This window comes from Soehngenia longivitae (genome assembly GCF_004684055.1).
Classification (GTDB): domain Bacteria; phylum Bacillota; class Clostridia; order Tissierellales; family Tissierellaceae; genus Soehngenia; species Soehngenia longivitae.
Genome location: NZ_SRIB01000005.1, coordinates 1 through 57671, shown reverse-complemented (window position 1 = coordinate 57671; position 57671 = coordinate 1). Strand labels below are relative to the sequence as shown.

The window sequence follows — 57671 nt, the reverse complement described above, 5'->3', positions numbered from 1 at the left end:
AGGTATCCCTCGTGAAAAAATTTCCTATATCCCAAATGGGATAGATTTAGATAAATGGCAATCTCCATCACAAGAAGATGTCAGAAAAAAATACAATATAGATAAAGATACTATTGTCATAACTTCTATAGCAAGATTCCGATGGGAAAAAGGGCATAAATTCTTCATTGATTCGATAAAAAAATATTTTGAATTAATTGAAAGCGAAAAAATCAATAAAAAAGTTGTTTTCTTATTAGTAGGTGATGGGGCTTTACTTGAATCAATTACAGAATATGCTGCTGAGCTCAAAATAAAAGAACATTTAATTTTTACGGGATTTAAAGATAATGTAAGGGATTATTTAAAAGCTTCTGATTGCTTTATTTGTCATTCACAATATGAAGCATTCGGAATATCTATCTTAGAAGCAATGGCATGCAAGTTAGCTGTTATTTCTACAGACAGTGGAGGAACTAGGGAAATAATTGATGACAACTTAAATAATGGCATTTTAGTCACATATGGTGATACTCAAAAATTAGCCGAAGAAATGCTTAGATTGACGATTGATGATGAATTAAGAAATTCACTTGGGCAAAATGGCTATAAATCTATTGCGAATAAATATGACCTAAAGAATTTAGCCGAAGAAACTCTAAAAATTTATCTAAAATAGGAGGACGTCACATGAATAAAAATGATAAAAAATCTCACAGAAAGTTTAATATCATCGATGCTGTGATCGGTATAATTATAGTTTTAGCTTTTGTTTTTGCTTTAAATAGGCTTGGAATAATAGGAGTCAAAAATATAGTTGAAAACGAGCAAAGTAAAATTGAAATCATTTTTTTCCAAGAGGAGGTAAATGATTTCACTGCAGAAAATGTAAAAATAGGCGATCCTGCAAGTGAACCTTTGCTAAATGCAAGCTTTGGAACTGTTGCAGATAAGAGTGTAGGCCCTTCCATTTCTTATGGTAAAGATAAATATGGAAACCAGACCACATCAACAAAAGAGGGGTATTCATCTATATATATTACATTAACAGCAAATGGAAAAGTAGGAGACAATGGAATCACAATTGATGGAAGTACTTACTATATCGGCCAAGTTATTAATTTAAGAGTTGGAAGTTCAATTTTCTATGGCAGAATAGATGCCGCAAATCAGCTTTAGGAGGTTAATTATGAGAAAACATAAATTTACTTGGATAGATTTATTGATAATCATTGTAGTAATAGTTGCAGCTTTTAGCATAAAATCAAAATTTGACAAAGCAAATGTTGTAACCAATCAAGTTCAAGAAAAAGACATTGAATTATCTTTTTACATTGAAGCAGTGCCAGAGACAGTATTAAATGGCATACATATAGATAGTCCTGTTAGAGAATCTGTTCAAGGTTCTTCTTTTGGCAAAGTAACTAAGATAGAAAAAGGTCCTAGCGTTATATTTGCTAGTGATGATTCTGGTAATGTTGTCGCATCAGAAAAGGAAGGATATATATCTTTGAAATTGACTATGAAGGCAACTGGCGATCTAAATCCAAATGGAATATCTCTTGATAAATCGGTCTACTACGTAGGGCAAACAGTTACATTATACGCTGGTAATTCTATACTAAAAGACGGCCGAATCTCTGATGTGAATGTATTAAATGAATAGCAAAAGGAGTTCTATATGAAACGTACTTTTAAAAATCAATTACAAAATAGCAGATTTATTAATTTCTTAACAACTGACACCTCAAAAAACAAAAATTGGAACGATAGCATTTCACTGAATATATTAATTTACATTGTGAGTTTGCCATCCATCATTATAAATTTAATGTATTCTAAATTTCACAATTTATTTGATAGTAGCTATTTCATTAAATTTTTTAAATTTATTGGATCAAATTTGCACTATTGCATTGGATTGTCAATCATTTTTATTTCTATAATTCCAGACCATATCTGGAGCAATTTATACGGTGTAGTATTAATTATGTTAATAACTATCTTGTACTATCTAAACAAAGGATTATCTGAAAATCCGAAGTTAGAATTAAAGAAATTAGATTACTCACTAGTTATTTTTTTCGCAACACTTTTTATAGCGGGATTAACTTCAGTTTTCTTAAGAGAAAGCTTAAATCAGCTCATTTTTTATATTGCCACTTTTGTATTTATAACTATCATAATATTGGAAGTTGATTCAGAAAAGAAATTATATGATCTAATTAAGTTTATAGTGCTTAGTGCTGTGCTAACTTCAATTTATGGTCTGTATCAATGGCAAATCGTGGGAATAGCAGTCAATCCTTCATTGACAGACTTAACTATTAATCAAAATTTAGGTGCAAGAGTTTTTTCAAGCTTTGGAAACCCAAACGTTTATGGTGAATTTTTAGTTTTATCAATTCCATTTTTCTTTCCTCTAATCTTTAAGGCTAATAATATGATGCAGAAAGTAATATTAACTATATCATCTTTGCCAGTTTTATTGATGCTATTTAAAACCGGGTCAAGATCAGCATGGGTTGCCTTTGCAGTTTGCATTTTCATATTTGTTTTTTTATGGAATAAAAAATACATACCCGTTTTGATTATACTTGGATTACTTGCAATACCATTTCTTCCAAGTTCGATTTACAACAGGTTGATGACAATATTTAATCCTAATGATACATCTTTAAAATATAGGCAAATGATAATGGGTCCTGCATTAGTAATGCTACGAGATTACTGGATCACAGGGGTAGGTTTAGGAAGTAAGACAGTTGCATTGATATACCAAAGATATAAGAGTTTCGGATTAACAACAGTAGCACATACTCACAATTTATTTATTCAGCTATGGCTTGAAGCAGGGATTTTGTCAATACTATCTTTCATCATGTTCATGTTTAGACTTGCAAAGAATAGCTACGTTAAAGTAAGTAAATTCAGCAATTCAAAACAATCATTAATTATTTCGGCAGCTTTAGCCAGCACACTTGGAATATTAGTTATGGGCTTAGCAGATTATGTGTGGTTTTACAATCGGATATTTTTAATGTTTTGGATAAATATAAGCATTGTGTTATCTGCATTAAACTTAAAGCAAGGGTAATTACCCTTGCTTTTTTACTAGCTTATTTTACTAGTTCTCTTTGTATAATATTTAATCCAATTGATAATTTATCAATATTAAATTTATATAATGTTCTTTCAATACTCGCAATTGAAGATATTAAATCATGTTTATCAATATTTCCCATATGGCCAATTCTAAACATTTTCCCTTTAAATGTCCCTAACCCTGCTGCCACTTGCACACCTTCAGTAGCTAAACTAGTTCTAAATAGCTCATCTTCAACTCCTTCAGGATACAGTACGTTTGACAAGGTATTCGCTCTATATCCTTCTTCAGCAAGTATTCTAAAACCTAATTCTTCAAGAGCTTTTTGATAAGCTCTTGCAAATAATTCATGTCGTTTAAATCTATTTTCGATACCTTCTTCATTTATAAGTCTTATAGACTCTTTTAATGCCCAAATCAAGTTCACGCTCGGTGTTGCGAAATATTTACTTGGTTCATGCATGATAGGTAACCAATTGTTGAAATCTACGAAGTATTCACCTATGGTACCAATGCTTTCCCTCGCTCTTAAAGCCTTCTCATTTGCCCACAATATCAGCAACCCTGGAGCCACTCCAAATGCTTTTTGAGAAGCAGTAAATAGTATGTGTATATTCATATCATCCATGTACTCTTCTTCACCAGCAGTTGCACAAACCCCATCTACTATATAGATAATCTCTGGGAATTCTTTCAACATGTCACCTATACTCTTGATATCAGCTTTTACCCCAGTAGAAGTATCCACATGGGTTACTGTAATCGCTCTATAAGGCTTTTTCTTTAGAGTCTCCCTAATTAAATCTATGGGTACAGTTTTACCCCATTCTGAACTCAATACATCTACATTTATCCCTTTGTTTTTTGCAATATCAACAAATCTGTCCCCGAAATAACCATGAGATATAATCAATAAATTGTCGCCTTTCCTTAACACATTCGCTAGAGACATTTCCATTGCTAATGTTCCACTGCCAGAAATCACGAAAATCTCACCGTCTGACTTTACAATTTTCTTAAGTTCTTTTAAGCAATAATTAAAATCGTTTACAAAATTTGCATCTGAAAATGCAACAGTTTCTCTGCCCATTTGATCCTGAATACTTCTTGATACTGGTGTTGGTCCAGGAATCATAAGTAACTTCTTTGTTTCCATTTAATCATCTCCATGTTTTTAATATTTATATATAAATATTGTATCATAGGAGAAATTATTTAAACCTATAATTTTCTAAATAATTCATTAATTCATCGATTGAATTTAAAACAATCATGCCCTTTAAAATTAGTTCATCTATTACTTTTGTAGCTATACCATTTGTATAATCAATATTTTTATCATCATCTTCTTTTACATAAATAACTTTTTTGCCTTCATTTATTGCTGTGAGTGCCATCTCTAAGTTTAATAGATTCCCATGTCCAATTGGAACTTGTGCTATGACAACTATGTCTTTAGTTCTCATTAAATTCAGATTTTCTTTACTTGTCTCATCTTTGATTGCTGAAAATGGTTTTTCTTCAATCATATCGATTTTTAGACTCTTAGCTAATTGCCAATCGCTGTCCCCAACATTTAAAACACCAACGCTTAAGTCAATTCCTTCTTTTAAAAGCCTTGAGATAATCACTTGCCCGCTTCCTCCACCTGCTATCAAATGAATGCTGGGAAATGAAGTGTTTTTTTCTCTTTTTTTCAGTTCAATGGGCGTTACAAATAAGGAGTTTGTAAATTTATTTAACTCCACTATAGCCCTTGTATTGTATGCATTTTCTATATTGGAGGCTGTTAAAACTTCATCTACATTCCCTGATTTCAATATCTGACCGTCTTTTAACAATACTAACTTGTCAGAATATCTACTAGCTAAATTCAAATCATGTAATACAGATATTATTGTTAAGTTTTGTTTTTTGTTTAATTCTTTTAATAATTCCAATACTTCAATCTGATGATTTATATCTAGATGAGAAGTTGGCTCATCTAATAATATTATCTTTGGATCTTGAGCTAATGCTTTAGCTATCAAAGCTCTTTGCCTTTCTCCACCTGATATTTGTGTTATGAGCCTATCTTTTATCTCTAAAGTATTTGTCAATGCCATAGCTCTATAAGATATATCATAATCATACTTTCCATCATTTTGAAATCGCTTTTGAAAAGGATATCTTCCCATGAATACAAGTTCTTCAATACTAAATTCAAAATCTAAATAAGTATCTTGTGGAACAAAAGAAACAATCCTAGCTAATTCTTTTCTAGTATAATCTCTAATATTTTTCCCATATATAGAAATGTTCCCATCATAGTTTTCATAAATATTGTTTATTACCTTTAATAATGTTGACTTTCCAGCCCCATTTGGCCCAATAATACTAAGAAATTGCCCTTCTTCAATGGTTAGATTTATATCTTTTAATACTTTTTGTTTTCCATATCCAAACTCTACTTTGTTCAAATTAATAATATTCATATGAATTTCCTCACATCATTTTCTTTTTACTTCTCAATAGGTAAATAAAAAATGGTCCTCCAAACATCGCAGTAATTATGCCAACAGGTATCTCTACTGGAGAAATCAATGTTCTTGAAATAGTATCTGTAACTATCATAAATATCGCTCCCACCATCGCAGAAGAAGGAATCAAAATCCTATGATCAGGTCCAAATATTATTCTGGTTATATGTGGAATGATAAGTCCCACAAATCCAATTATACCGCTTACAGAGACAACTAATGAAGTAAGTAAAGTCCCAAGGACTAAAATTATTTGCTTAGTTCTCTCTACATTTACCCCCATACTTTTTGCAGTTTCATCACCTGTAAGTAATATATTAAGCTCTTTTGAATAATAGATTAGTACAACTATAGTCAACAATATTGGTATAGATAAGGTTTTTACTGGATTCCAACCCTTTCCTGATAAACTGCCCATAGTCCAATATATTATTCTAGACATATCATTAGAATTAAAAACCATCAAAAAAGACATTATTGCAGTAAAAAACTGCCCTACTGCAACTCCAGCAAGAAGTAGAGTGTTTGTAGATAATTTATTGTTTATTTTCCCTATATTGTAAACTATAAATACAGCTACTATCGCTCCAATAAATGCCGCAAGAGTAATGCTTGAAAATCCGTATTTAACATATTCGAATTTGCTAATTATGGCAATAGTAGCTCCTAATGCAGCCCCAGATGAGACCCCTAATATATAGGGGTCTGCCATTGGGTTTTTTAGTAGCCCTTGAAAAGACACTCCAGCAACTGATAGGCTAGCTCCAACCATCATTCCCAAAATTACTCTTGGTAATCTCACATTCCAGATTATTGCAAATTGAGCATCTGTAATATTTTCTACATTTATATATTTATTTATTATGGGCATCTTTGAGAGAATAACTCTATATACATCTAGTACTTTTATATTTGCGCTGCCTATCGCAGATGCCATAGCTACAATTATAATGAGTAACATTAATAAGCTAATTAAAACTCTGAATTTTGATTCTTTATGGTAGAGTTTCATTTTACCACAACTCTAATCTATTTCTGGATGAATTGCTTTAGCTATTTCTTCTAAGCCTTGAATAATCCTTGGTCCAGCTCTTGAGACTATATCAGCATCTAAGAAATATACCTGTGAATTCTTTATCGCATCAATATTCTCAAATCCAGGTCTTTCTTTTAGTGTTTCCAATGTAGTAGTTGAATCGTCTGGAATAAGATAAACTTCTGGATTTTTTTCAATCAATTTTTCTACATCATATTGTGGATAAGGGCTATCAGCATCTTTTGCAATATTCTCCCCACCAGCTAGATTAATAAGTTCATCTATGAAAGACCCTGGTCCTGCTGTCATCAGTGGATCATTGTATACTTCATAGAAAACTCTCTTTGTTTCCAAATCTTTAACTTTTGATATGATCTCATCTCTTTCGGATTTCATATCTTCTACTACCTCTTTTGCTTTATCACTGTTTCCTGTAAGTACTCCGATTTTTTCTATTGTATCCATTACATCATCAATAGTTTCTGGCAAAAAACTAGCTACAACTATTCCCGCCTCTTCAAACCTTTTATTGTCTTCTTCACTACCTTGTCCATAATTTATTACTAAATCAGGCTCAAGAGCTATTATCATTTCTAGATTCCACCCATCAAAGCCACCTACTTTTTCTATCTCTTTAACTTCTTCAGGATAATCATCTGCTGTAGTTACACCAACAACTTTTTCCCCAGCCCCTATTGCAAATAGTATTTCAGTTTGGCTAGGTGCCAAAGAAACTATTTTCTCAGCTGGTTTTTCAAGTGTGATGACTTTTCCAAAATCATCAGTAATTTCTATGGTCTCTGCAACTTGTTGAGGATTGTCTTCAGCAGGGCTTGTAGAGCTGCTACAACCTGATATACTCCCTAAAATTATCAACAGTGCTAATAACAAATACAAACTTCTCTTTTTCATTCTTTTACCCTCCTTGATCTAATTAATGAACATAAAAAAGCTTACCATGGAGGTAAGCACAAAAAAACTTATACACATCCCTCCCTCCGAGGCTAATAAATTTAGGCAGATATCCTGACTTATGCTTCATTCTACTCTCAACGCCTTCCCAGTTTCCCAGTGGCATAATGTTGATTTCGTCAGCATTCACAGTAGCGGGGGCTGTAATGGATTTACACCATTTTCCCTTTTAAATCTAAAAGATACCTAAATTTTATTAAATTGTCATATATATGATAACAAATTAATTGATTTTTATCAATCCTATTCAATACTTAAAATTGTGTCAATTAATTGTTGGAAAACAATTAAAAATAAAAATTCTAAGCATATATTTTAAGCCATCTTCCTTCTATCCTATATATAAGGAAATTTACTCTCAATTTTTTTGTCCAACAATTATTTTACACCAAGAACACTTATTATTTTAATCAGTGATTTCTACTTCTTGTGGATCTTCTTTTTCAGGCCCTACTTCGTAGATATAATCTTTTTCTTTATAGTAATCTGATGATATTTTTGTCTTTTCAATTACTTTTCCATTAACAATCTTATATTTATAAGTCGCAACTTTATAGCCATTTCTTCCCTCTTGTAGTAAGTTTCTTGTCCCTGGTTCAAGATTATCATTTAGTTTTTCTACAGTCTTATATGGTATAGTCTCAATTAATTCTGTGCCTATTTTTATCTCGTAATTTCTATTTGCAGCATCACCATAAATATAGAAATGAACTGTTTTATCTATTATCTTTGTATCAATGTAAATAGGAAAATCGAAATTGTTTTTAAATACTAAATCATAGTAAATTCCAGCAACTGCTGCATCAGTTCCTTTTGGAACGTAAGCAGGTGGAATTGAATGAGGATGGCGCTCCAAAATCTCTAAATCCGCCAGTAAAAGTGTGTTATATAAAGTCGTAGATGTTTGACAGACTCCTCCTCCTATACCAGGCGTCAGCTCCCCATTTACTATTACCGGTGCATCCTCATACCCATTTTTTGAGCTCCTTGGCCCTGTTGTTTCATTATATGAAACTACTTCTCCAGGCAAAACAATTTTCCCTTTAAAAGAATTTGCCGACAATACTATATTATTTATCCTTCCACTTGCACTAGATTTAAAACTAGTTGAGAAATGAGCAAGTAGCCCATTAACCTTATTATATAGTTTTTTAGTAATTTCTGGCTCTAATTTCTCATAAGGTACATATATGTCATCTAATTGACCAATATTTGACTCTATCATTGATTTTAATTTAACTTTATTCACTTCATATCCAATTACTTCATCAGTTATATGAAAATTTTCTCCGTCAAATTTAAGAGATGCATTTTTTGGTTCTTCATACAACATTTTACTTATCTCATCAATATGTTTATCAATGAGATTTGGATCATAATAGTACATTAATTCAATATTTACTGGATTTTTCTTTAGATTATTAATGAATTTTAGTCTATCAATAAAACTACCTTCTCTGCCGACATTGTGAGCCTCATCAACTGCCTTTTCATAGTTATAATCATATCCTAAATCTTTTAATGGCAATATATATTCAAATTCATTATTTCTTTCTGATAATATTGTCATTTTTTGCGATTCAATTTCTTTTTGCTTTTTCCCCTCTAATAGTTTAACTGCTTCCTCTTTGCTATAATCCGATAGCTCAATACCATCTACATGTACACCTTCATAAAAATATCCACTATTTAGCTTATTATCAATATAAAAATAAAAAATTAGTGCAATTAATATTATACTCAAAGTAAATGTCAAAGCTAATTTCATGCTTCTTTTCATAAATTCTTCCCCTTTTATTTTCTCAAATTCAATACATTATTTTTGTAATATAAACATTTACTATTTATAGAGCATTCATAGCATGAAGGATTTCTAGCCTTGCAAATATTTCTTCCGTGAAATATGAGAAGGTGATGAGCTTTACTCCATCTTTCTTTTGGAATTATCCCCATAAGATCTTTCTCTGTGCCTTCTACAGTTGAACTATTAGCTAGCCCAATTCTATTTGATACTCTAAAAACATGTGTATCGACAGCGATTGCTGGAATATCAAAAGCATTACTCAACACTACATTTGCTGTTTTTCTTCCAACCCCAGGTAATTTAATTAATTCATCAAAACTATCTGGCACTTTCCCATCGTAGTTCTCCTCTAGCATGATACATGCATTTATAATATTCTTAGATTTATTATTTGCTAATCCACAACTTTTTATTTTCTCCGCTAATTTTTCTTCTCCTAGATTCACATAGTCTCTGGGGGTTTTTAATTCTTTAAATAACACATCTGTGGTTTTATTCACTCTTACATCTGTGCACTGCGCAGAGAGTATTGTCGCTATTAAAAGCTCAAATTCATTGCTAAAATTCAATTGAGCTTTCGCATTTGGATATGTTTTTTCTAATATAGTAAGCACTTCTAGTGCATCTTTTTTTGATAATTTTTTGTTCATTTAAATTTAATACTCCTATTAATAATAATTTATAACGCTATTAATTATTTCTATCCTATCATCTAACTCCAAAAAATCAATACATTCTTGAATTATTTTATTAACATTAGTCATGCCATTAGACACAGTGCAAAAGGCTATAGATGATTTGTTCCATATATCGTTATCTCCAACTTCCGATATAGAAATATTATATCTGCGTTTCATTTTTTCTATTATACTTTTTATTACCATTCTCTTGTCCTTCAATGAATATGACTCATATATATATAATTCAATTTCACAACAACCTACGATCATAATATCACCTTTATTAAAAATTAAGGGAAGATTAATCTCCCCTTAATTACCTTATATAAGCCCCATCTCTCTACCAACTTTATTAAATACCTCAACAGCAATATCCAGTTGTTCTTTGGAATGAGCTGCTGTAACCATACATCTAACTCTGCCTGTATTCTTAGGAACAGTTGGAAATACAATTCCTGATACGAATACACCATTTTCAAGTAGTTTTCTGGAAAATTCCATTGTCTTTCCCTCTTCTCCAATTATAACAGGTGTAATTGGAGTTTGGCTGTTTCCTATATCAAATCCTGATTGGCTCATCTTTTCCTTGAAATACTTTGCATTATCCCAGAGTTTATCTGTATATTCAGTTGATTCCATCAACATTTTTATAGCTTCAATTGATGCCCCGACTGCTGCTGGAGGCAATGAGGTTGAGAAAAGTGCAGGTCTAGCTCTATGGCTTAACCATTCATACATAGTTTGGGAACCTGCTACGTACCCACCAACAGAACCAATTGCTTTTGATAATGTTCCAATAGAAAAATCCACTCTGTTGTGAAGTTTAAAATGATCTACAGTTCCCCTTCCACTTTCACCTAATACACCTGACCCATGCGCATCATCTACATATGTCATTGCATCATACTTTTCAGCTAATTCAACTATTTCAGGCAGTTTAGCAATGTCCCCATCCATGCTAAATACTCCATCGGTTATGACAAGTATATTTTTGTATTTTTTTCTACTCTCTTTTAATACTTTTTCTAAGCTATCCATGTCAGAATGTTTATATATCGCTCTATCAGCTTTAGATAGCCTAGAACCATCTATTATTGAAGCGTGATTCAACTCATCTGAAATAATTATATCTCCTTCTTCAGTGATTGCCTGTATTGTTCCTGCGTTGCAATTAAAACCAGATTGATAGACAAATACAGCCTCTTCCCTTTTGAATTCTGAAAGTATTTTTTCTAAATCCTCATGAATCTTCATATTTCCAATTATCGTTCTTACAGCGCCTGATCCCGCACCGTATTCTTCAACAGCTTTTATCGCTGCTTTTCTAAGCCTTTCATGGTTCGCAAACCCAAGATAGTTGTTAGAGGATAAGTTAATAACTCTTTTCCCATTCAAAATAACTTCAGGGCCTGTAGGAGAATCTAAAACGGGTAATTTTCTATAGACTCCTTGATCTTTTAATTCCTGAATCTTCTCTTTTAAAAAGTTCAACTCATGTACATTCGACACTTATATCCCTCCAAATTTTAAATTTACAATAGAATTATATCATATTACTAATCTATTTAGATGAAAATTTTGTTATATATCTAGCAATATATGGCTTTAAAAGTTCCGACTTGTTCTCCATTAGATATTCAACTATTTCATCATCTATATATCCGATATTTTCTAGCGCAATGATTGCATTTCTTACTAATACATTTTTGCCTCTCCAACTTCCCGCCATATCACCATATTTATTTTTGAACTCTTCGTTGCTCATAATTAAGATCTCTTTAATATATACTACTCCATTTGTTTTATATGGTTTGAATTCATCGAAAGTGGATTCTTTTATATTTTTATTTTTAGGGCATACCATCTGACATATGTCACATCCATAGATATTTATACCCATTTTTTTACTTTCCTCTTCGTCTAAGTACTTTTTCGTTTGAGTAAGATATGAAATACATTTTTTTGGATTCAGTTTATATGGTTCTTCAATAGCTTTTCCTGGACAGCTTCTCATACAAATATCACATTCTCCACATTGTGATTCTATTGGAGAATTGTATTTGTCTAAATACAGATCTGTAAGTATATATCCTATAAAAATAAATGAACCGTAAGTCTGGTTAATTATGCTCGTATTTTTTCCGTAATAGCCTATACCGGCTTTATAAGCAATTTCTCTATCTACTAATGGTGAAGTATCCGTTATTATCGAGTAATCAAATTTTTCATATTGTGATAATTCATCCACTAACTTTTGCAAATATTTTTTAATCACTAGATGATAATCCATCCCCCAAGATGATCTAGATAGCTTACCAAAGAGTCTATCCTTACTGTCATTTCCATTAAAATTTGCATAGAAGTAAGGAAAACCAACTACAATTATGCTATTTGCTTCCCCCATGATTTTCTTTGGATCTATTCTCTTTTGTAAATCACTAGCCTCAAATTCTGTGTTGAGTTTCTTATCAACTCTATCCTTAAGCTTATTTTTAATCCTGTTTAAAGGGGTTATATCTGTAAATCCTATTAAATCTAGGCCTAATTCTAATGCTAAATTTTTTATTAATTCAACTTTCATTCTATCACCTACTATTAATTGTTACACTTAAATCATGCTATCAGATTCAAATTAAATATGTTATAATATCAGTGGAAAAGGGGTAGATTTAATGATTATTAACTTAAATAAAAAATCCTTTAAGAAATTTGACTTCGTGTTGTTAGTTACAACTATTCTATTGTCTATCTATGGAATAGTTATGATATATTCAGCTACTTTAAGCTTAAATAGCACTAGATATGTTGAAACTCAAGCCATATCAACAATTATTGGATTGATAGCAATATTAGTCCTTATATTCTTTGACTACCAGATTTTAGAAAAACTATACATCCCAATTTATATTTTGTCAATTGGTTTATTAGTTGCTGTTTTACTTGTAGGAGTAGGAGATGAACAATGGGGTTCAAGATCTTGGCTTTACATAGGATCATTTGGATTTCAACCTGCCGAATTTGCTAAGTTAGGGATCATTATCTCATTAGCAAAAATAATTGATAAAAATAAAGAAAATATAAATTCTCCAAAGGTTTTAGCAAAAGTCTTAATTTTTGCATTTGTACCAGTTGCTCTTATTTTAAGGCAGCCTGATTTAGGTACAGCTATAGTATTTGTTTTTTTTACTGCTGTAATGTTATTTGTGGCTGGTCTAAGGATAAAGTACTACTTAGTAGCATTAGGTGCTGGAATACTAAGTTTACCGATTGTCTGGCTACAAATGGATAACTATCAAAAAGAGAGAATTCTAAACTTTATAAACCCTGAAAGAGATGCTTCCAACACTGGCTACCAAGCATTGCAAAGTAAAATTGCTATAGGTAGCGGAAAGATATTTGGCAGAGGACTGTTTAATGGTACACAGACTCAATTAAACTATCTTCCAGAAAAACAAACTGATTTTATCTTTGCTGTGCTTGTAGAAGAGCTTGGTTTTATTGGAGGAGCAATATTATTGCTACTTTACTTCATAATGTTAATGAGAATGATAAAAATCGCTAAAAATACAACAGATACTTTTGCTTCATTGGTAATTACAGGAATAGCATCTCTGATGTTCTTTCACATTTTCCAAAATGTAGGAATGACAATTGGGCTTATGCCTATTACAGGAATTCCCCTACCATTTATGAGTTATGGTGGTACTTTTCAATTGATAAATTTAGTCTGTGTAGGAATAGTACTCAGCATCGGATTACACAAAGAGGGTTTGAATTTTTAAAAGGGTTGAAAAAATCAACCCTTTTATAATAATGTAACTTGGTTTTTATTTATGATAGCATCTTCTTCTTTTTTTTCTTTTAAGTAGCAGCTTCTACAAAGTGGCTCATATTCTCTCGATGCTCCTATGACTACTCTTTCTTTATCTTTGGTCTTTCTGTGACTAATCCAAGCATCGCTACCACACTTTACACACACAGCATGATGTTTTGTCAGATAATCTGCAATTGGCATCAATTCTTTTACGATTTCAAATGGTTTGCCTTCAAAGTCTACATCAAGTCCAGCTACAATTACCGTTATATCCCTTGATAAAAATTCAGTAATAGTATCTATGATATCTTTTATTTCCCCCTCTAAAAATTGAATCTCATCTATAGCTATTACTTCCGGATTACTATTCTCGCAATATATTTTTATATTCTCTATATTTTCAACTAAAATAGCTTCAATGCTCATCTCATCATGTGAAATTATATCAGAACTCTTAAATCTCGTATCTACTGTTGGTTTAAAAGCAACTGTTTTATATCCAGCAATATTAAACCTTTTGACATCTTTTTCCAATGACGAAGTTTTCCCTGAAAACATAGAGCCTGTATGAATAATTAACTTTCCTTTATATTGATGCAATGCTATTACCTCCACACTAAATTATTCTGTAGTTATTTTTTAACTCCAATATCTTTACCATCTATTTCAACTGAATTTATACCCTCTATCATACTTAGCATTTGTATAAATTCAAAGTCATTTGACCCAACAGGTCTTTTTATAGAAAAATTCATTTCTATAATGCTATCTCCCGATTCTAATTTCTTAATTTCGCTAATTTCTATATTTTTAATTGTGATATTGTTTTTACCTAATACAGTCCCTATTTCTCCAATTAAGCCATTTCTTTCTCTGCTTATTATAGTGAGTTGACTATAAGCATCAGACAATATTGTTTTTTCTAATTTTCCTAAATAAATTAAAGATAACAAAGCGATTATACTTGTCACGATCGCCGCAAAGTAAAACCCCTGACCTATTGCTAATCCAATACCTGCACACACCCATAAACTAGCAGCGGTCGTTAGCCCCTTAATTGTATTTCCATTTCTTAAAATTGTACCTGCACCTAGAAACCCAATTCCGCTTACAACTTGTGCAGCAATTCTTGTTGAATCAGCTCCATCAGTTGCACCATTGATTGATACTAACATCATTAATGTTGAACCAACGCTTACTAATATATGTGTTCTAAACCCAGCAGGTCTATTGCTAGCTTCCCTTTCCATTCCTATAAGGCCTCCAACTATAGCTGCCAAAATAAGTCTAACAAATATATCGCTATTTCTTATCATCCTTTTGCTCCTCCTCATTATTGAATAGGGCTATATTTATGCTATAATTATAATCGAGGTGTATAAAATGAACAAATTATTCTCATGCCAAGGTTGTAAAAACAATTGCACTATCGAAATTACAAAAGACGATGAACACATCAAATACAATGGTTATAAGTGTTCTAAAGGCCTTTCCTATGCAAAATTAAATTCTGCAGAAGAATCCAAAATAGTGACTGCAAGAGCAATCCTTACTAATGGGAAAATGTCAAAAATCCCTGTTAGGACAACACGTGCAATACCTTCTTATCTTATAGCAGATGTAATTAAGCTGATAGAAAATACTAAAGTTGAAGCCCCAGTAGAAAAAGGAACTATCGTAATCAAAAATGTTTTAAATACTGGTGCTGATGTTATTGCTCAACGAAGAGTAGTGTGATATATGTCTTTTCTAAATTCCAAAGTTATCATTATATATAGAATTATACCCTTTAAAACACTTGACATACTTATTGCCCACCAAACACCTTCAACTCCTAACGCTGTACTCGATAAAATAATTGCTGCTGGTACTCTTAAAATATTTAATGTTGTCCCGACAATTGTTGGAGGTAAAGTTCTCCCTAATCCATTGAAGGATCCAGCAGTTCCTATTTCAAGACTCATAAATGCTTGAGATAGACCTAATATTCTTAAATAAGAGCCACCAGCTTTTATTGCCAATGCGTCCTCAGGTGTAAATATGCTAAAAATAGATTCAGGAATCAATATAAATAGTAAAGAAACTGCTAACCCAAATCCTGTTAGAACTCGAATACCTTTATGATATCCTTCTTTCACTCTATGATACTTCTTTGCTCCGTAATTTTGCCCAACAAATGCCGACAAGGCCGCAGAAAATCCGTCAGAAGTAGTCCATGAAAGAGATTCTATTTGTGATCCAACTGTCATCACTGCAATTGGTAAAGCCCCAAATTTTGCAATTATTCTAGTTATTATCATACTTACAAAAGCATGCACTGTATTTTGAGTTGCAGGTGGTAGTCCGAGTTTTATTATATTTATAGATTTAGTAAGATCGATCTTTTTTAATATTTTTACATGTGAGTAAATAAGATCATTCCTCTTTCCAGCAACTACAAAGCCTATTGTGACAATAAATTGAGATAATATTGTAGCCACTGCAGCTCCTTGTATCCCCATTTTCGGGAAGGGCCCTATTCCAAAAATGAGCATTGGATCAATTATTATGTTAAATAAAAGCCCAACTGCATTAGTTCTAAACGGAGTTACGCTATTTCCAGAACTATTAAGTGAAACTGAAAATATTGGGTTCAATAAATGAAAAATAATACCCATTCCTATTATTCTTAAATAAGATTCACTCATATGTATTACATCTAACTCTTTTAAATTAAAAAATGAAATAAGTTCTTTATTAAATATTGTTAAAATGGTAGCGTAAATAGCTGCTATAATAATGCCAGTTTGAAAGCCAGTGTTTATGTATTCCTTCGCTTTATTTGTATCGCCTTTCCCTATATTTTGAGCTACATTTACTCCTAACCCAACTTGTGTGATTAGAACTAGCGAGTTTGCAAGCCACAAGAAAAAACCTGCTGTGCCTGCTGCTGCTACTGCCTTAGTGCTAAGCCTACCTAACCACATGACATCTGTAAGATTATATGCCATCTGTATAAATGAAGTTCCCATTATTGGAATTGCTAACTTTGTAAGGGTTTTAATAATATTTCCTTCAGTTAATTTAATATCTTTTGCCATTCTTCCCTCCACAACGGTAAAATGAAATTTTAAGCTCCTGCCTATTTTGATATTTGCTGGAGCTTAAAATCTATAAATCTTGATTGGTTAAAATCATTGGCCCATCTTTCATGATTGCGATAGTATGTTCATATTGAGCTGACAATTTGCCATCTAATGTTCTTGCTGTCCATTCATTGTCATCTATTTTTATTGAATACACACCTTCATTGACCATAGGCTCAATAGTTATTACCATTCCTTCAGTTAATCTAATCCCTCTGTTTGGCTTTCCATAATGAGGCACTTGTGGGTCTTCATGCATTTGTTTACCTATACCATGACCTACAAAATCTCTTACAACAGAGTATCCATTTGATTCAACAAAAGTTTGAATTGCATATCCAATATCTCCTAATCTATTTCCAACAACAGCTTGTTCTATTCCTATATACAGCGCTTCTTTCGTGACATCTAAAAGATTTTTGGCTTTTTCTGATACTTGCCCCACAGCATAAGACCATGCTGAATCAGCTAGGTAGCCATCATATTTTACAACCATATCTATTGTAACTATGTCTCCTTCTTTTAATGGTTCTTTTCTTGGAAATCCATGACATATCTCATCATTGACAGATGCACATATTGAATAAGGGAAACCCCTATATCCCTTTTGCTCAGGAAATGCACCAATGCTGATCAAATATTCTTCTACAAAACGATCCAATTCTAAGGTAGAAACTCCTGGTTTTATCATCGTAGATAATTTTCTATGAACATCTGCTAAAATTTCACCCGCTTTTTTCATTTTCATAATTTCTTCTTGTGTCTTAATTGTTATCATTTTACTATCCTTTCTTCACATCGCTTATTTCATTTATAAATTTCTTATAAAGATCCGTCTTTCTCATTAATTCAAAATCGTTATCGGCGATTATCCAATAATATAAGCCTTTGTCTATCTCTGTTGCTATATATAAGTCGCTTATCGCTTTCTCATAATTTTTTAAGATTGCATAACAGCATGCTCTATTATAATATAGATCTGAGGCATTTGAATTGAAAATAATTCCTTCAGAAAGTACTGAAATAGCGTCTTCATATTTTTTTGCTTCAATATAAATCTCCGATAAATTTAAATATATCTTATCGTAATTTGGATTTAATTCTTTTGCAATATTATAATGTTTGACTGCAAAATCAGTTTTTTTAATTTCCTTATACACAACCGCTATGTTAAAATGTGATAAATAATATTCGGAAGAAGCTTCTAAACTTTTTTTAAGGTAATATAGACTTTTATCATAATCTTTTCGTCCCTCGTATATAGAGCCAATATTGTTTAAAACATATATATTATCTTCTTCTAATTCTAAAATTTTAAAATATTCACTTAGTGCTAACTCCTCATCTCCTAGTAAATCAGATAATCTAGCATGATTATATAGAACATCTACATCGTCACCATTATATAAAAGTATTTTTTTATAATTGTCTAATGCTTTTTTATAATCACCTATTTCCTCATATAAAATACCTAAATACTTAAGAGCATCAGTATAATTGGGATTAATACCTATAGCTTTTTCCAAAGCTAATATTGATTCTGATATTAATCCCATCTCATTTTTTACAACTCCAATATTAAAATATGCCATGGCTTTATCATTATCATCTGAAATAAATTCTATTGCTTTATTATAGAAAAAAACCGCCTTTTCTTTATCTCCATCTAGATATGACCTTTCTGCTAATAAAAAATAATTTTTTGCTTTAACTTCCATTTTCCATTCCTTTTATAAATTACAAATTTTTCTAAATTTTATATTTCCCAACAATAATATATTTTACATTCTTATGTTCAATTTGCTCTAAAACAAGCTCCCACTGGCTGTTCATCCCTTGAATTTTTGCTAATTCTTCGAAATAGTACATTATAATACCAGCATCTATATAACTAATATTCCCATCATCGATCAATAGTAGCTCAATATAGCCATCATGCAATATAAATCTCCATGGTTGTTTGTTTAATGTAGATGGTGCAAATCTAACGTAGAAAAACAAATCCCCTAATCCGCGATTCTCTAGCTCATCGATGTTGACATTTTTTTCGAAGTTGTCTATATAGACCATTTCTTCTACTCCGATTCTTTCACTAAAATGCTCTTCGGCAAAAGGACTCTTAGGTTTTGGGTACCCTATTGCTAATAAATAATTTAACCTTTCTGAGCCTTCCCCAAAAACTTTCTTCTTTAATTCAGAATTGACATTGCTTAAACTTATCCAGCAAGTTCCAATTCCTAAATTGTTTAACTCTGTAATGAGTTTTTCCATGAAATAACCACTATATATCATAGATACTGGCTTGATCGGTTCGTTCTCTAATGCAACATAATGAGGGCTTTCAATCATAACCCCTGAATATCCTGCAATTCCTTTAAGATTTTGAAAGATGTTTTCCCCATTTTCATATAATTTCATTTTAATTAAATATTGCTGAGCTTCAAAATTTATTTCCGAAATAATTTCATCAACTTTTTTGTAATCATTCTCCGCTAGTTGTTTATTCTTAAATTCTCTTGTTGATTTACGAGTCTTTAAAAAATTCATCATGTTCATAATAATCCCCCTCAATTTTATAATTCTATCATTGTAAATATATTATGTAATAATTGCACTGGCCATTGAAAATAATAGTGCACAATAAAAGCGCTAACCACTCCTAACATAGCTCCAGCCAACACATCTGATGGAAAATGAACCCCTAGGTAGATTCTACTTATTCCAATTAAAAAAGCAAACAGTATTGCAAAAGTCAATAATTGTGGATAATTAATTGAAATGATTGTAGCCATGCAAAAGCTAGCAGTAGTGTGCCCTGACGGAAAAGAATAATCTTTCATATCGATTCCAAAAGTATTTATATCATCTAATACTTTATATGGCCGTTGTCTGCCAAGTGTTCTTTTAAAAATTTGCACAAAAAATTGGCTAAACACAATTGCTACTAAAAGTTCAAAGCCAAAGAATCTAATTTCTTCATCTCCGAACAATATCAATGTAATAGATATAATTGTACTAGATATAGCTCCTCCGATATTTGTGCTATAAAACATGATCTTATCAAAATAGCTGTTTTTGATTCTTTTATTGAATATATTGATAAAATAGTCGTCAAACTTAAAAAGAAATTTTTTCATCATCCACCTCTTGACTTACTATTATTATAGTATATTATTACAAATGAATAAAGAGTATAATTAAAAACAGAGATATAATATTGTTTTTTAGGAGGATAAAATGCAATTAAGTGAAGAACAAAAGTATGCAGTCGCTCATTTATATGGTCCTGCTTTAGTATTAGCCGTACCAGGTTCAGGGAAAACAACAGTTTTAATTCATAGAATATATAATCTAATCAACTCAAAAAAAATTAATCCAAATAAAATACTTTCTATTACATTCAGCAAAGCTTCAGCTTTAGATATGAAGAGAAGATATCAAACTTTTTTCCATGAAAACTCAACAATTCCACCATTTATGACTATTCATGCTTTCTGTTATGAAATTATTCGTGCCCATGCAAAAAAGGAAAGTCGAAGATATTCTTTAATAGAAGATGAATCCGCAAATGTAAATAAATATGCACTTATATCAAGTATTTATAAGAGTATCAACAATAATATTATAACAGAAGAAAAATTGGAAAATTTTTTTTCATATGTAGGATACATCAAAAATATGTGTATAACGCCTGAAGAATTTACTAAGCACAAAAAAATAGATATAGAAAATTTCATTGAGATATTTTATATGTATGAAAAGTACAAAAATGAAAATAATTACATAGATTTTGATGATATGTTGTCGAAAACTTATGAAATTTTAACCACCAACAATAAAATATTGGATTATTACAGGCAAAAGTATGATTTTATACAGCTTGATGAAGGGCAAGATACATCAATTATTCAGTTGAAAATCATAAACCTGATTTCTAGTCCTTCTAACAATATTTTTATTGTAGCTGATGATGATCAATCAATATATGGATTTCGAGGCGCATATCCAAAGCAACTATTAGAATTTAACAAGATATATCCAAATGGTAGTATTTATTATTTGAAAGAAAATTATCGTTCATCAAAAAATATAGTAGATGCAAGTTATTCGTTCATTTCAAAAAATGTGAATAGATATGATAAAGACATTTTTACAAACAATCCGTATAAATCTCCTGTAAAAATATTAAAATTTAAATCTATTTTAGATCAATATGGGTTTATTATTGAAGATATAAATAAAAATTTAGATAAATCAATAGCAATACTTTACAGAAATAATTTGTCTTCCATAGGGTTAATTCATTTTTTAAACAAGAAAAATTATAAATTTTACATGCGAGATTTTAAATTAAAGTTTTTTAATCACTGGTTGTTAAGAGATATATTCTTTTTTATAGAATTTGCACATAACCCAAAAGATATTCATACGTACTCAAAGATATATTATAAAAAAAAGGGTTATATTTCTAAAAAAATGGTTTCTTGGGCATATACAAATACTAAAAATGGAAATGTGTTCTCAAATTTATTATCTTACCCTGGTCTAAGTGAGTTTTATAAAACCAGAATAAGAGAATTAGAACTTGATTTTAAAAAATTATGTAATCTACCAATAAAAGATGCTATTGATTATATAGTTTTTGATCTAAATTATAATGATTACATAAAAGAAAACTGTAATAGGCTAGGATATACATATGAGACAATAATGCAAATGGTTTTCTACTTAAAGTTAATAGCAGAAAATGCAAATACAATTGACGAATTCCGTTTCAAATTGGCAGGTTTAGAAAATGTTATAAAACAATCATCTCAAGAGAAAGCTAGTCTAACACTTTCTACAATTCATGGAGCAAAGGGCTTAGAATTTGATAAAGTAATAATTATTGACTTAATCAATGGTCAATTTCCTAGTTCTTCTAGCATAGATTTAAGAAACGAAGGAAGCTCCTTAGAATTTGAAGAAGAACGAAGATTATTCTATGTAGGTATGACCAGAGCAAAAGAAGAACTTGTACTTACATGTTATAACGTGTTAGATTCAACAATTGTTAAACAATCAGAGTTTATAGATGAATTGTATAGAATGAAAGATTTTAAATGATTTCAACATCGGATGTCAATTTGTATATGACATTCTTTCTTTCAACTATTATTTGAATTTTCTCAGATAAAGACTCATCATCTTTAATCATATTCAAAAGTTCTAGATTTGGATTTATAGTTATAGGATTTCCTACTAGTTTTAGCATAGAATAGTCTCCAGATGTATCGCCATAAGCAAAGCTCTCAGGTAGATTTACGTCATATTTCCCGATTATTTCACTGAGGGCTTTTTCTTTACTTTCAGAATCCCACATCTTGATCAGTTCACCTGTAAAACAATTGTTTTCATCAACCAAATACACAGATCCCCTATACTCAGTAGCTCCATATTTATTTGCCATCTCCGATACTAAAAAATCTGGACTACCCGAAATAAAAAATATATAATGACCCTTTTCTTTGTGCCATTCAATTTGCCTTCTTGAATATTTATACACCATATCCCAGTTTAACTCTATTACATGCTTTGCGATAAGCTCAATATAATCTTTTTTTATGCCTTTTAATTCTTGTACGTATACTTCCGCAAGTATCTCAAGATATTCCTCGAAATCCCCATATCTCTTTTCCCAATCTAGGTATGCCTTTTCAATCTTAGCATACCAAATTTCTGGGCTCACTATTTCAAAAGCAATTAATTTTCGAAAATGCTCTATCATTAAAGACTTTCTAAATATTGTTCCATCAATATCAAAAAATGCTGCAATATGACTCATTACAATCACTCCTTTAAATCCATGAGTTAATTCATAATCTAGGCTTTGTGATATTATATTTCTTATATTAATCATTGTCAAATTAAATATCGGCACAAAGTGCCGATATTTATAATCTTAATACGAAAAATATGATTAAGCCTAATACTATGAAAATGGGTGAGAAAACAAGAATTGCAGATATTATAATAGCCAAGATATCCTTTTTTTCTAATTCGAGATCCTCTTTTTCTTCTGCATTATCATCTTTATTGTTTTTCTCATTTAACCATTTAAAGGCACGATCAATTTTACTCTGAAAAAACAATTAAATCACATCATTTCTTAATTATTCTGATTCAACTTATGATGACAAGCAACAAAATGTCCTGGTCTCGCTTCTTCGAACTGAGGTTGAACTTGTGAACAAATTTCAGTTGCATACTTACATCTTGTATGGAATTTACATCCAGTAGGAGGCTTTATTGGGCTAGGTATATCTCCTTCTAGCACTTCTATTTTAGTGCCTTCAGCGTCAGTAGTTGGTATTGCCGATAACAGTGCTTCAGTATAAGGATGCATCATGTTTTCAAATATTTCTTCAGTATCAGCTAATTCAACAATATTTCCTAGATACATTACTCCAACTCTATCACTGATATATCTTATTACACTCAAATCATGACTGATAAACAAATATGTTAAGTTTTCTTGTTCTTTTAAATCTATCAATAGATTGATGATTTGAGATTGTATAGACACATCTAGTGCAGATACAGCTTCATCACATACTATAAACTTAGGGCTCAATGCAACTGATCTAGCAATCCCAATTCTTTGTCTTTGTCCACCAGAGAATTGATGAGGATATCTATGGACAAAATAAGGAGCTAGCCCACATTTTTCCATAGTGGATAAAATGTATTCTTGTGTTTGCTCACTATTTTTAGGAAACATATTGTGCGCAAATAAACCCTCTGATATAATCTGCCCTACTGTTAATCTAGGATTTAGAGAAGAATAAGGATCTTGGAATATGAGTTGCAAATCTTTTCTGAGCTTTCTCATCTCTTCTTCATCTAATTTTGCTAAATTTATCCCATCGTCTCTTTTGCTTTCATATTTTTCAAAGTCAGGATGATCTTTATACTTAGTTTTAAGATTGATAATCTCTGTTTCGTAATCAGCAATAATCTTATCTTTATTTTCCAGTTCTTTTCTTAATTTATCAATATTTTCATTATCGCTATCAGTTGACTTCCCTTTTGCTTTTTTCTCCTCAACTTTGATCATCAATTCCCTTATTTTGTCTCTTATCTCTTTAGCTTGTATTTTTACTTCATATTGGCTTGTTAGCACTTTTGAAATCTCTGAAAAATCATCTGCAACTAAAAAGCCTCCTATGAGTTCAACAATATCTAGATATTTATTTCTCGCTTTTTTCTCAATTTCACGATATTTTTCTAATGCTTTGTATTTTTCACTTTCATCAGCTAATTTTTCATAATTTTCTCTGTCTTCATTCTCCTTACGCCTTAGCTGATGAAGTTCTTTTACTTCTCTGTCTAAATTCTTATATGTTTCCAGAACATATTTAGGAGCTATATCTTCAATACTTCTTCCATAATATAATGTTCTTCCATCTGTTTGATCATATAATTGGAGTAAAGTTCTTCCTAGTGTTGACTTACCACATCCGCTCTCGCCAACTAGTCCAAAAGTCTCTCCTTCATAGATATCCAATGTTATATCCTCATTGGCTCTAACAAACAAATGCTCAGGACTAAAGAAAGTTCCTTTTTTAACAGGAAAATACTGTTTTAAATTTTCCACTCTTATTAATACTTTTTTACCATCTTTTATTTTAGGCATTCGCTCTCACCCCTTTCTGTGGATAAAAGCATCTAATTTGATGATCACTTTCTACTGTGTGTAGTTCAGGTTCTTCATTCTTGCACTTGTCAGTAGCATATTTACATCTTGGAGCGAACTTACATCCAACTGGCAAATCCAATGGATGAGGCACTGAACCAGGTATTGCTTCTAGTCGTTTCCCTTTTTCGGTATCTAACCTCGGAATAGAATACATTAACCCTTCAGTATAAGGATGCATGTATTTACTAATATCTGCAAAAATTGTTTTCCTTGGTGCTTTCTCAACTACTTGCCCGCAATACATTACAGCAACATCATCTGCCATTTGATTTATTACTCCTAAGTCGTGAGTAATAAATAAAATCGATGTACCTATTTGGGCTTTAAGGTCATTCATTAGTTTCAATATCTGTGCTTGAATTGTAACATCAAGAGCTGTAGTAGGTTCGTCTGCTATCAACAGTTTAGGCATACATGCCAAAGCCATCGCTATCATAACTCTCTGCCTCATACCTCCTGATAGTTGATGTGGATATTGTTTTGCAACTGACTCAGGATTAGGTATCTTAACAAGAGAAAGCATATTTACTACTTCCTTATTAGCTTGTTTTTTATTCATCTTCTGATGTATTATAAAAGGCTCTGCTACTTGCCTTTCTATAGTAAAGACTGGATTTAAAGAGGTCATTGGTTCTTGAAAAATAACAGAAATATCATTCCCTCTTATATGAGTCATTTCTCTAATAGGTACATCTGCTAAATTTTTACCATCAAATATAATTTTTCCACTTTCTATATAACCATTACCATCCAATAACTTGATAATGCTCATTGCAGATACACTTTTCCCACTTCCAGATTCGCCAACAAGCCCTAAAGTTCTTCCTTGATCTATTGAATAAGTTACACCATTTACTGCTTTTACTATGCCTCTTTTTGTTTTAAAAAATGTGTGAAGATCTCTAATTTCTAATAGTGCCATCTATTCTTCCCCCTAACGTTCTTGAGATTTAGGGTCAATCGCATCTCTTAATCCATCACCAATTAAGTTAATGCAAATAACGCATACACCTAAAATAATGGAAGCAAATACCCATCTCCACCAGTAATTTTGAATAACTATACTATTGTTAGCACCATATAGCATATTTCCCCATGTTGGCTGAGGAGCTTGTACCCCAAATCCAAGGTAGGATAAAGTAGCTTCTGTAAGCATACTAGTTGCAAAATCTAAAGTTGCAGAAACAATTATTACAGAAACAACATTTGGTAATATATGTTTAAAAATGATACTCACTTGCTTTATACCAACTGATTTAGCAGCAGTAACATATTCTTGTTCTCTAATCGATAGTATTTGAGCTCTAACAAGTCTTTGTAATCCTGGCCATGATAAAAGTCCTAAGATTACCATGATCAAAAATACTCTTTGATTTGGAGGTATTTTATTGCCAATCAGTGAAGACAATATCATCGCAAATGGTAAGAAAGGTAATGAAGAAACCATTTCTGAAATTCTTTGCAGTACCATATCTACTTTTCCTCCGACAAATCCAGAAACGCTTCCTACAACAATACCGATTATGGTTGATATGACAACAGCAACCGCTCCAATAAAGACTGACATCCTCCCACCGTTTATTAACCTAGAAAAAATATCTCTCCCAAGCTCATCAGTGCCTAAAAGATATCCCTTTAATCCCCAAGTATGAAGATTGTTATTTTCATCAATTGCGTAGTTTTGATAAGAGTCAGTAAAATAGCTTACAACCTTTGCATCTTTTAGCTCTGGTGGAACTTCTGTTTGTTTATAATTATTAGCTCCCCAAGAAACAATTCTTCCACTTTCAGTCAGTGCTGTATAGTGGTATCTTCCCCCTTGAATAGAAATAATTTTTTCGTCTAATTCTGGAGGATTCCCTTCTCCATTAGTTGAAATGTTCCCCCATACAAAAACTTTTCCATTTTCATTGACAGCAGCTACAGTGCTTGCAGTTGTCCCTATATCTACTATTTTCCCCATATTTTCAGGAAATCTAGTATATGCATTTTGTTGATTGCCTAGATATACTACTTCTCCTGATTTAGTTAATCCAATAACTCCATCAGACGTAGTAGCAACTTTATCAATTTGCCCTTGATATGGATTCTTCTCGTTATAATCATTGTTCATTGAATTTCCAAAATAATACACATATCCATCTTCAGTGACTACTACAGAAGATTGATAACCTGCTTCAATTTGTTTTATATTAGTGAGGTTCTCAACTTCATAAGTAGGGGTAGATTGCCTTTGCCTATTATTGCCTGAAAAGAATAATTTGCCATCTTCATTTAAAAAGATAATATGATCAAACCCGGCAGAAACTTGAACTATTTTCCCCATATCTTCCGGTATATTTGCAACATCTAAAGCTGATGATATTTTCGTTTTTCCCCATATATATACATCTCCATTGTTTGAAATGCCAACAGAAAAAGTTGGTCCAATAGAGATTTGCTTTATATTTCCCTGAAGTTCTTCAGGTACATCCATCATATCTAGCCCAGGTGCTACGTTTATTTGAGAAACTTCAGAAAAAGATGTAGTAATTGGAAATATAAATGGTCCGATTAAGACAATTAAAAGTATAATAGAAAACCCTATTAAGCCCGTCATAGCTACTTTATTATCTTTAAAATTCGATATTATAGTTCTGAAAGGGCTTTGGACTAGTTCTTCTTCATATATTGACATGTCACTTTTCCCGCCAAATAATCGCTTAAGGAGGGAAGGCTTTTTTTTCTTTTGATTTGTATCTTTTGACATAGTTCTCCTCCTTATTTATTTACTCTAACTCTCGGATCGACTACACCATAGCTTAAATCAGATAGTAAGTTCCCAAGTAGAGCAAGAATTATATAAAATAATTGGATTGCCATTGCTACATTATAATCTTGATTAGTCAAAGCTGATATATAAAAGTCTCCCATACCTTTTAGGTTAAACATCCTTTCAATTACGAGTGAGCCAGCAAATACACTCATAAGCCAACTTATAATCAAGGTTATGACAGGAAGTAATGCATTTCTCCAAGCATGGGAAAATATAACCACTCTTTCTTTTAAACCTTTAGCTCTTGCAGTCCTTATGTAGTCCATACTTAGTGCGTCTATCATTGCTGCTCTTACATATCTTGTTAATCCTCCTAATGATCCGACTGTCAGTACTCCTAATGGAAGTGCTAAATGATACATAGTGTCTTTAAACTCTTCCCATGCAGTACCTGAGAAGTTTGGAGTATTAAGTCCACTAACTGGGAACCATCCCAATCTTACTGCAAAAAGATATATAAATAATAGTGCAATTATAAAAACAGGAATGCTATATCCAACAATCGTCAATACTTGCACTGATTTGTCAAATATTGAATTTTTCTTAACAGCCGTAAATATACCAAGTGGTATAGTTATAGCTAAAGTAATGATTATTGAAAATATATTAATAAAAACCGTAATTTTCATCGGACTAACTATTACTTCTCTAACAGGTGCTTTGTATATGGATGACATACCAAAATCCCCTTGAAGAACTCCACTCATCCACTTTGCATATCTAATAGGCATAGGATCGTCAAGCCCTAACCTTTCTCTTGCTAATTGATATCTGTATTGATACTCTTCTGCAGTTAGTTTGTTTCTTAGAGGTTCTAATTCAGCTCTCGCTGGATCTCCTGGAATCAAATTGTACAAAAAGAAGAGTGCAATAGACATGATAAAAAATACTAATATCATATACATGATTCGCTTTCCTACGTACTTTATCATTTTTCCCCCGCCTTAAATATAATTTTATCAAATCGTAGTATCATAGAATTTATAGGTTTACATTGGTAAAATATTCTTTTAGATTAAGAAATAGGGGTAACCCCCTATTTCTTAATAAATATTAAATTTTTAATTATATTATTCAGCTACATAAGAGTATAGTATTGCTTTAGAAATTTCGACTAATGAATTTATGTTGTAATCCTTTAATTTTTCATTGTAGAAATCATGGTAAATATTTGAATACAATGGAACATCTGGCAACAAATAATTCCATCTTTCTGCAAATGCTACAAACTTTTGTTTAAATGTTTCTCTGTCTTCAGGATCAACTTTTACCATTTCTTTAGACAATCTATCTAGCTCTTCATCTAAAATAAAGTTTGTATTGTAGCCTTGCTCAAACATTACTGGATCAGTTGTGTATGTTGTTGATTGATCATATACAGGAGTGTAATTAGTTGCTAAGTTAAACATATGATATGTTGGCACTCCGTATTTTGCACCTTGAGTTGGATCCCTGTATAGATAATTCAACAATTCAGTAAATGTCATTACAGTTTGATTTATTTGAATACCAGCAGCTGCTAAATCTGGATTTTCTTGCAATTTAACTACTAGCAAATCAGAAACTGCATTTTGTTCACTTGATGCCCATTCAATGATTAATGGCATTAAAGTACCATCATCCATTTTCTTATATCTAATTCCTGATTCATATGGATTCCCATTTGCATCAAGATTGAATCCAGCTTGGTCTAACAATTCTTTTGCTGATTCAAGGCTGTATGGATATTGATTTAATTTTTGATTTAATTCTGCTTTAGTCTCTTGATAGAACCACATTGATTCACCATAAGGGCCATTTACTACAGAACCAAATCCACCAGTAAATGCCTTAGCAAAGTCGTTTCTATCAATTAAGTGAGCTATAGCTTGTCTAACTTCAACAAATTGTGTTGGCCCATGATCGCATTGGAATTGAATTTTACCATAACCTGAACGTGGATAATCAGTATATGCAAATCCACCTTGTTCAACTAAATCAAGCCCTGCATTTATTTCATCGCCACTAGCCATACCTGATAGTAAATCTACAGAGCCTGTAGCTAATTCATCAAGTGCTGTCTCTTGGTTTACCTTTTTGTAGATCACAGTTTGAATTAATGGCTTTTGACCAGTATAATCGCCAGGGAAGTTTGGATTTACTTCCAAAACTGCTGTCTTAGCAGCTTCATCATAGCTCTTTAATACATATGGTCCAGTTGAAGGTCTAGGTACTTCTCTTCTTGCTAAATTGAGTCTTTCTTCAAAGTTTTCTTTTGTAAAGTTTTCTGAGAGATATGCACCATTGCCATCATCTTTTACTTCAACAGTTTCATCTGTCCAGAATGAAAGTTTAGTTGGTATGACTTTTGCTAAGTAAAGTTCAAAGAAATATGGCACGTTTTCAGCAGCTATAGTAACGGCAAATGTCTTATCATCAATTAGGTTAACCCCTGGGAACTCTTTTGTTGCTCCAGTCGAATATTCTTTCCATCCCTTTAAGTAATAACCATAGTCATTATTTGCTCCCATCTCACCTATTACTGAAGATGACCATAAAAGCACACTTGCTACATAGTCTTTTGCAGTAATTGGCGTACCATCATCATATAATAGACCATCTTTGATAGTCCATGTATAAGTCTTTGATCCATCGTCATTTACAGTGGTTTCATATTTTTCTACTACTGTATCATTGACCAAATATTCGCCTTCAAATGTCATATCTACTGTTGATAAAGCTGTTATGAAATTGTAAACATCATAATCTGCTGCATTATTTTGCCAATATGGAACCCAGTCCCCTGACAATTCAGTTGTGTTGCCAATTGTTAAACTACCAGTAGGGCTAGTTGGTTTTTCGCTAGTTGGTTCTTCTGTTGTCGGTTCTTCCGGAGTTGTCGGTTCTTCATTTGTTGTACAACCAGCTAGCATTGTTAGCACCATGGTAAATACCAAAATCAACACTATACCTTTTCTTTTCATGTAATATCCCCCTTTATTTTATTTAATCACCTGCAATACCTATTTTGGGACTCGAAAGAATATTCTGACCAATTTAGGTGTTAATCAGATTATATATTAAACTTTATAGAATTTCAATAAGTTTTTAATATATATAATAATTTGAATATTATCTATAATTTATTATACTTTAAAGCTTGTTATTGCTAAAGTTTTGTTTTAGGATAAAACAATGCTAACGTTCCAGGACCAGAATGCGCACCAATAGTTGCTCCTATCATGTTTATGATAAAGTTTTTAGCATTATATCTTTTTTCGATCAATTCCTTTAATTTAAGAGCACCCTCTAGATCATCCCCATGAGTTATGCAAATAGTCGCATTTGTAAAATCTTTATCTATGCTTCTTTCTTCCATCAACTCTACCATTCTCGTAAATACTTTGTTTTTCCCCCTGACTTTTTCTAATGGAATTAATTTACCGTCTTTTACTTCAAGTATAGGTTTTATATTTAACATCCCTCCTAATACAGCAGAAGTTCTAGAAACTCTACCACCTCTGTATAAATACTCTATGTCATCAACAGTAAAGATGTGATCAATAGATTCTTTTGCCAAATTGACCCTATCTAGTATTTCATCAACTTCTTTCCCTGCTCTTGCAAACTTTGCTGCTTCTAAAACAATAAGTCCAAATCCACCTGATGCTGCGTAAGTGTCTATCACTTCTATTTTTGCCTCAGGATATTTTGTTAAAACATTGTCCTTCGCTATTACGCTTGATTGATAGGTTGCAGATAGTTCAGATGAAAAACCAACATATACTACAGGTATGCCTTGTTTTGCGTATTGCTCAAACTTTTCTTCAAATGCAATTGGCGTAACTTGAGAAGTTTTAAAAACTTCCTTATTTCTCATCCCATCAAAAATAACTTTAGGTGATATGTCTACTCTGTCTTTGTACTCCTTATCATCTTTTATTATAGTCATTGGCAATACGTCTATATCATACTCTTTAATTATTTCTTCTGGTAAATCGCTTGCTGAATCTGTTAATATCTTTACTTTCATAATAACTCCTCCATTTTCTTTATACTTTCTTATATAATATAAAAAAAGATATACTTATACAATAGATTGATATAAAATAAATGTGAGGAGGGATGAAATTGCAAAATTTAACAGAACGCTTTTTAAACTATGTAAAAATTGAAACAACATCAGATGAAAATTCTCCAACTTGTCCTAGTACAAAAACTCAACTAGAGTTTGCCAAAAAAATTGCTGATGAATTAAAAGAAATAGGACTAGCTGAAGTGGAAGTGGATGAAAACGGCTATGTAATGGCCACATGTCCTGCAAATACTAAAAAGGATTTACCTGTAATAGGTTTTATTGCTCATATGGATACTAGCCCAGACATGTCAGGAAAAAATGTAAATCCAAAGATCATAAAAAACTATGATGGAAAGGATATTGTCCTAAATGAAGAAACAGGTATAGTTTTGTCTCCTTTAGATTTTCCTGAGCTACTAGAAAATATAGGATTAGATTTGATAACTACAGATGGAACAACTCTTCTTGGTGCAGATGACAAAGCGGGAATAGCTGAAATAATTACTGCTATGGAATATTTACTCTCTCATCCTGAGATTATACATGGAAAAATAAGAATCGCTTTTACCCCAGATGAAGAAATAGGAAGAGGAGCAGATTTATTTGATGTGAAGAAATTTGGTGCTTCCTTTGCATACACCCTTGATGGTGGACCTATTGGAGAATTAGAATATGAAAACTTCAATGCAGCCAGTGCAAAAATAACGATACAAGGAAGAAATGTCCATCCCGGTAGTGCAAAAAATAAAATGGTTAATTCAGCGTTAATAGCCATGGAATTAAATTCTATGCTCCCTGTAAATGGAAGGCCTGAATACACTGAAAAATACGAAGGATTCTATCATTTGACAAATATTAATGGCACAGTAGAAAACACTACCATCTCTTATATTATAAGGGATCATTCAAGAGAATTATTTGAAAATAAAAAGAGATTATTGCAAGAAACCGTTGATTTTTTAAATAAGAAATATGGTGATATAATCACTTTAGAATTAAAAGATTCATATTATAACATGAAAGAAATGATTGAACCTAAAATGTTCATCATCGACCTTGCAAAAGAAGCTATGGAAAACATTGGAATAACCCCAAAAATTCAGCCTATTAGAGGTGGCACCGATGGAGCTAGACTATCATTCATGGGATTACCTTGCCCTAATATATTTACAGGTGGGTTCAATTTCCATGGTAAATATGAGTATATACCAATTCAAAGCATGGAAAAAGCTGTTGAAACTATACTAGAAATAATTAGACTATCAACTGAAAAATTTTAATAAATATTATAAAGCTCAGCAATTGCTGAGCTTTATAATATTGATGAAAGTAGTCTTGAGAAAGATTCTTTTATTTTTATTATATTCGATCTTTTGTTGTATTCTTCCAATGTTATCTCTTTACAATTTTTAAAGTCATCTATAAATCTTTTTGTTAATTTTTCATTTATGTCTTTACTGTAAATAAATGCATTTATCTCAAAATTCAACTTAAAGCTTCTTATATCTAAGTTAGCTGTTCCCACAGAAGAAACAAAATCATCCATTATCAGTACTTTTGAATGTAAAAAGCCCTTTTGATAAGTGTAAAACTTAACCCCAGCTTCCAAGAGTTCTCCCATATAACTAGTACCTGCCCAATATACAAAAGGATGATCTGGCTTATTGGGTACCATTACTCTAACATCTACTCCTGAAAGGCTTGCAATTTTTAAGGCTTCAAATATACTATCGTCCGGTATAAAATAAGGCGATTCAATATATAATTTATGTTTTGCATTAGATATCATTTTGAAATATCCATCTTTTATACCCGGCCATTTAGAATCTGGACCACTGCTAACAATTTGAATGCCTGTTTTAGAACTATTAGGATTGTCTATATATGTCTGACACCCTTTAAGTTCATTTTTAGTGGCAAATCTCCAATCAACAAAGAATTGCCATAAAATAAAACTTATTGCTTCTCCCTTTAACTTAATATGAGTATCTCTCCAATTACCAAATTTTTTAGATAGCCCTAAATACTCATCTCCAACATTAAACCCTCCTAGAAAAGCTTCTTTTCCGTCTATTATACATATCTTTCTATGATTTCTATAATTTACTCTAGTGTTTACAAAAGGAATAATTGATGGGAAGAAAAAAGCTACTTCTCCACCTGCTTGTTTTAATGGCTCTAAAGATTTCTTTGATAGTTTTCTTCCACCCATACCATCAACTAACAGCTTAACTTCAATGCCTTCGTTTGCTTTTTTAGTTAAGATATCTAGAAATTCACTTCCAATATGATCGCTTTTAAATATATAATACTCAATATAAATGTAGTTTTTAGCTTTATTTATGCTTTCAAAGAGTTCTTTAAATTTATCATGTCCATCAAAAATTAATTCCACATCATTTTGATAAGTGAATATCGATTTATCACCTTTTAAATGCAAGTTAATAATGTCTTCATATGTGAAGTATTCAGAATTTTCTTCTCTAAATTCTTTAGAGTTAAATAATTCTTCTTGCTCCTTAACCATTTCTTCGAAGCAATCATCTTCGTCTGCTTTAATTTTAAATATTTTTTTCTTTGATAAGTCTTGGCCAACAATTAAATAAAAGAGGAAACCAACAACAGGGAAAAAGAACAACACCATCAGCCATAACCACGTAGATGTAGGATTCTTTCTTTCAAAGATAACCAATACCACTGCGAGTATCAAATTAATCCAAAACAGATTAGAAAATATTAAAAAATAAGCTGATGCGAAATCGTTCATAAATGCACCTCAAATATTAATTACTTTTTAGATTTGTATCTTAAATTTGAATCAAGAATTCTCTTTCTAATTCTAAAATTCTTAGGTGTTACTTCAATTAATTCATCGTTATCAATAAACTCTAAAGCTTCCTCTAATGATAAAAATTTAGCAGGTGACAATCTAAGTGCTTCATCAGAGCCTGCAGCTCTTATATTTGATTGTTGTTTTTTTCTTGTAACATTTACTTCTATGTCTAGGCCTTTAGGGTTTGATCCTACTACCATTCCTTCATAAACTTCTGTTCCAGGTGTTATGAAAAGAGTCCCTCGATCTTGAGCCTGATATAATCCATAAGCAGTAGCTTCTCCGGTCTCAAATGCTATCAGTGATCCAAGCTTTCGTTTTGGAATATCTCCTTTGTAAGGTTCATACCCTTCAAATATTGAATTCAAAATGCCATTTCCCTTTGTATCACTTAAAAATTCTTGTCTATATCCAATTAGTCCCCTTGCAGGAATTAAAAATTCTAACCTTGAATACCCAGATGAATTATCTGATATGCTAACTAATTCTCCTTTTCGTTGCCCTAGTTTCTCAATTACGATGCCTATAAAATCAACACTTACATCTATTATTACCCTTTCGATAGGCTCATGTTTTTTCCCATTTACCATTCTATATAAGACTTCGGGTTTAGAAACCTGAAACTCATAGCCCTCTCGTCTCATATTTTCAATTAATACCGAAAGATGTAGCTCCCCTCTGCCGGATACTTTAAAAGCATCAGTGCTATCAGTTTCCTCTACTCTTAAACTAACATCAGTTTGTAACTCTTTAAATAATCTATTCCTGAGTTGCCTAGAAGTCACAAATTCCCCTTCTCTTCCCGCAAATGGGCTATCATTGACACTAAAAGTCATAGAAAGAGTGGGTTCTGAAATTTTAACAAAAGGTAAAGCTTCTATTTCTTCAGCGTCACATATCGTATCTCCTACTTCAATACCTGAAGGTCCTGTTATAGCAACGATACTTCCAAATTTTGCACTTTCAACCTCAACTTTGTTTAAGCCTTGAAATTCATAAAGTTTTGAAATCCTTGCTTTCTCCTTTTTCTCAGGATGTGCATAATTAACTACAAAAATTTCCTGATTTATTCTCAACTCTCCTCTTTCTATTTTACCAATTCCTATTCTCCCTTGGTAGTCATTATAATCAATGGTTGATATTAAAACTTGTCCTTTACCATTCTCATCTCCTTCAGGAGCTGGAATAAAGTTTAAAATGGTTTCAAATAAATCTTTCATATCTTCTTTAGGATTTTTCACATCTAAAGTAGCAGTACCTTGTTTAGCAGAAATAAATACGAATGGAACTTCCAATTGCTTATCGTCTGCACCTAATTCTATAAATAAATCTAATATTTCATCAATAACTTCATCAGGTCTTGCATCTAATCTATCTATTTTATTGATAGCCACGATTACTGGTAATTTTAATTCCAATGCTTTCTTTAGTACGAACTTTGTCTGAGGCATAGGACCTTCAAATGCGTCAACCAATAGTACTACTCCGTTTACCATTTTAAGAACCCTCTCTACCTCTCCACCGAAATCAGCGTGGCCAGGAGTATCCACAATATTTATTTTTGTACCATTATAATTAACAGCAGTATTTTTTGATAAAATGGTAATTCCTCTTTCTTTCTCGATGTCGTTTGAGTCCATAACTCTTTCTTCTACTACTTGATTTAGTCTAAATACTCCAGATTGTCTCAATAAACTATCTACTAATGTAGTCTTTCCATGATCAACATGGGCAATTATTGCAATATTTCTAATGTCTTCTCTTTTCATATGTTACATTTCCTTCCTAAAAGTTCTTATAAAATTATTTATTCCTAACCTTAATAGTTTACCATAAATACATAATAATTTAAACCAAAATTTAATAATTCCATATAACCCGCTAAATGCAAGTTAAAAAGAAACAAAAAAAAATTAATTTAAATAAATCGAAAAAAATTCTAAAACTTACATAAAAGGTTTCATGGAGAATATAGAAAAGATAAAAAAATAAGTATAAACTAAAAAAGCTGATATTATTATAACAATATCAGCAAAGCTTCTTAATTGATATAGCACGATTATTTTCAACTATAAACTCATCTGATAGACCTTTCACAAGCACTAATCCTCTGCCCCATGACTTAAAATCAAATGGATTATATTCTTCAAAATCATATGAAATGCCTTTGCCTTCGTCTTCAACTTCTATCGTTAATTTATTATCGTATAAGGTAATGGTAAGATTTACAGATTTGTCTTTCATGCACTCATTTCCATGCAATGCACCATTAACAATCAATTCATTTAAAATAACCTTGATATCAAATAATACTTCTTTGTTTGATATCACACAGTTTAAAGTCTTAATAGTCCTATCTATAAAAGATCTTATATATTCTAAATCACTACAAACTGCGCTTTTATAAATATAGTTCATCTTCACCACTTCCATTCTTGTATTCATATGTATTTTACCCATATTTGTCGTATATAATCTCTATATATTGAAATTGTAATATTATTTTTATTTAAGCTATGATATAATACAACTAAATAATAAATTTATTATGAAAGGAGAATTTATATGGAAAGATGGGTTTGTGGTCCTTGTGGTTATGTTTATGATCCTGCTGAAGGAGATCCAGATGGAGGAATTGCTCCTGGTGTAGCTTTTGAAGATCTTCCTGATGATTGGGTTTGCCCTGTTTGTGGCGCTACAAAGGATATGTTTGAAAAAGAATAATTAAGAAAGACCAGTACTAGATACTGGTCTTTTGTTTGTTATACCAACCCATCTATTACTTCCCAAAGCTTATCAATATTTATTTTGTCACTAGAAGATATAGGTATCAGCAAAGTCTCATCTTTTAGATTCATCTTATTTCTTATTATCTTTAAATTGCTTTGCCATTTTCCCTTAGATATTTTATCTGCTTTTGTAGCAACCACTATGCTAGTATAATCATAAGCTTTTAAAAACTCATACATAATTAAGTCCTTCTCAGTCGGCTCATGTCTAATGTCCACTATCATTATAATAGCTCTTAGATTTGGTCTTTTAAAAAGGTACTCATTAACAATGTCTGCCCATTTATTTCTTTCTGAAAATGAAACTCCAGCATACCCATATCCAGGCAGGTCAACAAATCGAATCATATCATTTACTAAATAAAAATTAATAGTTCTAGTTTTCCCTGGTTTGCTGCTAGTTCTTGCTAAATTTTTCCTGTTTAATAAAGCATTTATAAGTGAAGATTTGCCTACATTTGACCTGCCAACAAATGCAATCTCTGGCAATCCATTCTCAGGATAATGTTCTCTATCTACAGCTATTCTTTCAAGCTCTGATTTAGTTACTTTCATCTTTACCACCATCTGCAATGAGCAATGCCCTCTCTAAAACATCATCTAATTTTTTGACGAATACAAATTCTATGCTTTTCTTAACTCTATCAGGTATCTCATTTAAATCTATTTTGTTATCTTCTGGCAATATAATCATTTTTATCCCCATTCTATGAGCTGCAAGAACTTTCTCTTTAATTCCACCAACCGGAAGTACTATACCTCTTAAAGTAATTTCCCCAGTCATAGCGACATCTTTCTTTACTTTTACATTTTTAAGTGCTGATATTACAGCCGTTGCCATCGTAACCCCAGCTGACGGACCATCTTTTGGTATTGCTCCTTCTGGTACATGAATGTGTATATCGTAGTCTTTATAAAAGTAAGGATCAATTCCAAACTTTTCGGCATTTGCTCTAATATAGCTTATACCAGCCATTGCAGATTCTTTCATTACATCTCCAAGTTGACCTGTTAGCTGAATACTGCCTTTTCCTTTCATAACGATGGCCTCAACACTTAATGTATCGCCACCAACCTCTGTCCATGCTAAACCATTAACCACCCCAACTAAGTCTTCATCTTTTACAGTGTCAAATCTAAATCTAGGAGGTCCCAAATATTTGTCAAGATTATTTGCATTAATTGATACTTTTTTAGTCTTTATTTCAACAATTTTTTTTGCTGCTTTTCTACATAAATTAGCAATATTTCTTTCGAGATTTCTAACACCGGCCTCTCGCGTATAATTGCTAATTACAATTCTTAAAGCTTGATCTGAAATTGAAAGATTTTCTAGCGAAAGTCCATGGTCTTTTAGTTGTTTCGGTATCAAATGTCTACGAGCTATTTCATATTTTTCTTCTTCTGTATAACCACTAATTCTAATTACTTCCATTCTGTCCAACAATGCTTGCGGAATTGTAGCAGTAGTATTTGCTGTAGTTATAAACATTACTTTTGACAAATCAAATGCAACTTCTAGATAATGATCGGTAAAAGTTGAATTCTGCTCTGGGTCCAACACTTCCAACAATGCACTCGCTGGATCTCCCCTGAAATCATTAGCTAGTTTATCTACTTCATCTAATAAAAATACTGGATTTTTAGTACCTGATTTTTTTATTGATGATATTATCCTGCCAGGCATACTTCCCACATATGTTCTTCTATGTCCTCTAATTTCTGCCTCATCGCGAACTCCTCCTAAGGACATCCTCACAAAATTTCTATTTAATGCTTTTGCAATTGATTTTGCTATAGATGTTTTCCCAACTCCAGGAGGTCCAACTAAACAGAGAATCGGTCCTTTTAATGTTCCTGTCAATTTTTTAACAGCAATAAATTCAAGTATCCTTTCTTTTACATCATCTAGGCCATAATGATCTTCATCTAATATATTTCTTGCCTTTTTTATATCTATTTTTTCTTTTGTTTCTTTAGCCCAAGGTAGGTCAATAAGCCAATCTATATAAGTTCTGATAACCCCTACTTCCGCAGAATAACTTGGCATCTTAGATAGTCTTTCTACTTCTTTAAGAGCTTTCTCTTCTGCCTCTTTACTCATCTTAGCTTTTCTTATTTTTTCTTTATACTCTTCAATTTCAGATGAATAATCTTCTTCTTCCCCTAGCTCTTTTTGTATCGCTTTCAATTGCTCTCTTAGATAATACTCTTTTTGAACTTTACTTATTTGTTTCCTAACTCTTTGATTTATCTTATCTTCAATTCTTAACAACTCTATTTCTGCTTGCAATATCTTGTGTAAAATTTCTAATCTCTCAGATATATCAAAAGTTTCTAATATCGATTGGTCATCTTCTTGCTTTAAGAAAATGTAGCTTGCTATTACATCTGCAAATCTCCCAGGATCCTCAATATCTTCGACAGTAGTCAGCAACTCTTGAGAAATTTTAGGATTTAATGCTAAATAATCCTCTAAATCATTCATTATTAATCTCATCGCAGCTTCTATTTCAGGAGTTTGTTCTACTTTATCTGGGTTGTAGATATATTCATCAAGTATGACTTCAAAAAATGGTTCAGTTTTTACACATTCTTTTATTTTACATCTATTTAAACCCTCTACTAAAACTCTAATGCTTCCTCCTGGAAGTTTTAACATCTGCTTTACATTGGCCACAGTGCCAACATCATAAAAATCATCCTCTGTTGGATCATCGATTTTTGGGTCTCTTTGAGTTGAAAGTACGATCATTGAATCTGTCATCATCGCATGTTCAAGAGCTTGTATGGATTTTTCTCTGCCCACATCAAAATGTATTACCATATAAGGAAATATTGAAACTCCTCTTAAGGGTATTAAGGGAAGTGTTTTTTCTACTATCGTATATATTTTATCCAAGTTGTTCACCTCTTTTTAGCAAAATAAAAGCCCACATTAGTGAGCCTTTATGATGCAGATTCTTTGTTGCTCTTCTTATTGATTTTGGTCTTTTTCTCTGAGAAAACTAATGTAGGTCCTTGATCATTTTCAATAGTTTCTTTTGTAATAACACACTTAACTATGTCTTCTCTATCAGGTATTTCATACATTATATCTATCATTTTTTCTTCAATGATACTTCTTAAACCTCTAGCGCCTGTTTTTCTCTCAATAGCTTTCTTTGCAATTGTTCTTAATGCCTGATCTTCAAATTCTAGTTCAACTCCATCAATGCTGAAAAGCTCTTTATATTGTTTCACAATAGCGTTTTTAGGTTCAGTTAAAATTCTAACTAAAGCTTCTTCATCCAATTCTTCCAGAGTAACTGTCACAGGTAATCTCCCAACAAACTCAGGAATAAGGCCATATTTCATCAAATCTTCTGGTTGAATTTTGTTCAATAGTTTTGCTATATTTTGTTCTTTTGTATTTATCTCTGCACCAAATCCAAGAGATTTTTTACCTACTCTCGATTGAATGATCTTCTCTAACCCATCAAATGCTCCACCGACAATAAACAATATATTTGATGTGTCAACTTGAATGAATTCCTGATGTGGATGTTTTCTTCCACCTTGAGGAGGTACATTTGCAACTGTTCCTTCTAATATTTTCAATAGAGCTTGTTGCACACCCTCTCCACTTACATCTCTTGTTATTGATGGGTTCTCTGATTTTCTTGAAATTTTGTCAATTTCATCAATATAAATAATTCCTTTCTCTGCTCTTTCGATGTCATAATCAGCTGCCTGAATGAGTTTAAGGATTATGTTCTCTACATCTTCCCCAACATAACCAGCCTCTGTTAATGCTGTAGCATCAGCTATGGCAAAAGGAACATTTAATATCTTTGCCAACGTTTGAGCCAATAATGTCTTGCCAGAACCAGTTGGTCCTATCATCAAAATATTGCTTTTTTGAATTTCTATATCATCTTTTTTACTTGTTTTTTTGTTTATTCTCTTATAATGATTATACACAGCAACTGAAAGAGCTTTTTTTGCTCTATCCTGCTGAATCACATATTCATCTAAACTTGCTTTTATGCTAGAAGGTTTTGGTAGATCCTCGAAATCGTAGTCGTATTCATAATCTATGAATTCTTCTTCGATAATATCTTGACATAATTCAACGCACTCGTTACATATATAAACATTTGGGCCAGCTATAAGTCTCTTGACTTCATTTTGAGATTTCCCACAAAATGAACATCTAAGTTGCTTATCATCAATTTTAGCCATCCAATCACCTCTAATTTCTTTTCTCCATCACTGAATCTATAATCCCGTATTTTACAGCCTCATAGGCACTCATATAATAATCTCTATCAGTGTCTTTTGCTATTCTCTCTAAAGGTTGTCCTGTCCTTTCAGACAATATACGGTTAATTCTTTCCCTTATCTCTATTATCTTCTCAGCTTGAATTCTAATGTCTTCAGCTTGACCTTGAGCACCTCCAAGTGGCTGATGTATCATGATATCAGCATTTGGTAATGCAAATCTCTTTCCCTTTTGTCCTGCTGCTAAAAGAAAAGCTCCCATGCTTGCAGCTCTACCTACACAAATAGTAGCAACATCAGGCTTTATATATTGCATAGTATCGTAAATTGCAAAGCCTGCACTTACAGAACCCCCTGGGCTATTTATATAAAGTTGAATATCTTTTTCTGGGTCTTCAGCTTCTAAAAATAACATTTGGGCAACTACTAGTTCTGCTACTTGATCATTTATTTCACTGCCAAGCATGATGATTCTATCTTTTAAAAGTCTTGAATAAATATCATAAGACCTTTCTCCTCTATTTGTTTGTTCAACAACAATTGGCACTAATGCCATATTTACCCCTCCATTTGTACAAATTTTACTCTTTGTTTAAGCAAATCTAAAACCTTGTCATTTATAATACCCTCTTTTAAGAAATTTAAATCTCCCTTTTTCATGTCCTCGATGAATTTCTCTTTATTATCCGGATCATAAAACTCAGCTATTTTTTCTAATTCTTTTTGTATGTCTTCGTCTGTTGCCTCAATTTTTTCATTTTTTGCAACAGCTTCTAAAACTAATTGTGCTTCTACTTTCTTCTTTGCCACTTCTCTAAAGCTTTCTCTCATCTGTTCAATGTTCATATTAGTTAACTCGAGATATTTTTCAAGGCTAAATCCTTGCATTTTCATTCTATAATCAAAATTGTCTAGTTCTGAATCTATTTGTGACTCGATCATAGCTTCTGGAATCTCAAATTCCGATATTTCTACTAATTTCTCCACAATTTTATTCTCTAAATCAATGTTTTCTTGCTCTTTTAAAGATTTCTCCAATTCTTCTTTAATACTTTGTTTGTATTCTTCTAATGTTTCAAATTCGCTTACATCCATAGCAAACTCGTCATCTAATTCTGGTAGTTCTTTATATTTAACTTCTTTTATGTTTACTTTAAAAGTGGCATCTTTTCCTTTTAAAGATTCCTCAAAATAATCTTCTGGGAACTTTACATTGATTTCAACTTCTTCTCCCTTTTTCTTTCCAATTAATCCTTCTTCAAAACCAGGAATAAATTGTCCAGAGCCAATTTCCAAAGTTTGATCTTTTGCACTTCCACCTTCAAATGGTTCTCCATCAATATATCCCTCATAATCAATAGTTAATATATCCTTATCAACAATTTCTCTTTCACCTGCATCAATAATTCTTGCATTCATGTCTCTTACTCTTTCAAGTTCTGCATTTATCATTTCATCAGTTACAGAGTAATCAGTTTTTTCTATTTCTAAATTACTGTAATCTCCTAGTTTTACTTCAGGTTTAACTTCTACGCTAAATTTAGCAACAATAGGTTTGTCTTTGTCTATGTCTTCGATATCTACATCAGGCCTATTAACTGGTTCCAATTTAAATTCATCTATAGCATATGAGTATGCTTCTGGTAATAAATCATTGATTGCATCTTCATAGAAAATTTCTTTCCCATAATTTAATTCTATCAATTGTCTTGGTGCTTTTCCCTTTCTAAATCCAGGTATATTAAATCTTGATCTATTAGCTATATAAGCCTTTTGTACTGATTCTTCAAACTCCTCTGGTGTGAATTGAGCGTCAAAGTAAACTGTGTTATTTTCTCTTTTTACATAATCAACTTTCATTAATGAACCTCCTATGATAATTTTTCGCTTTTCTTCCATCAAATTATTATATCATAACTGACAAAATTTTAATATAAATAAACAGTATATAAAAAAACCAATGGCTGATACCACTGGTTGATTCTGGTGCGGGAAAGAGGACTCGAACCCCCACGTCAATGACACTAGATCCTAAGTCTAGCGCGTCTGCCAATTCCGCCATTCCCGCAAAATGCTTAAAATTTGCTTGCCTTTATAATTATAGCATTTAATGCTATTTTGTCAACATATCAAAAATTAGTTTTTTATGCATCTTCAGTTAAAGTTTTTAAAAGAAAGGAACCTCTGATTTTTTCGTTTTCACAAATAACAATACATCAGAGACCTTCCTTTTCATCTTTTTATCTCAAATGTATAGCTCGTTTAATATCAAAATATGTGTCATTGTTTTCTAAAAACTTATTATCACACCACCATCATTTACATATGATGTTGACAATCCATTAGTTTCAACAATTATTATATCTTTGAATCTAAGTTTCTCTATTTTTGCTTTCAATCCTAAAGCTTTTTCAATTGCATTTGCATGTGAAATAACAGCTATTCTCTCTGAAAAATTTACATTTGTACTTTCTATTATCTCAGCAAGTCTATTAAATACTTTGCTTGATCCTCTCACTTTCTCTGCTAACTCTATTTCTCCTAATTCATTGCTTTTCATTATTAACTTTACATTTAAGATATTAGCAATTAAACCATTGATTTTAGAAATCCTACCATTTTTAATTAAATTTCCCAAATCTTCAGAAATAAAATATGTCTTCATATCGGAGATGTATTGTTCTACATTATTTACTATTTCATTATTCGAAATTCCTTTTTTTATTTCCTCAATTAACTTTAAAAATATCAACACTTCACCTGTACTAGCAGATTTAGAGTTAAAAATATGAATGAACTTATTTTTTTGCTCCAATGCAATATTTTTTGCCGTAACTGCTGAATTGTATGCTCCTGATAATTCTTTTGAAATTGTAATGGCAAAAGATGTAGTACTCTTCATAAATGATTCTAAAAACTCTCCTGGTGAAGGACAAGATGTTCTTATTGGATTTGGACTATCATGCATAAATTTTATCAATTTGTCCCTATCGAGATTTTTATCGTCTACAAATTCAGTCCCATCAACATAAATTTTAAATGGAACTAAATCTATTGATAACGTGTCATTTATTTTGTCTTCAATTTCTTTAATATTTATTGAATCCATTATTTCCTTATTAACATCGCAACTAGAGTCCGCTACAATAATCATATTCATTCCCCTATTCTATAATAATATTTTTTCTATCAAAAATGCCAAGTTTTCTGCTTCTTTTTTTATCCAATCGTAATCCTTCCCTTCTATCATAACCCTTACTAGTGGTTCTGTCCCTGATGGTCTTATCAACACTCTTCCTGACCCACTAAATTTTTTCTCCAATTCTTTAATTGCATTCTCTATTTCTGGAAAGTTTAAAAACTTATTTTTATTCTCCGGTTTAACTCTAGCATTTATTAGCACTTGTGGAAAGTTCTCCACTAAGTCATTTAGAGACGAAGCTTTTTCATTCTCATTTATCATTATTTTTAGCAATTGCAATCCTGTCGCTAAACCATCTCCAGTAGTATTTAAATCCATGAAAATAATATGGCCTGACTGTTCTCCTCCAAGTACAAAATTTCTTTTTTTCATCTCTTCAATTATATATCTATCCCCAACAGGAGTTCTCATTAAATTAATCCCATTTTGAGATAAGAATACTTCTAACCCCATATTGCTCATTACAGTGGCAACTATTGTATTATCATTTAAGTGATTTTGCTTTTTTAAAAATCTGCCACAAATCGCAAGCAAATGATCTCCATCGATAATTCTACCTTTTTCATCTATTGCAATAATCCTATCTCCATCTCCATCAAATGAAATTCCTAAATCTGCATTTGTATCTAAAACTAGTTGCTGAGCGAGATGAGGATTTGTAGAACCACAATTATCATTTATATTTGTTCCATCAGGTTGAGTGTTTATTGCAATCACATCACCATTTAGTTCTCTAATTATCTCAGGCCCTATCTTGTACAAAGCTCCATTTCCACAGTCCATAGCGATTTTATAGCCCTTGAGGTCAATTCCAATCTTTTCTTTTAAATACTCTTTATAATGCATCGGAGCATCTTTTTCATAATATATCCTTCCAATGCTGTTTTTAATAGGTCTCAGCTCAATAGATTTATTATTTAATAAAATATCTTCTATCTCATCTTCAATTTCATCAGGCAGTTTATAGCCATCTGCACTAAAAAATTTTATCCCGTTATATTCATAAGGATTGTGTGAAGCTGAAATTACAACACCTGCTAAAGCCTTATATTTACGTGTTAAATAGGCTACTGCTGGTGTTGGTATAATGCCAACTTGTATAACATCGAGTCCTATTGAACATAAGCCTGCACTAATTGCAGCTTCAAGCATGTCGGATGATGCTCTTGTATCTTTACCCACAATTACTGTCCCTCTGTTTCCATGAGTTAAAACAAATCCTCCAGCTCTTCCAATCTCGTATGCAAGTTCAGGTGTAAGTTCTTTATTAGCTACACCCCTGACTCCATCAGTACCAAATAATTTCCCCATATTAGCCTCCTTCATTTAAATCAATTTTTTAAATACTTTCTCTTTACTATCTCTAATAAATCAGACTTATTATTTTTCTTAGGATTTTCAATCACTACTTCGAGTAAATAATCTAAAATTTCACCTAGTAATGGACCTTCTTCTATGCCTAAAGCTTTTAAATCATCTCCATTGACATTTAAATGATTTCTTAAATATGGTTCTTCTACGATTTCTCTTAAAATTCTTCTCTTCTCCTCAAAATAACTCAAGTCTTTATCTCCTTTTTTGCTGAGTTTATCAGCAATTTGAAGATCAATTAAATTGTTTAAATTATCGTAACCTATTCTTTGTAATTGCCTTTTTACATATTTCTTATTTAAATCTTTAGAATAATTCATATGCTCATTTATCAATACTAAAGAATTCTTAATTAACTCATTTGAAAAATGTAACCTGGTTAAAACCTCTTTTGTGATCTCAACACTAGTTTTTTCATGTCCATAAAAATGCCCTATTCCATTTTCATCCAACTTAAAAGTATATGGTTTCCCTATATCATGAAACAATGCAGCAACTCTAACTTCTAATACTTTAGGTGCATTATCCAAAACCTCTAAGGTATGCTCAAAAACAGTTAAATCATGATGTGGATTCCTCTGGTCAAATCCTATTGCTGGGATCATTTCAGGCAAAATAACCTGCAATATCCCTAGATCCTTCATAAGTCTGATACCATAGGAAGGTTTATCAGATAAAAGTATTTTTATAAATTCATCTCTTATTCTTTCTTTGCTAATATCCTTTAATTTGCTAGAAAATTTAGCACACGCATTGGCTGTTTGGACATCTATTGTAAACCCAAGTTGTGTGGCAAATCTAACAACTCTAAGTATCCTTAAATAATCCTCTTTTAACCTCTCGTTCGGATCTCCAACACATCTTATCGTTCTCAATTTCAAATCATTAATTCCCCCGAAAGGATCTATAAAACCAACTTTAGGATTATATGCAATTGCATTTACAGTAAAATCTCTTCTTTTGAGATCTTCTGTTAAGTTTGATATATATTTTACATCCATAGGCTTCCTACCTTTGATGTATTTATCTTCTATTCTAAATGTAGTAACTTCAACTTGACCTTCTTTCATAACAACCGTTATAGTCCCAAACTTTTTCCCTATGTCGACAATTTTAAAGTCTCTAAAAATTGTTTCTAACTCCTTGGGTGTCGCGTTTGTAGCTACATCATAATCATACGGTTTCTTACCAATTATATTATCCCTCACACAACCACCAACTAGATATGCTTCATATCCATTTGATTCTAATATATATATAATTTTATTCACGTATTCAGGAATATAAATATTCATTTTCTCCTCCATTAATTTAAGTATAGCATAAAATCAATATAAAAAAACAAAAAACCTTATCTGTTGTGATAAGGCTTAAATGGTGCACCCTGAGGGACTCGAACCCCCGACCAACTGGTTCGAAGCCAGCGACTCTATCCAACTGAGCTAAGGGTGCATATAAATTCTACTTATTTAATTATATCACAAAAAAAACAACAATAAGTAAAAATTTAAAAACCAGAGAAATTATTCTCTGGTTGATCTGGTGCGGGAAAGAGGACTTGAACCCCCACGTCAATGACACTAGATCCTAAGTCTAGCGCGTCTGCCAATTCCGCCATTCCCGCAAGTGGTGACCCATCAGGGGCTCGAACCCTGGACACCCTGATTAAGAGTCAGGTGCTCTACCAACTGAGCTAATGAGTCATATAATGGTGATCCATCCGCGACTCGAACGCGGGACACCCTGATTAAAAGTCAGGTGCTCTGCCGACTGAGCTAATGGATCAACTATGGGGTGGGTAATGGGATTCGAACCCATGACCTCCAGAGCCACAATCTGGCGCCCTAACCAACTAGGCCATACCCACCATGCATTTGGTGGAGCGGGTGAAGGGAATCGAACCCTCGCAGCTGGCTTGGGAAGCCAGTGCTCTACCACTGAGCTACACCCGCAAAAAAATAATCAGTGATATATTTAAAATTGATATCCAAAATAAATGATATCTAATTTGTGCTGACTTAAATAAGTATAACAATTCGACTAATGCTTGTCAATACAAATACAAAATAAAATTTAGCTGATTTTGAAAAAATATATTACTCGCCTTAAAGCATTATATTTTTAAAATATCTATCATACAGTTCTATTTGAATACCATTTATTAAATTCTTTATCCATAGCTATTTCCCAGATATAAAATGAAGCAATTGTAGAATATGGGCTAAACATATCTTTATATTTCCCGATTGCAATTCTATCATTTATATGTTCACCATACATCATAGACAGCCCTTTTTTAATTCCAAAATCATCAACGGATAAGATATCCTTTCTTTCAAGCGAAAAGATTAATGTCATTTGAGCAGTCCATTTACCAACTCCAGGAAACTTTATCAAAGCATCAATTACTTCATCATCGCTTAGATTTTTCAATGCATCAAAGTCGTATCCATAAATGTATTTTTGACCTATAATTGTCTTTATATATTCTGCTTTTCTTTTACTTATTCCACATTTTCTATAATCAATTTCATCAATTGTTAATAATCTCTTTTTATCAAAATCTTTTGTCAGGTCTATAAACTTGTTCAAAATAGTTTCATAGGCTTTGGAAGATATTTGCTGACTTAATATGTTTTTAATCAAAGCTTTAAAGATGTCTTTTTCTACTTCTCTATATATGTGTCCATATTGAGTAATGGCCATCGCCATATTATTATCTTTCTTAGTCAAATAATCTTTTTCTAAGTTCCCATATTCAAAATACATTGTTAATTAATACTCCTTATATTTATTTGTTTCTACAGGCAAACCTTTCTTTAGAAGTCGCTTTTCCACATTATCTTTGACAATTGAATAAATAAATACAAAAAGTGGAACCCCTATAATCAAACCAATAAATCCAAATATTTCTCCAGATATTAATAGTGAAAACAATATCCAAAATGCTGATATACCAAGTGAATCTCCAAGGATTTTAGGTCCAATTAAGTTACCATCTAGCTGCTGAATTATCAAAATAATTACTAAAAACCAAAGAGCTTTAATAGGCGAAACAAATAGTATGATAAAAAATGAAGGTATCGCTCCAATAAAAGGTCCAAAAAAAGGGATAATATTTGTTACTCCTATTATAAAAGCGATTAATAATGAATATGGCATTTTTGTGATAATTAAAACTATATAAGTTAAAATCGCAATTATTATCGAATCGATAATCTTCCCAACTAAGAATCTTCCAAATATATTGTCTGCTCTCTTTGTCAACTCAATGTTTCTCGTTGCTCTTTCTTTTGAAAAAATGCTAAAATTCAGTTTCTTTAGCAACATAGAAAATCTCTCTTTATCGATTAGCATGTAAACAGAAATAATAATTCCTAATATTATGTTCCATATACTTGAAAATAATCTTCCTGCATAAGTGCCTATTAATGGCAATGAATTGGAAATAAAATTAATTATATTGTCAACAAAATTATTCCATCTTAAAACAATGTCATCAATGTATGACTGTGATATGTTTAATTTACTTATAAAATCAATTATGCTTTTAGATAAGGAATCATAATTATTAATAACCATATAAACTGCACCAGTTACAGAATTGATCAGTTGTGGTAAAACTAGGTAAATAAATAAAAATAAACCAGCAATCAACAATAAATATGTCAATAATAAACTAACTATCCTCTTTACTTTATTTCCTTTTCGTTTAGATAATAATGGGCTTATTGCTTTCCTTTCAATAAAATCCATTATAAAATTTGCTAGATAGGCTATTGCAAATCCTATTGTAAATGGGGCAAAAACTTTTATATACCTGTTTAAACCAGCTATAAATAATCCAAATTCTGAGATTATTATGTAAAAAAGCATGCTAATAAACACAACTATAATGGAATATGCTGAAATAGTTGTATATTTTTTATTCCATTCTATTTTCATTTTATCCTCCAAATATGTGTATTTAGAATTCCTTTGCTAATTCAATTAATGCATCATCGCACACTCTATAAACTGTCCATTCATCCATTGGTATAGACCCTAATTTCAAATAAAAATCAATCGATGGTTTATTCCAATCTAAACACCACCATTCAAATCTTCCACAATCTTGTTCTACAGCTGTCTTTGCCAAATAAGCTAAAAGTGTTTTACCTATACCTCTTCCCCTCATTTGCTCTCTTACATATAAATCTTCCAAATATAACCCAGGTTTCCCTAAAAAAGTCGAAAAATTATTAAAATACAGCGCAAACCCGACTTCTTCGCCATCATAAACAGCAAACACGACTTCAGCTTTTTTTCTGTTAAATATTGAATCTTCAATTATCTCTTCTGTTGCTACTACTTGATCAAGCATTTTTTCGTAATCAGCCAACTCTTTGATAAATTTCAAAATCAAAGGCACATCTTCTCTAGTAGCTTTTCTTATGTATAAACTTTCAACCTTAGTTGGTATTAAATCTTTCATTTAAACCACTCTCCAGTATTTTACTTATTCAAAATTTTAATTTAATTATATCACACAGTTTAATTTTAGTGATATAAACTTTAAATTGTTTTTAATTGGTATTTTTAGGGTAACAATTAAATGTAAGAATTTAATAGGAGGGGATCTTGTGAATAAAAGAAATATACTGTACATTTTAGGTGGTTTGATAATGATAGTGGCTAGTATTGCTGCTTTTGTAAATCCTTTAGCTACAGTTACTACTTTGGCAATGATTATTGGAGCAGTAAGTTTAGTAAGAGGAATTATGTTGATAATATCTTATTGGAATATTAAAGAAGAGTTTAATTTCAAAGCTAAGTTTATGTTATTCTTCGGTATCTTATTGACTTTATTTGGAATATTATTGTTGTTTAAAACAGAATTTGCAATAAATATCATGACATATGCAGTGGCAGTGTGGTTTATAGTAGAGGCTATACAAAATTTTTTCTCAATTGGAGATTACAAAAAATTTAGTTCAGCTATTTACACTACAAATATAGTAATTAATATTCTACTTCTGCTCTTTGGAATACTATTACTTCTTAATCCTCTAATCACTTGGATAACAGTTTCAGTTTTAATTGGTCTAATCCTATTAGTAGCAGGACTAAACTATTTAATTTATGGCATCGTATTTAGAGAATAGATATAATCAAAATCATTATAACAAAATCTAAAGCTCAAAGAACCTCATTACTGTTTCAGTAATGAGGTTCTTTCTATAAAATCATATGTTACATAATGCCAAGTAATACCATCACAAATGCAAATACTAATATTCCGAGAAGAAGTTTGTTTGTGCTCCATCCTTTCTTATCGACTAAGTAATAGCTAACTAGAGCGACAATTAAAGGCATGAGATTAGGCATTATTTTATCTAATATTTCTTGAATGCTGATAACCATGTCTCCAGCTTTATATTGTAATGCTATAGGTGCTTTAATTACAGTAGAAGCAACGCCTCCAATTACAATCAACCCTACCATAGTCAAAGTTGTAGTTACTATTTTCTTAGTTCTATCGTTAGTGAGTATACTAACAGCATCAAGTCCAAGTGAATATCCTCTTACGAATAGTCCATATTTGATTGGTAGTACAATAGCTAACCACAAGGTCAAAAATACTATAGCACCGATTGGTGACCCGTTAGCAGATAAGCCAATACCTATGCTTAGCAATATAGGATTTAATGTTCCCACAAGTAGTGAATCCCCTATCCCAGCAAACGGGCCCATTAAGGCATTCTTTGTACTCAATATTACTTCTGGTTCAACATCTCCGTCTATAGCATGAGATTCTTCTAACGCTAGACAAATACCTGGTATAATTGATCCAAGTTGAGGTTCAGTGTTGAAAAATGTCAAATTTCTCTGCAGTGCGTCTTTCAATCCTTCTTTATCATCTTCATATAATTTCTCGAGAGCACCCGATAAGCTGTGTGCAAACCCTGTACCCATCATTCTTTCATAATTGTGAGAGCTTTGATGAAAGAAAAGCCATCTTAATGAAGCTTTTGAAACATCTTTCTTAGTGAGTTTTCTTTTATTCTTCATAATTACCCTCCTCATCTTTAAATCCGTTCGATTCATTTACTGTTCCATTTTCTGTTTGTACTGCCCCATATTTACTGTATTTAGCCATAACATAAATTAATGATAAAGATGCTGCAATAAATACTAAAGATGTTATTGTTATATTAAATGAAGACATAAATACCCACCCTAGAATGAACAATAATATCATCCATTTTTCATCAAGAATTTGCTTTAATAAAATTGCAAAACCTAATGCAGGAAGCATCTTCCCTCCAACAGCTAAAAATTCAAGTACTATTGCAGGTAAACTAGCTAATAAGCTTTCTGCAAATGGTGCTCCAAAATAGCAAGTTAAAGATACAATAAAAAATCTTTCTAAGAATGAGACTGAAGTTCCCATAACATTCGAAATTCTAACTCCTCTAGCATCAGCTTTTTCAGCACATCTATCAGCTCTGTGAGAAAATGCTGCTTGAACAGTCATAGTAAAATTATGAAGTGCAACTCCCAATGCTCCTAATGGTATTGCTAAAGCAACAGCTGTCTCTGCTCCACCACCAGCTGCAATTGCCAAAGGTATCCCTATATATGCTGCCAAGTTCATATCTGATGGAACTGCTCCACCAGGAGTTATTTGTCCAATGAATATTGCTTGTACTGCTACTCCACATAATACACCAGCAGTAACATCACCTAAAATAACCCCACAGATAAGTCCTGCAACTAAAGGTCTACCTATCCCGTACCATCCCCCTGTAGTTCCAAAAAGCCATGGTACTTGATTCCTTCCTAGGTAAGCAAACAAACCTATTAATAACGCTTGCCATAATTCCATTTTTACCCCTCCATTAAATTATTAGATTATTAAAATCAACTTTTGGATCGTTAGGTACCATTTGTGCAAAAAAATCTGTGCCATTATTAATCAATTGCTTTATAATGTTTTTTTCTTCCTCATTTAAGTAAACGGTCTTTCTATATTGTGTAGTCCCTTCTCTTCTTGGAACATTTCCTATGTTTACTTCTTTAAATCTGTAGCCTAATTTATCCAACTTAGACAACGTTTCAATATTTGTTATTATAACTAGGATGTTTTCCCCAAGATATGCTTCACTATCATTTAACCTCTCAAACGCTTTCTCAACTGACAAAACAGATAATTTAACAGAATTGGGTTTTGCCATTTTTAAAGCTGCTTTCTGAACATCATCTTTTATTATGTAATCATCAATGACAATAATTCTGTCTATCCCCAAGTTACTAGTCCATGCAGTAGCTACTTGCCCATGTATTCCGCGATAATCAACTCTCACTCCTTTAATAGTATAGTTCTGTTTATTTTCATTTTTTAATTCAGATTTATGATCCACTCTTTCCACCTCCCCTTCATTTTTTTGTACGAATGATTCTCTATAATTGTCAACAATAACCATCATGGAGCCTTTAGCATCGTTTAAAATGTTTTCGGTAACTTCCTCTCCCATAGCAGCAGAAAGTACCATTGGCAAATTCATCCCAGTAAAGACAATAGCTCTTCTATCTTTAGAAAATTTTTCATATGCTGTATTAGCAGGAGAGCCCCCTTTAATGTCAGCAAAAATGAAGATTTTATCATAATTTCTTAGCTGCTCATCTAGTTCATCTAATTTGTCTAAGTATTCCTTTTTCCCATATTCCGGAAGTAATGGAACAGAAAATATCCCATCTTCTTCTCCAGTAATCATTTTAATTGCTTCTTTCATAGCATTAGGTAAATTGCCGTGACCAACTAATATAATTGCTTTCATGCTCTCCCCCCAAATTTAGAACCTAAGCTGTCATAATCTTCAGGATTTTTAGATTCTGCAGCCACAGATTCTCTTTTATTAACTTTCCATTCTTTTTTTACCTCAATTGGCCCTTTTAGCAAAGGATCATCGGTATTTATCATAAACTCATCTAACTTATTCCTCATGAAATTAAGTACATCCTGATATTCATCATTTTCTGCTAAGTTGTTTTTTTCAAACACGTCATAGAAAAGATCAAATAAATATTCTTCGTCTTTTTTAAATTCGTTCAATCCATTTTCCATATAAAAATCCTTAACTGGTGATGAATCAATGTTTGATTTGTTTATCTTTAAATATTCCTTATCAAAGTACTTTATGTACTTATATCTCTCTGTTCTAACTGATCTTACAGGCTCATACGATGTATGAAAATTTATTTCACTAAATACAAAATCATCTCCTACATAATCTTCCCCATTAAAAATTTTTGCGAAACTTTTACCTTCAAGATAGTCAGGTTTTTTAATGTCAAGCAAATCCAATAAAGTTGGGAGTACATCTATGTGAGAAATTAGGCCTTCAAAAGATCTTCCCTCATATTTTGAATTAGGTACTCGTATCGCTAACATAACTCCTATACCATTGTCAAACAGAGTGCATTTAGCAAAAGGAAATGCTATCCCATGATCTGTAGTCAAAATGATAATGGTGTCATCATAAATACCAAGTTCTTTTAGTGCAGAAATTATTGTCCCTATATTTGAATCCGCTATTTTTAAACTGGTTTGGTATCTTGCAAAATCTTCTCTAGTTATTTCATTATTTACTATATTGATCGGTGGAACTGAATAATCTACGATTTGATCGTCATCTATGTTTGAAGGAAATTTTCTATGTGTAGCGTGCATTCCGTATGAAATGAAAAATGGTTTAGTTCTATCATATTCTTTGAGAAAATTAACTAAATTCTTTGCATTTTCAATGTCCCACTGTATTAAGTCTTCTCCCTCATAACTTGAATTGTCAGCACTTAAATCTATTTCATACCCCAATGTTCCGATAGCTTTTTCATGTTCTGTATAATATCCTATTTCATGTTGTACACCACATAAAGCTGTTAGAAAGCCATTTCCCCTTAATATATTGGCTATGTGTAGATCTCTTTTTAATTCAAAGCCTCTTTGCGCTAATCCAAGCATCCCATTTTGGTGAGGATAAACTCCAGTCAATAGTCCTGCTCTGCTAGGCGAACATGTTGGTGCAACACTGAATGCATTTTGAAAAAATACAGCTTCATTGCAAAAACTTTCTATATTAGGTGTATTTACTTTATAACCATATGGACTTATAACTCTACCTGTATCATGAGTATGAATATATAAAATATTCATCTTTCTCCCTCCTTAAACTTGTTAGATACAATATATCATCGATTTATATATTGCACAATGCACTTGACATATTTTGATATAACAATTTAAAATGTAATAATACAAATATTAAATTTATAGTAGAAATATTTTTTATATTTGATATAATTAGAATATTGAATAATAATTAGGAGGACACTTATGGGATCTCTACCGCTTTATATGATGATAGCAAACGAACTAATAAAATCAATTGAAAACGGTGAATATAAGAAAAATGAAAAGCTACCAACAGAATCCAAATTATGCAAAATTTACAATGTGAGTAGAATAACAATAAGGCAAGCATTACATGTATTGGCACAAAAACAATACATTGAAAAAATACAAGGTAGTGGTACTTATGTTATATATTCTAAAACATCTGTGCTAATCGGAAGATCGTCTAAAATAATTTCATTTTCTGATGAAATGAGAATGAAAAACATCATACCAAGTGCAAAAATAGTAGATTTTAGACTTGTTAAATCTGATAAACAACTATCTGAAGAATTAAACACCGAGTTGGGTACTAATCTTATCTACTATGAAAGAATATTGCTTGGAGATGATTTCCCATATTGTTTTGAAAAAGGATATTTACCGGTATCTTTGTTTTCAGATATCACAATAAAAAATCTTGAAAAATCAAAGATAGAATACATAGAAAAAGAAAAAAATATAGAAATTGGATACAGCCATCAAGTTGTACGAGCTTTAATGCCTGATCAAAAACTTCATGAACTATTAAAAGTCAAATTAAATACCCCCTTAATAGAGATAACTCATGTAACTTACACACCAGATGACATCCCGATAGAAAAAACAAGTATTATTTTCGACTCAAATCTATATCAAGCTCATTTTATAAAGTATAGGAAATAAAAAATTATCTACTAAAAATAAGGACTGATTAAATGAAAAGTATATCATTGCTAATAAAACCTTCTTCCAATTTATGCAATTTGAATTGTAATTATTGTTTTTATCAAGATGTTGTAAAGCATAAAAGAATAATCACTAATAAATTTATGTCTGTCTCGACGATGAAAGAAATCATAAGTCAAATTCATAAAAACCAAAAATATTTAAGCGAAGTTAACATAGTATTTCAAGGAGGAGAGCCCACATTAATTGGGAAAAATTTTTATGAATCATTTATTTCAAGTATGAAATCAAAAGAATTAAATAACCTAAAAATTAACTATTCTATCCAAACTAACGGTATTTTAATTGATGAAAAATGGTGTGAATTTTTTGCTGAAAATAATTTTTTGGTGGGGCTTTCATGGGACTGTCTAGAGGATATTCACAATTTATATAGGACTGATCACAATGGATTACCAACTTACGACAAGATTAAACATACAAAAAAATTATTCGATTCCTATAATGTCAATTATAATGTTATCTCTGTTCTTACTAACGACTTAGCATCAAGAGCTAAAGAAGTATATGATTTCATAAAAAATGAAGATATTAAATTCATACAATTCATACCTTGTATTAATGGTTTGGGGAATAATCCAGTTACTTCTCCAGCATTAACTCCTAAAAATTTTAGTAAATTCTATAATGAGCTATTTCAAATGTGGTCTAGAGCTTTAGATCCGAATGATTACATAAGCATAGGTTTTTTTGACAACTTGATTTCATATTTGGATAAAGGAATAGTAAGCTTTTGTGGAATAGATGGTAATTGCCACTTTCAATATGTAATAGAAGCAAACGGCGATGTCTATCCTTGCGATTTCTATGCAGTTGACCAATACCTCTGTGGTAATATAAATAATTTAGACTTGTTGGATTTTCCATTTACTAAAAATGCTAATAAATTTATTTCAGACAGAAGTTCTATATCTAATTTCTGCATAGATTGTAAGTACTTTAATTATTGCAAAGGAGGCTGTAAAAGGCTTAAATATAATATGTATCTAAATGAAACCGAAACATACTGTGGGTTTAAAGATTTTTTAGAAAAACATGAAAAACAATTATTAAAAATATCAAATAGATTTAAATAAACATTTTTAAAACCAATATTATTTATCTACTCCACTACCAATGTAGAAACTATTATCATTTCACTCTCAGCTACTGAACTATTTATGGTCATTTTTATTATAGTCAATTATATATCTAGAAAACCAAATTCATAAATAGCTGTAATCTTTATTTGAGTTAACCTAGAAGTAGAAAGGTGATAAGTTATTAGTTGTATTTAGTGTTCAATTTATAGTTTGTATGATTACCATGTTAAAAGTATTCATTAAATATAATCGGGTAGGAGGAAAATAATTATTTTATTTTCCGACCTCCCACACCACCGTACGTACGGTTCTCGTATACGGCGG

53 protein-coding genes, 7 tRNA genes and 1 riboswitch (1 of these 61 running past the window's edge) are annotated in these 57671 nt (G+C 31.7%); of the genes, 12 read left to right on the top strand and 48 right to left on the bottom strand.

The window, feature by feature from the left end:
- The 4 genes in view from E4100_RS04745 to E4100_RS04730 are tightly spaced (at most 15 nt apart) and all read left to right on the top strand, a layout consistent with a single transcriptional unit that may run on beyond the window.
- Positions 1-658 carry the 3' portion of a glycosyltransferase family 4 protein gene (locus E4100_RS04745; protein ID WP_135270899.1) on the top strand. It extends 443 nt beyond the left edge of the window, so the window shows 658 of its 1101 coding nt (coding positions 444-1101); the start codon falls outside the window, past its left edge; it ends in the stop codon at positions 656-658.
- 11 nt (positions 659-669) lie between these two features.
- A complete protein-coding gene (locus tag E4100_RS04740; protein WP_135270898.1) occupies positions 670-1158 on the top strand; it encodes a DUF4330 domain-containing protein in 489 nt (162 codons plus the stop codon).
- A gap of 10 nt (positions 1159-1168) precedes the next feature.
- Entirely contained in the window at positions 1169-1645 is a 477-nt protein-coding gene (locus E4100_RS04735; protein WP_167792078.1) for a DUF4330 domain-containing protein, read from the top strand.
- Between the two features lie 15 nt (positions 1646-1660).
- On the top strand, positions 1661-3076 hold the full coding sequence (locus E4100_RS04730; RefSeq protein WP_135270896.1) for an O-antigen ligase family protein: 1416 nt from the start codon (positions 1661-1663) through the stop codon (positions 3074-3076).
- A 22-nt stretch (positions 3077-3098) separates the two neighbouring features.
- On the opposite strand, the gene E4100_RS04725 is transcribed toward E4100_RS04730, so the two are convergent.
- The 9 genes from E4100_RS04725 to queG all read right to left on the bottom strand — a co-directional run bounded on the left by E4100_RS04725 (position 3099) and on the right by queG (position 12677).
- Positions 3099-4241 carry a pyridoxal-phosphate-dependent aminotransferase family protein gene (locus E4100_RS04725; protein WP_135270895.1) on the bottom strand — a complete coding sequence of 381 codons (1143 nt, stop codon included), beginning with the start codon at positions 4239-4241 and terminating at the stop codon, positions 3099-3101.
- A 55-nt stretch (positions 4242-4296) separates the two neighbouring features.
- The gene (locus E4100_RS04720) at positions 4297-5559 is read right to left on the bottom strand and encodes an ABC transporter ATP-binding protein (protein ID WP_135270894.1); all 1263 of its coding nucleotides are present in this window, start codon (positions 5557-5559) and stop codon (positions 4297-4299) included.
- 10 nt (positions 5560-5569) lie between these two features.
- Positions 5570-6616: a FecCD family ABC transporter permease gene (locus E4100_RS04715; protein ID WP_135270893.1), complete on the bottom strand. Its 1047-nt coding sequence runs from the start codon at positions 6614-6616 to the stop codon at positions 5570-5572.
- 12 nt (positions 6617-6628) lie between these two features.
- Positions 6629-7552, bottom strand: coding sequence for an ABC transporter substrate-binding protein (locus E4100_RS04710; protein WP_135270892.1), 924 nt, complete (start codon positions 7550-7552; stop codon positions 6629-6631).
- Positions 7553-7639: 87 nt separating this feature from the next.
- A riboswitch (cobalamin riboswitch) is annotated at positions 7640-7817 on the bottom strand.
- A 201-nt stretch (positions 7818-8018) separates the two neighbouring features.
- Entirely contained in the window at positions 8019-9392 is a 1374-nt protein-coding gene (locus tag E4100_RS04705) for a VanW family protein (protein ID WP_135270891.1), read from the bottom strand.
- 14 nt (positions 9393-9406) lie between these two features.
- Positions 9407-10066 carry an endonuclease III gene (nth, locus tag E4100_RS04700; protein WP_135270890.1) on the bottom strand — a complete coding sequence of 220 codons (660 nt, stop codon included), beginning with the start codon at positions 10064-10066 and terminating at the stop codon, positions 9407-9409.
- Between the two features lie 18 nt (positions 10067-10084).
- Entirely contained in the window at positions 10085-10366 is a 282-nt protein-coding gene (locus E4100_RS04695) for a DUF503 domain-containing protein (protein ID WP_135270889.1), read from the bottom strand.
- A 51-nt stretch (positions 10367-10417) separates the two neighbouring features.
- Positions 10418-11605: a glycine C-acetyltransferase gene (locus tag E4100_RS04690; protein WP_135270888.1), complete on the bottom strand. Its 1188-nt coding sequence runs from the start codon at positions 11603-11605 to the stop codon at positions 10418-10420.
- A gap of 52 nt (positions 11606-11657) precedes the next feature.
- Positions 11658-12677: a tRNA epoxyqueuosine(34) reductase QueG gene (gene queG / locus E4100_RS04685; protein WP_135270887.1), complete on the bottom strand. Its 1020-nt coding sequence runs from the start codon at positions 12675-12677 to the stop codon at positions 11658-11660.
- 91 nt (positions 12678-12768) lie between these two features.
- Between queG and rodA the strand changes: the two genes are divergently transcribed.
- Positions 12769-13878, top strand: a complete 1110-nt coding sequence (rodA, locus tag E4100_RS04680; RefSeq protein WP_245196359.1) for a rod shape-determining protein RodA — start codon at positions 12769-12771, stop codon at positions 13876-13878.
- A 23-nt stretch (positions 13879-13901) separates the two neighbouring features.
- Here the strand turns inward: rodA and E4100_RS04675 are convergent, their stop codons facing one another.
- Positions 13902-14510 carry a thymidine kinase gene (locus tag E4100_RS04675; protein WP_135270886.1) on the bottom strand — a complete coding sequence of 203 codons (609 nt, stop codon included), beginning with the start codon at positions 14508-14510 and terminating at the stop codon, positions 13902-13904.
- Between the two features lie 32 nt (positions 14511-14542).
- The gene (locus E4100_RS04670) at positions 14543-15226 is read right to left on the bottom strand and encodes an MgtC/SapB family protein (protein WP_135270885.1); all 684 of its coding nucleotides are present in this window, start codon (positions 15224-15226) and stop codon (positions 14543-14545) included.
- 67 nt (positions 15227-15293) lie between these two features.
- Here E4100_RS04670 and E4100_RS04665 point away from each other — a divergent pair, with 67 nt between their 5' ends.
- The gene (locus E4100_RS04665) at positions 15294-15647 is read left to right on the top strand and encodes a DUF1667 domain-containing protein (RefSeq protein WP_135270884.1); all 354 of its coding nucleotides are present in this window, start codon (positions 15294-15296) and stop codon (positions 15645-15647) included.
- Here the strand turns inward: E4100_RS04665 and E4100_RS04660 are convergent.
- From E4100_RS04660 to E4100_RS04640, 5 genes are all read right to left on the bottom strand, one after another.
- Positions 15629-16990 (bottom strand): MATE family efflux transporter, encoded by a 1362-nt coding sequence (locus E4100_RS04660; RefSeq protein WP_135270883.1) that lies wholly within the window; start codon positions 16988-16990, stop codon positions 15629-15631. The two genes, E4100_RS04665 and E4100_RS04660, sit on opposite strands and share 19 nt — an antisense overlap.
- A 70-nt stretch (positions 16991-17060) precedes the next feature.
- Positions 17061-17813, bottom strand: a complete 753-nt coding sequence (map, locus tag E4100_RS04655) for a type I methionyl aminopeptidase (protein ID WP_135270882.1) — start codon at positions 17811-17813, stop codon at positions 17061-17063.
- 4 nt (positions 17814-17817) lie between these two features.
- Positions 17818-18753: a tetratricopeptide repeat protein gene (locus E4100_RS04650; RefSeq protein WP_135270881.1), complete on the bottom strand. Its 936-nt coding sequence runs from the start codon at positions 18751-18753 to the stop codon at positions 17818-17820.
- A gap of 31 nt (positions 18754-18784) precedes the next feature.
- Entirely contained in the window at positions 18785-19591 is an 807-nt protein-coding gene (locus tag E4100_RS04645; RefSeq protein ID WP_135270880.1) for a nitroreductase family protein, read from the bottom strand.
- Between the two features lie 17 nt (positions 19592-19608).
- Positions 19609-20172 (bottom strand): phosphatase PAP2 family protein, encoded by a 564-nt coding sequence (locus E4100_RS04640; RefSeq protein ID WP_167792077.1) that lies wholly within the window; start codon positions 20170-20172, stop codon positions 19609-19611.
- Between the two features lie 100 nt (positions 20173-20272).
- Between E4100_RS04640 and E4100_RS04635 the strand changes: the two genes are divergently transcribed.
- Positions 20273-22141: an ATP-dependent helicase gene (locus tag E4100_RS04635; protein WP_135270878.1), complete on the top strand. Its 1869-nt coding sequence runs from the start codon at positions 20273-20275 to the stop codon at positions 22139-22141.
- On the opposite strand, the gene E4100_RS04630 is transcribed toward E4100_RS04635, so the two are convergent.
- The 7 genes from E4100_RS04630 to E4100_RS04600 form a co-directional block, all read right to left on the bottom strand.
- On the bottom strand, positions 22134-22859 hold the full coding sequence (locus E4100_RS04630; RefSeq protein WP_135270877.1) for an HAD family hydrolase: 726 nt from the start codon (positions 22857-22859) through the stop codon (positions 22134-22136). The genes E4100_RS04635 and E4100_RS04630 overlap by 8 nt on opposite strands.
- A 324-nt stretch (positions 22860-23183) precedes the next feature.
- Positions 23184-24710, bottom strand: coding sequence for an oligopeptide/dipeptide ABC transporter ATP-binding protein (locus tag E4100_RS09540; RefSeq protein WP_135270876.1), 1527 nt, complete (start codon positions 24708-24710; stop codon positions 23184-23186).
- On the bottom strand, positions 24703-25695 hold the full coding sequence (locus tag E4100_RS04620; RefSeq protein WP_135270875.1) for an ABC transporter ATP-binding protein: 993 nt from the start codon (positions 25693-25695) through the stop codon (positions 24703-24705). The genes E4100_RS09540 and E4100_RS04620 overlap by 8 nt, the downstream gene beginning before the upstream one ends.
- Positions 25696-25707: 12 nt before the next feature.
- Positions 25708-27522: an ABC transporter permease subunit gene (locus tag E4100_RS04615; protein ID WP_135270874.1), complete on the bottom strand. Its 1815-nt coding sequence runs from the start codon at positions 27520-27522 to the stop codon at positions 25708-25710.
- An 11-nt stretch (positions 27523-27533) separates the two neighbouring features.
- Positions 27534-28520, bottom strand: a complete 987-nt coding sequence (locus E4100_RS04610) for an ABC transporter permease (protein ID WP_135270873.1) — start codon at positions 28518-28520, stop codon at positions 27534-27536.
- Positions 28521-28658: 138 nt separating this feature from the next.
- Complete coding sequence (locus E4100_RS04605) at positions 28659-30551, bottom strand: ABC transporter substrate-binding protein (RefSeq protein WP_135270872.1); 1893 nt, start codon at positions 30549-30551, stop codon at positions 28659-28661.
- A gap of 185 nt (positions 30552-30736) precedes the next feature.
- Entirely contained in the window at positions 30737-31600 is an 864-nt protein-coding gene (locus tag E4100_RS04600) for a DegV family protein (protein ID WP_135270871.1), read from the bottom strand.
- A gap of 98 nt (positions 31601-31698) precedes the next feature.
- Between E4100_RS04600 and pepT the strand changes: the two genes are divergently transcribed.
- Positions 31699-32925 carry a peptidase T gene (gene pepT / locus E4100_RS04595; RefSeq protein WP_135270870.1) on the top strand — a complete coding sequence of 409 codons (1227 nt, stop codon included), beginning with the start codon at positions 31699-31701 and terminating at the stop codon, positions 32923-32925.
- 32 nt (positions 32926-32957) lie between these two features.
- Here pepT and cls read toward each other — a convergent pair whose 3' ends face one another.
- From cls to E4100_RS04580, 3 genes are all read right to left on the bottom strand, one after another.
- On the bottom strand, positions 32958-34412 hold the full coding sequence (gene cls, locus E4100_RS04590; protein ID WP_135270869.1) for a cardiolipin synthase: 1455 nt from the start codon (positions 34410-34412) through the stop codon (positions 32958-32960).
- Positions 34413-34432: 20 nt separating this feature from the next.
- A complete protein-coding gene (gene typA, locus E4100_RS04585; protein WP_135270868.1) occupies positions 34433-36247 on the bottom strand; it encodes a translational GTPase TypA in 1815 nt (604 codons plus the stop codon).
- A gap of 259 nt (positions 36248-36506) precedes the next feature.
- Positions 36507-36923, bottom strand: coding sequence for an ATP-binding protein (locus tag E4100_RS04580; RefSeq protein ID WP_167792076.1), 417 nt, complete (start codon positions 36921-36923; stop codon positions 36507-36509).
- Between the two features lie 120 nt (positions 36924-37043).
- On the opposite strand from E4100_RS04580, the gene rd reads away from it, so the two are divergent.
- Positions 37044-37202, top strand: coding sequence for a rubredoxin (rd, locus tag E4100_RS04575; RefSeq protein ID WP_135270866.1), 159 nt, complete (start codon positions 37044-37046; stop codon positions 37200-37202).
- Positions 37203-37240: 38 nt separating this feature from the next.
- Here the strand turns inward: rd and yihA are convergent, their stop codons facing one another.
- The 18 genes from yihA to E4100_RS04485 all read right to left on the bottom strand — a co-directional run bounded on the left by yihA (position 37241) and on the right by E4100_RS04485 (position 50577).
- A complete protein-coding gene (gene yihA / locus E4100_RS04570) occupies positions 37241-37822 on the bottom strand; it encodes a ribosome biogenesis GTP-binding protein YihA/YsxC (protein ID WP_135270865.1) in 582 nt (193 codons plus the stop codon).
- Positions 37809-40169 (bottom strand): endopeptidase La, encoded by a 2361-nt coding sequence (gene lon, locus E4100_RS04565; protein WP_135270864.1) that lies wholly within the window; start codon positions 40167-40169, stop codon positions 37809-37811. Before lon ends, yihA begins: the two co-directional genes overlap by 14 nt.
- A 47-nt stretch (positions 40170-40216) precedes the next feature.
- A complete protein-coding gene (gene clpX / locus E4100_RS04560) occupies positions 40217-41491 on the bottom strand; it encodes an ATP-dependent Clp protease ATP-binding subunit ClpX (RefSeq protein ID WP_135270863.1) in 1275 nt (424 codons plus the stop codon).
- Between the two features lie 10 nt (positions 41492-41501).
- Entirely contained in the window at positions 41502-42086 is a 585-nt protein-coding gene (gene clpP / locus E4100_RS04555; RefSeq protein ID WP_135270862.1) for an ATP-dependent Clp endopeptidase proteolytic subunit ClpP, read from the bottom strand.
- Between the two features lie 2 nt (positions 42087-42088).
- Positions 42089-43390 carry a trigger factor gene (tig, locus tag E4100_RS04550; RefSeq protein ID WP_135270861.1) on the bottom strand — a complete coding sequence of 434 codons (1302 nt, stop codon included), beginning with the start codon at positions 43388-43390 and terminating at the stop codon, positions 42089-42091.
- Between the two features lie 124 nt (positions 43391-43514).
- A tRNA-Leu gene (locus tag E4100_RS04545) sits at positions 43515-43598 on the bottom strand.
- A gap of 222 nt (positions 43599-43820) precedes the next feature.
- A complete protein-coding gene (locus E4100_RS04540) occupies positions 43821-44684 on the bottom strand; it encodes a DegV family protein (protein WP_245196358.1) in 864 nt (287 codons plus the stop codon).
- A 15-nt stretch (positions 44685-44699) separates the two neighbouring features.
- Positions 44700-46043 (bottom strand): phosphoglucosamine mutase, encoded by a 1344-nt coding sequence (gene glmM, locus E4100_RS04535; protein WP_135270859.1) that lies wholly within the window; start codon positions 46041-46043, stop codon positions 44700-44702.
- A gap of 20 nt (positions 46044-46063) precedes the next feature.
- Positions 46064-47398 carry a CCA tRNA nucleotidyltransferase gene (locus E4100_RS04530; RefSeq protein WP_167792075.1) on the bottom strand — a complete coding sequence of 445 codons (1335 nt, stop codon included), beginning with the start codon at positions 47396-47398 and terminating at the stop codon, positions 46064-46066.
- A gap of 80 nt (positions 47399-47478) precedes the next feature.
- Positions 47479-47555: transfer RNA gene (locus E4100_RS04525), tRNA-Arg, on the bottom strand.
- 88 nt (positions 47556-47643) lie between these two features.
- A tRNA-Leu gene (locus E4100_RS04520) sits at positions 47644-47727 on the bottom strand.
- Positions 47728-47730: 3 nt separating this feature from the next.
- Positions 47731-47806, bottom strand: a tRNA-Lys gene (locus tag E4100_RS04515).
- 6 nt (positions 47807-47812) lie between these two features.
- Positions 47813-47888: transfer RNA gene (locus tag E4100_RS04510), tRNA-Lys, on the bottom strand.
- 5 nt (positions 47889-47893) lie between these two features.
- Positions 47894-47970: transfer RNA gene (locus tag E4100_RS04505), tRNA-His, on the bottom strand.
- An 11-nt stretch (positions 47971-47981) separates the two neighbouring features.
- Positions 47982-48055, bottom strand: a tRNA-Gly gene (locus E4100_RS04500).
- 181 nt (positions 48056-48236) lie between these two features.
- Positions 48237-48872, bottom strand: coding sequence for a DNA-3-methyladenine glycosylase family protein (locus E4100_RS04495; RefSeq protein ID WP_135270857.1), 636 nt, complete (start codon positions 48870-48872; stop codon positions 48237-48239).
- A 6-nt stretch (positions 48873-48878) separates the two neighbouring features.
- Entirely contained in the window at positions 48879-50048 is a 1170-nt protein-coding gene (locus E4100_RS04490) for an AI-2E family transporter (RefSeq protein ID WP_135270856.1), read from the bottom strand.
- A gap of 22 nt (positions 50049-50070) precedes the next feature.
- Complete coding sequence (locus tag E4100_RS04485) at positions 50071-50577, bottom strand: GNAT family N-acetyltransferase (RefSeq protein WP_209315270.1); 507 nt, start codon at positions 50575-50577, stop codon at positions 50071-50073.
- 148 nt (positions 50578-50725) lie between these two features.
- Here E4100_RS04485 and E4100_RS04480 point away from each other — a divergent pair, with 148 nt between their 5' ends.
- The gene (locus tag E4100_RS04480) at positions 50726-51247 is read left to right on the top strand and encodes a DUF308 domain-containing protein (protein ID WP_135270855.1); all 522 of its coding nucleotides are present in this window, start codon (positions 50726-50728) and stop codon (positions 51245-51247) included.
- An 88-nt stretch (positions 51248-51335) separates the two neighbouring features.
- Here the strand turns inward: E4100_RS04480 and E4100_RS04475 are convergent, their stop codons facing one another.
- Genes E4100_RS04475 through E4100_RS04460 form a run of 4 tightly spaced genes read right to left on the bottom strand, consistent with a single transcriptional unit; the run spans position 51336 to position 55299 of the window.
- On the bottom strand, positions 51336-52154 hold the full coding sequence (locus E4100_RS04475) for a PTS system mannose/fructose/sorbose family transporter subunit IID (RefSeq protein ID WP_135270854.1): 819 nt from the start codon (positions 52152-52154) through the stop codon (positions 51336-51338).
- Positions 52144-52971, bottom strand: coding sequence for a PTS mannose/fructose/sorbose/N-acetylgalactosamine transporter subunit IIC (locus E4100_RS04470; RefSeq protein WP_135270853.1), 828 nt, complete (start codon positions 52969-52971; stop codon positions 52144-52146). Before E4100_RS04470 ends, E4100_RS04475 begins: the two co-directional genes overlap by 11 nt.
- Before the next feature lie 13 nt (positions 52972-52984).
- The gene (locus tag E4100_RS04465; RefSeq protein WP_135270852.1) at positions 52985-53923 is read right to left on the bottom strand and encodes a PTS sugar transporter subunit IIAB; all 939 of its coding nucleotides are present in this window, start codon (positions 53921-53923) and stop codon (positions 52985-52987) included.
- Entirely contained in the window at positions 53920-55299 is a 1380-nt protein-coding gene (locus E4100_RS04460) for a sulfatase family protein (protein WP_135270851.1), read from the bottom strand. The genes E4100_RS04465 and E4100_RS04460 overlap by 4 nt, the downstream gene beginning before the upstream one ends.
- 180 nt (positions 55300-55479) lie before the next feature.
- Here E4100_RS04460 and E4100_RS04455 point away from each other — a divergent pair, with 180 nt between their 5' ends.
- Together E4100_RS04455 and E4100_RS04450 are read left to right on the top strand one after the other, a co-directional pair.
- On the top strand, positions 55480-56202 hold the full coding sequence (locus tag E4100_RS04455) for a GntR family transcriptional regulator (RefSeq protein WP_135270850.1): 723 nt from the start codon (positions 55480-55482) through the stop codon (positions 56200-56202).
- Positions 56203-56234: 32 nt separating this feature from the next.
- Entirely contained in the window at positions 56235-57341 is a 1107-nt protein-coding gene (locus E4100_RS04450) for a radical SAM/SPASM domain-containing protein (protein ID WP_135270849.1), read from the top strand.
- Positions 57342-57671: the final 330 nt, after the last annotated feature.

Excerpts from the sequence above, each read along its gene's own strand:
- E4100_RS04740 (WP_135270898.1), top strand. The coding sequence starts at position 670 with ATGAATAAAAATGATAAAAAATCTCACAGAAAGTTTAATATCATCGAT.
- E4100_RS04455 (WP_135270850.1), top strand. The coding sequence starts at position 55,480 with ATGGGATCTCTACCGCTTTATATGATGATAGCAAACGAACTAATAAAA.
- yihA (WP_135270865.1), bottom strand. The coding sequence starts at position 37,822 with ATGAAAGTAACTAAATCAGAGCTTGAAAGAATAGCTGTAGATAGAGAA.
- E4100_RS04650 (WP_135270881.1), bottom strand. The coding sequence starts at position 18,753 with ATGGAAGTTAAAGCAAAAAATTATTTTTTATTAGCAGAAAGGTCATAT.
- E4100_RS04470 (WP_135270853.1), bottom strand. The coding sequence starts at position 52,971 with ATGGAATTATGGCAAGCGTTATTAATAGGTTTGTTTGCTTACCTAGGA.
- cls (WP_135270869.1), bottom strand. The coding sequence starts at position 34,412 with ATGAACGATTTCGCATCAGCTTATTTTTTAATATTTTCTAATCTGTTT.
- glmM (WP_135270859.1), bottom strand. The coding sequence starts at position 46,043 with ATGGGGAAATTATTTGGTACTGATGGAGTCAGGGGTGTAGCTAATAAA.
- E4100_RS04665 (WP_135270884.1), top strand. The coding sequence starts at position 15,294 with ATGAACAAATTATTCTCATGCCAAGGTTGTAAAAACAATTGCACTATC.
- E4100_RS04735 (WP_167792078.1), top strand. The coding sequence starts at position 1,169 with ATGAGAAAACATAAATTTACTTGGATAGATTTATTGATAATCATTGTA.
- E4100_RS04605 (WP_135270872.1), bottom strand. The coding sequence starts at position 30,551 with ATGAAAAGAAAAGGTATAGTGTTGATTTTGGTATTTACCATGGTGCTA.
- E4100_RS04620 (WP_135270875.1), bottom strand. The coding sequence starts at position 25,695 with ATGGCACTATTAGAAATTAGAGATCTTCACACATTTTTTAAAACAAAA.
- E4100_RS04600 (WP_135270871.1), bottom strand. The coding sequence starts at position 31,600 with ATGAAAGTAAAGATATTAACAGATTCAGCAAGCGATTTACCAGAAGAA.
- E4100_RS04530 (WP_167792075.1), bottom strand. The coding sequence starts at position 47,398 with ATGAATATTTATATTCCTGAATACGTGAATAAAATTATATATATATTA.
- E4100_RS04490 (WP_135270856.1), bottom strand. The coding sequence starts at position 50,048 with ATGAAAATAGAATGGAATAAAAAATATACAACTATTTCAGCATATTCC.
- E4100_RS04630 (WP_135270877.1), bottom strand. The coding sequence starts at position 22,859 with ATGAGTCATATTGCAGCATTTTTTGATATTGATGGAACAATATTTAGA.
- E4100_RS04730 (WP_135270896.1), top strand. The coding sequence starts at position 1,661 with ATGAAACGTACTTTTAAAAATCAATTACAAAATAGCAGATTTATTAAT.
- nth (WP_135270890.1), bottom strand. The coding sequence starts at position 10,066 with ATGAACAAAAAATTATCAAAAAAAGATGCACTAGAAGTGCTTACTATA.
- E4100_RS04615 (WP_135270874.1), bottom strand. The coding sequence starts at position 27,522 with ATGTCAAAAGATACAAATCAAAAGAAAAAAAAGCCTTCCCTCCTTAAG.
- E4100_RS04485 (WP_209315270.1), bottom strand. The coding sequence starts at position 50,577 with ATGAAAGATTTAATACCAACTAAGGTTGAAAGTTTATACATAAGAAAA.
- E4100_RS04640 (WP_167792077.1), bottom strand. The coding sequence starts at position 20,172 with ATGAAAAAATTTCTTTTTAAGTTTGACGACTATTTTATCAATATATTC.
- clpP (WP_135270862.1), bottom strand. The coding sequence starts at position 42,086 with ATGGCATTAGTGCCAATTGTTGTTGAACAAACAAATAGAGGAGAAAGG.
- E4100_RS04645 (WP_135270880.1), bottom strand. The coding sequence starts at position 19,591 with ATGAACATGATGAATTTTTTAAAGACTCGTAAATCAACAAGAGAATTT.
- queG (WP_135270887.1), bottom strand. The coding sequence starts at position 12,677 with ATGAAAGTTGAATTAATAAAAAATTTAGCATTAGAATTAGGCCTAGAT.
- tig (WP_135270861.1), bottom strand. The coding sequence starts at position 43,390 with ATGAAAGTTGATTATGTAAAAAGAGAAAATAACACAGTTTACTTTGAC.
- typA (WP_135270868.1), bottom strand. The coding sequence starts at position 36,247 with ATGAAAAGAGAAGACATTAGAAATATTGCAATAATTGCCCATGTTGAT.
- map (WP_135270882.1), bottom strand. The coding sequence starts at position 17,813 with ATGATAACAATTAAGACACAAGAAGAAATTATGAAAATGAAAAAAGCG.
- E4100_RS04460 (WP_135270851.1), bottom strand. The coding sequence starts at position 55,299 with ATGAATATTTTATATATTCATACTCATGATACAGGTAGAGTTATAAGT.
- E4100_RS04705 (WP_135270891.1), bottom strand. The coding sequence starts at position 9,392 with ATGAAAAGAAGCATGAAATTAGCTTTGACATTTACTTTGAGTATAATA.
- rodA (WP_245196359.1), top strand. The coding sequence starts at position 12,769 with ATGATTATTAACTTAAATAAAAAATCCTTTAAGAAATTTGACTTCGTG.
- E4100_RS04465 (WP_135270852.1), bottom strand. The coding sequence starts at position 53,923 with ATGAAAGCAATTATATTAGTTGGTCACGGCAATTTACCTAATGCTATG.
- clpX (WP_135270863.1), bottom strand. The coding sequence starts at position 41,491 with ATGGCTAAAATTGATGATAAGCAACTTAGATGTTCATTTTGTGGGAAA.
- E4100_RS04660 (WP_135270883.1), bottom strand. The coding sequence starts at position 16,990 with ATGGCAAAAGATATTAAATTAACTGAAGGAAATATTATTAAAACCCTT.
- E4100_RS04715 (WP_135270893.1), bottom strand. The coding sequence starts at position 6,616 with ATGAAACTCTACCATAAAGAATCAAAATTCAGAGTTTTAATTAGCTTA.
- E4100_RS04635 (WP_135270878.1), top strand. The coding sequence starts at position 20,273 with ATGCAATTAAGTGAAGAACAAAAGTATGCAGTCGCTCATTTATATGGT.
- E4100_RS04475 (WP_135270854.1), bottom strand. The coding sequence starts at position 52,154 with ATGAAGAATAAAAGAAAACTCACTAAGAAAGATGTTTCAAAAGCTTCA.
- E4100_RS04495 (WP_135270857.1), bottom strand. The coding sequence starts at position 48,872 with ATGTATTTTGAATATGGGAACTTAGAAAAAGATTATTTGACTAAGAAA.
- E4100_RS04580 (WP_167792076.1), bottom strand. The coding sequence starts at position 36,923 with ATGAATACAAGAATGGAAGTGGTGAAGATGAACTATATTTATAAAAGC.
- E4100_RS04450 (WP_135270849.1), top strand. The coding sequence starts at position 56,235 with ATGAAAAGTATATCATTGCTAATAAAACCTTCTTCCAATTTATGCAAT.
- E4100_RS09540 (WP_135270876.1), bottom strand. The coding sequence starts at position 24,710 with ATGCCTAAAATAAAAGATGGTAAAAAAGTATTAATAAGAGTGGAAAAT.
- E4100_RS04540 (WP_245196358.1), bottom strand. The coding sequence starts at position 44,684 with ATGATTATTGTAGCGGACTCTAGTTGCGATGTTAATAAGGAAATAATG.
- E4100_RS04695 (WP_135270889.1), bottom strand. The coding sequence starts at position 10,366 with ATGATCGTAGGTTGTTGTGAAATTGAATTATATATATATGAGTCATAT.
- E4100_RS04720 (WP_135270894.1), bottom strand. The coding sequence starts at position 5,559 with ATGAATATTATTAATTTGAACAAAGTAGAGTTTGGATATGGAAAACAA.
- E4100_RS04670 (WP_135270885.1), bottom strand. The coding sequence starts at position 15,226 with ATGATAAGAAATAGCGATATATTTGTTAGACTTATTTTGGCAGCTATA.
- E4100_RS04710 (WP_135270892.1), bottom strand. The coding sequence starts at position 7,552 with ATGAAAAAGAGAAGTTTGTATTTGTTATTAGCACTGTTGATAATTTTA.
- rd (WP_135270866.1), top strand. The coding sequence starts at position 37,044 with ATGGAAAGATGGGTTTGTGGTCCTTGTGGTTATGTTTATGATCCTGCT.
- E4100_RS04725 (WP_135270895.1), bottom strand. The coding sequence starts at position 4,241 with ATGGAAACAAAGAAGTTACTTATGATTCCTGGACCAACACCAGTATCA.
- E4100_RS04610 (WP_135270873.1), bottom strand. The coding sequence starts at position 28,520 with ATGATAAAGTACGTAGGAAAGCGAATCATGTATATGATATTAGTATTT.